This window comes from Mitsuaria sp. RG (assembly GCF_028369275.1).
In the GTDB taxonomy this organism is placed as follows: domain Bacteria; phylum Pseudomonadota; class Gammaproteobacteria; order Pseudomonadales; family Pseudomonadaceae; genus Aquipseudomonas; species Aquipseudomonas peradeniyensis.
In genome coordinates this window covers 1-49,638 of sequence record NZ_JAQMYQ010000045.1, presented here as the reverse complement: position 1 = coordinate 49,638, position 49,638 = coordinate 1, and the positions used below count along the sequence as shown (strand labels likewise).

Here is a 49,638-nt window from a genome sequence, read left to right as displayed (position 1 = left end):
CCCCCGCCAGTCCCCGGATCACTCATTGCTGCTCAAGGAAGGAGCGCATCATGACCACGGAGAATCCCGCCCATCACGCGCTGATCATTGTCGATACTCAGGGGCTGCTCACAGCCGTCGAGCGACTCCCCAGCGATCCAGCTTCTCCCGCCGAACTCGACCCCCGCCATTTCTGCATCCTGCACTCACGCCCGGCAACGGGTGAAACGCTGCTTCTCGACACACCGGAGTTAGTCGTCGCGGCTGGGGACACCCTGCTCCTGCACACGGTCCCGGTGGCGCTGCTCGGCGAGGAGATGCTGTTCAGCCACAGCCCCGTCAGCGAGCCGCTGCTGGACATCGAGTTGGCCGAGCAACGCAACCTGCGCCTGGCCCTTCCCGATGCAGCGGCGCCGCTGCAGCCGACAAGCCGCCAAGTCGACACCTATCACTGGCGTATCCACTGCGACCAGCCGGGTGAATTCAAGTTGGCCTGGCAGGTGATGGTGCTGGCCCAGGGCTGCGAGCCGCTCGCCCACTTCACACTGCGCCTTGCCTTGCGGACCAACGGCCACTCGCAGTGAACCCGTCTTTGGCGTTTAGCCCTTGGGATGCATCGAAAGCCCCGCTATAATCGCCCGGCACTTTCGACGGTGGCTCCAGCGGCCACCGTTCCCGCCACCCATCCGAGGGGCGCTGCAGCAGGCTCGGCCTGTCAGGCTCGGTTGGGGCGTTGTCCGCGCAAGCGGACGCTCAACGCACAACGGCGCCCATTCGCACACTACGAATGGAGGCTCTCAATGAGCGCTGTAAACACGCCTGCTGGTTTTTCCGACTTCAAGGTCGCCGACATCTCCCTGGCCGACTGGGGCCGCAAGGAAGTCATCATCGCCGAATCGGAAATGCCGGCACTGATGGGCCTGCGCCGCAAGTACCAAGCCGAGCAACCGCTCAAGGGCGCGAAGATCATCGGCTGCATCCACATGACCATCCAGACCGCCGTGCTGATCGAGACCCTGGTCGCCCTGGGCGCCGAAGTGCGCTGGTCGTCGTGCAACATCTTCTCCACCCAGGACCAGGCCGCCGCGGCCATCGCCGCCGCCGGCATCCCGGTGTTCGCCTGGAAAGGTGAAACCGAGCAAGAGTACGAGTGGTGCATCGAGCAGACCATCCTGAAAGACGGTCAGCCATGGGACGCCAACATGGTCCTGGACGACGGCGGTGACCTGACCGAAATCCTGCACAAGAAATACCCGGCCATGCTGGACAAGATCCACGGCGTGACCGAAGAGACCACCACCGGCGTGCACCGCCTGCTCGACATGCTGGCCAAGGGCGAGCTGAAAGTCCCGGCGATCAACGTCAACGACTCGGTCACCAAGAGCAAGAACGACAACAAGTACGGCTGCCGTCACAGCCTGAACGACGCCATCAAGCGCGGTACCGACCACCTGCTGTCGGGCAAGCAGGCTTTGGTGATCGGCTACGGCGACGTGGGCAAGGGCTCGGCCCAGTCCCTGCGTCAGGAAGGCATGATCGTCAAGGTCACCGAAGTCGACCCGATCTGCGCCATGCAAGCGTGCATGGACGGCTTCGAAGTGGTCTCGCCGTTCAAGGACGGCATCAACACCGGTACCGAAGCCGGCATCAACAAGGACCTGCTGGGCCGCATCGACCTGATCGTCACCACCACCGGTAACGTCAACGTCTGCGACGCCAACATGCTCAAGGCCCTGAAGAAGCGCGCCGTGGTCTGCAACATCGGCCACTTCGACAACGAGATCGACACCGCCTTCATGCGCAAGAACTGGGCATGGGAAGAGGTCAAGCCGCAGGTGCACAAGATCCACCGCACCGGCGCCGGCGTGTTCGATCCGCAGAACGACGACTACCTGATCCTGCTGGCCGAAGGCCGCCTGGTGAACCTGGGCAACGCCACCGGCCACCCAAGCCGCATCATGGACGGCTCGTTCGCCAACCAGGTCCTGGCGCAGATCTTCCTGTTCGAGCAGAAGTTCGCCGAACTGCCAGCCGCCAAGAAGGCCGAGCGCCTGACCGTTGAAGTGCTGCCGAAGAAGCTGGACGAAGAAGTGGCCCTGGAGATGGTCCGCGGCTTCGGCGGCGTGGTCACCCAGCTGACCCCGCAGCAGGCCGAGTACATCGGTGTGACCGTCGAAGGTCCGTTCAAGCCGGACGCCTACCGCTACTAAGCAGCGGCGCCAGCGCCGGGTAATCGCCCTGGCGCTGGCTGGCAACGCGTCGAACCGATGTCCGAGCCAGGCCGGCCCCAACCGTCCTGGCTTTTATTTGCAGGTAGCCGCCCTGGGCGCGCCGCCGAAGGAACGAGAGATGTCACAAGAACGCCGCTACAGTTTCGAGTTCTTCCCCACCAAGACCGATGCCGGCCACGAGAAGCTGATGGGCGTCGCCCGCCAGCTGGCCAGCTACAACCCGGACTTCTTCTCCTGCACCTACGGTGCCGGGGGCTCGACCCGCGACCGCACGCTGAACACCGTGCTGCAGCTGGAAAGCGAAGTGAAGGTCCCGGCCGCTCCGCACCTGTCCTGCGTGGGTGACAGCAAGGACGACCTGCGCGCCCTGCTCGCCGAGTACCAGGCCGCCGGCATCAAGCGCATCGTCGCCCTGCGTGGCGACCTGCCATCCGGCATGGGTGCGGCCAGCGGCGAGCTGCGCTACGCCAGCGACCTGGTCGAGTTCATCCGCCAGGAAACCGGCAACCACTTCCACCTGGAAGTGGCCGCCTATCCTGAGATGCACCCACAGGCGCGTAACTTCGAGGCGGATCTGGCCAACTTCGTGCACAAGGTCAAGGCCGGTGCCGACAGCGCCATCACCCAGTACTTCTTCAACGCCGACAGCTATTTCTACTTCGTCGAGCGCGCGCAGCAGCTGGGCGTGGACATCCCGGTGGTGCCCGGCATCATGCCGATCACCAACTACAGCAAGCTGGCACGTTTCTCCGATGCCTGCGGCGCCGAGATCCCGCGCTGGATCCGCAAGCAGCTGGAAGCCTATGCCGACGACACCGCCAGCATCCAGGCCTTCGGCGAGGAAGTGATCACCCGCATGTGCGAACAACTGCTGCAAGGCGGCGCACCGGGCCTGCACTTCTACACGCTCAACCAGGCCGAACCGAGCCTGGCGATCTGGAACAACCTGAAGCTGCCACGCTGATGGTCGTGGACAAGGCTTTGGCGCAGGTCAGAGCCTTGTTCATTCGCGCTTGTAGCGCAGGCCCCCGCGACCAGTGCTCACTGGCCTTGCACGGGCTCGCAGCGTACTCTCCCGCCATGCGCACGCTCATTCTCCCTCTCCTGCTGTTGCTGCTCGCCGGCCTGAGCCCGCTGGCCCATGCCGAACGCCTGCGCATCGTCAGCGACGACTGGGCGCCGTACCTCTACCAGGAAAACGGCCAGCCCAAAGGCATCGACTACGAGGTCACCAACGAGGTGTTCAAGCGCCTGGGCATCGAGGTGCAATGGCAGTTCCTGCCCTGGCGGCGCTGCCTGGCCATGGTCGAGCAGGGCCTGGCGGACGCGGTGATGGATATTTTCCGGGTCGACTCGCGCCAGGGTTACCTGGTCTACCCGGACGAGCCCATGTCAGAGGTCGAGTTCGTCCTCTACCAGGCCCGCTCGCGCCCCCATCCGGTCGAGCGCCTCGAAGACCTGGCCGGGCTGACCGTGGGTACCTCGCCAGGCTACGTCTACGACGGCGTTTTCGCCGAATCGCCGCTGTTCCGTCGGGAGCCGGCGCCCAGCCACGAGGCCAACTTCGGCAAGCTGGCGCTCGGGCGCATCGACCTGCTGGTGACCGACCGCCGGGTGGGTGGCTATGTCAGCCGCCAGCTGGGCCTGGAGCAGACCGTCGAGGCGCTGCCCCTGGTGATCAGCCGCCGTCCGCAGTACCTGGGGCTGGCCCGCAAGCCCGGGCGCGAGCAGCTGGCACAGGCGTTCAGTGATGAACTGCGACGCTTCAAGCAGGAGCCGGCCTACGCGGCAATCAACGCCCGCTACCTGGGCAATCGCGATTTTCCTTTCGCCGTTGAGCAGCAGGAACGCAGCACACCCTGATTGCTCTGTTATACTCGGGCCTTCCCGCCAGGCTCACGCCCGGACGCTCGGCCTCGCAACAGGCATCTCGACCCGCAGCAGCGCACCTAGCGCGCCGCCCGCAGGCTCCAGGATGCGCCGTGCACGCCCAGCTGGACCGGACGCGATCGCATCCTTCCGATGCCCGTCGCGCCAGGCAGAACACCCCATCGGGCCCAGCCCCCACGAGAACAGGATTGCCCATGTCCTTTGCTTCCCTCGGTCTCTCCGAGGCTCTTGTCCGCGCTATCGAGGCAGCGGGCTATACCCAGCCCACTCCGGTGCAACAGCGGGCCATTCCCGCCGTGTTGCAAGGTCGCGATCTTATGGTCGCCGCCCAGACAGGTACTGGTAAAACCGGCGGCTTCGCGCTCCCCATCCTCGAGCGCCTGTTCCCGGGTGGCCACCCCGACAAATCGCAACGCCACGGCCCGCGCCAGCCGCGCGTCCTGGTGCTGACCCCGACCCGCGAGCTGGCCGCCCAGGTGCATGACAGCTTCAAGGTCTATGCCCGCGACCTGAACTTCATCAGCGCCTGCATCTTCGGCGGTGTCGGCATGAACCCGCAGGTCCAGGCCATGGCCAAGGGCGTCGACGTCCTGGTCGCCTGCCCAGGTCGTTTGCTCGACCTGGCCGGCCAGGGCAGCGTCGACCTCTCGCGGGTCGAGATCCTGGTGCTGGACGAAGCCGACCGCATGCTCGACATGGGCTTCATCCACGACGTCAAGAAAGTGCTGGCACGCCTGCCGGCCAAGCGCCAGAACCTGCTGTTCTCGGCGACTTTCTCCAAGGACATCACCGACCTCGCCGACAAGCTGCTGCACAACCCCGAGCGTATCGAGGTCACGCCGCCGAACACCACCGTCGAGCGCATCGAGCAGCGCGTCTACCGCCTGCCGGCCAGCCACAAGCGCGCCCTGCTGGCGCACCTGATCACCCTGGGTGCCTGGGAGCAGGTACTGGTGTTCACCCGCACCAAGCACGGCGCCAACCGCCTGGCCGAGTACCTCGAAAAGCACGGCCTGACCGCTGCGGCGATCCACGGCAACAAGAGCCAGAACGCTCGCACCAAGGCCCTGGCCGACTTCAAGGCCAACACCGTGCGCGTGCTGGTCGCCACCGACATCGCCGCCCGCGGCCTGGACATCGACCAGTTGCCCCACGTGGTCAACTTCGAGCTGCCCAACGTCGAGGAAGACTACGTTCACCGCATTGGCCGCACCGGCCGTGCCGGTCGCTCGGGCGAGGCCATCTCGATGGTCGCCCCGGACGAAGAGAAGCTGCTCAAGAGCATCGAGCGCGTCACCAAGCAGAAGATCCCGGATGGCGACCTGATGGGCTTCGACGCCTCCCAGGTCGAGGCCGAGAAGCCGGAAGTCCGCGAGCGCCAGCAGAACACTGGCCACGGTGGCCGCAACCAGCAACCTCGCGGCGAAGGCGGCAAGGAAGGCAGTGGCGGGCGCAAGGACAAGGGCAAGGACAAAGGCCGCAACAAGCCTGCGGGCGAGAAGCAGGCCGACAAGGAAAAAGCCGGCGAGAAACAGCAGCAAGGCCAGCAGCAGCGCAAGCCGCGTGACAAGAAACCACGCCAGCAGCAGGATGCCCAAGGCCAGAACACCGCCCCGTCGAAACCCGCTAATCGTGACCCGGAAGAGTTCCTGGACGACGATGTGGATAACTTCGGCAACCGCGCCGACTACGTCAGCCCTTACCAGAATGCCAAGAACCAGGGCCGCAACCGTCGCCCGGGTGGCAATGCCGGACAAGGTCAAGGGCAAGGCCAACGCAGCGGCGGTGGTCAGGCGCAAGGTCAAGGCCGTGGCAATGGCCAACAGCGCCAAGGCCAGGGCTCGGGTGAAAAACGCCCGCGCAACGGTGGTGGCAGCAATGGCGGCGCTCGTCGTGACAACAACGGTGGCCGTAACCGCCGTGACGAATCGGCTCGCCAGGAACCCGCCGTGCGCAACCCGCGCGAGTCGCAGAGTGCGCCGGTGATCATTCGCAAGGAATCCAAGCTCGACCGTTACCCGACGCCCGAGCAACTGGACGACCTGCCGAGCCGCCCACGCGGTGAGCGTCCGGCGCTGCTGACCCGCAAGGGCTGATTGAAACACCGAGGGGCTGCTATGCAGCCCTTTCGCGGCACAAGGCCGCTCCTACAGGTTCAGTGCAGCCCTTTGGCATAGCGCAGTACCTGTAGGAGCGGCCTTGTGCCGCGAAAGGGCCGCGTAGCGGCCCCTCGGTCATTCAGCTAACGCTAATTACTTCTGCTTCACACCTTCGACACTGATATCCAGATCCAGGGTCTGAGAGGTCGGGCCTGGGCCTTTGATCCCGAAGTCGTTCAGGTTCAGCGTGGTCTTGGCGTTGAAGCCGGCACGCTCGCCACCCCACGGGTCCTTGCCTTCACCGTTGAACACGGCCTTGAAGGTGACCGGCTTGGTCACGCCGTGCAGGGTCAGGTCGCCAGTGACGTCGGCGGTCTTCTCACCGGTCGACTTGACGCTGGTGGAGACGAACTTGGCATCCGGGTACTTCTTCACATCGAGGAAGTCTTTGCTGGCGATGTGCTTGTCACGCTCGGCGTGGTTCGACCACAGGCTGGCGGTCTTCAGGTCGACGCTGATCTTGCTGGCCTCGGGCTTGGCGCTGTCCCAGGTGAAGTTGCCGTCGAAGTCCTTGAAGGTGCCGTGGATGAAGCTGTAGCCCAGGTGGCTGATCTTCCAGTCAACGAACGCGTGCTGGCCTTCCTTGTCGATCTTGTATTCGGCGGCCATGGCCTGGCCGGCGGAGATCAGGGCGGTACCGAGCGCCAGAGCGGCAAAAGTCTTTTTCAACATCCTTACTTCCTTCCTTTGCAATTGAGGTTGAGAGTCAAGCTTTGCGGCCCAGCATGCGGGTCAGGGTCGCGTCACGGTCGATGAAATGGTGCTTGAGTGCCGCCAGGGCATGCAGCACCGCGAAAATCACCAGGCCCCAGGCCAGCCACAGGTGGATCACCCCCGCGGTATCGGCCTGGTCAGGCAGGTCACTGATCAGCGCCGGCACTTCGAACAGGCCGAACACCGGAATGCCGACACCGTCGGCGGTGGAAATCAGGTAGCCGGCGACCATCACCGCGAACAGACCCAGGTACAGCGCCAGGTGGCCCAGCTTGGCGGCCAGGCGGGTGACCTTGCCATGGTTGGCCGGCGCCGGCGGTGGCGGGCTGATGAAACGCCAGAGTACGCGCAGCAGCATGGCGGCCAGCAGCACCAGGCCGATGCTCTTGTGCAGATCGGGCCCGGTCTTGCGCCAAGGGCTGTAGTAGTCGAGACCGACCATCCACAGGCCCAGGCCGAACAGGCCGAAGACCGCCAGCGCCACGCCCCAGTGCAGGACGATGCTGACCAGGCCATAGCGGGAAGATGAGTTGCGCAGTTGCATGTTGGCGTGTTTCCCCGTGAAAGCTGTGCACAAGACTAGCGCGTAACGCATCGAATAAAAGCGTAAAAAATTGCTTCGGATTATCTAAAAACCCGATATTTAGTGTGCAAGCTTCCTATTAAGGAAACATTAACGATAGTCGTTTGGTAGGAGCTTGCCACCGTCGGCAAATTTGTGGGAGCGGGCTTGCTCGCTCCCACAGGAGACAGGGCAATTGCCTGTCGAAAGATCAGCCGGCCTTGGCCTGGCTGTTGACCACTGGCTTCTTGGCCGGTTCCGACTTGGCGGTGGCCTTCTTCACCGGCGCCGGCTTGGCGGCGGGCTTGTGCGCCTGCTTGGCCGCAGGCTTGGCTGGGGCTGGCTTGGTGGCGGCCGGCTTCACCGGTTCCTCCTTGGCCACAGGCGCCGGAGCGACAGGCGCGGGGGCCGCGGCAGGCACCGGCGCAATCTCCTCGGCCTTGGCGATCGGCGCGGCCTTGACCTCTGGCTTGTCAGCACCACCGAACAGACGCGAGAAGAAGCCTGGCTTGTCCTGCCTGGCCTCCTCGACCTTCACAGGCTCCGCCTTGGCCGGGGCCTTGTCGGAGCCACCACCGAACAGGTTGGAGAAGAACCCGCCCTTGTCCTTCGCCACGACCGCGCCCGCAGCGGCTGCGGCGGCAACCGGTGCGGCCTTGGCCGGGTCGAAGGATTTGCCCGCAGCCAGGTCCTGAACCTGGCTCGCGGCGCGCTGGCCGCTGCGCAGGGCGCCTTCGAGGGTACCGGGGTAGAGCGCGTCGGTATGCTCGCCGGCAAAGGCAATGCGCTGAACCGGACGCTCCCACAGGCGCCAGTACTTGCTGATCTGCCCAGGGCCGTAGGCCAGGTAGGCGCCCCCCATACCGGCATCAGTGCTGTAACGGCGCACTTCGTAACCGGTAAAGGCGCCACGGGCCTGCGGGTAGAAGGCGTGCAAGCGGATCAGCACCTGGTCGACCATCTGCTTGTCACCGAAGGCCTGCAACAGGCGAGCATTGTCGCCGGACAGGTTGATCACCACGTTGGCGCCGCCCTTGAGCGCCGGTTCGATCCACAGCATGCCCAGGCCGGTGTTGGAGAAGATCTCGCCGGACATGCGCGCACGGCTTTCCCATACCGGGTTCTTGAACTTGAGCATCAGCTGATCGCGCCAGCCGTAGTTGGTGCCCTTCAAGGCGCCCAGGTGCTGGTTGTCCAGGCCCGGGGTCATCTGGATCTTGGCCAGGGCCCGCAGCGGCACGGCCATGACCAGGTAATCGGCCTTGTAACCCACGGCACCGACCTTGACCGTCACCCCGTCCTTGTCCTGGACGATGGCGGTGACCGGCGAGCTGGTCTTGATGGTCTTGAGCTGCTTGACGAACGCCTGGGCCAGCACCGGGCTGCCGCCCGGCAAGCGCGCGGCGCGCAGGTCGCGGTCGCTGACGTTGCGGTAGACACGGCTCTGTTGGGCGAAATACAACAGCGACAGGCGCGATGGCTCGTCGTAACGGGTGCGGATCTGCTGGTTGACCAGCTGACGGGCGGTCGCCGGCAGTTGCAGCTTGTCCAGCCAGGTGGACACGTTCATCTGGTCAAGGGCGAACAGGGTGCTGTTGGCCGCCGGGTTCAACGGGTCCTCGATGGAGCGGGCCAGGTCGTCGAGGGTCTTCTCATAACGCTTGAGGGCCTCGGCGGTGGCCGGTTGCCTGGTTGCGAGGTCGGCGGCGCTGAAATACTCCCCGTCGATCAGGTAGCCGGGGTTACGCACGAACTCCGGTGCCGGCAAGGTGCCGACCTTGAACTGCTCCAGATACTGGTTGAGCACCGGCTGGGTCTTGCTGTTGCCAATCCACTCGCTGGTGGCCAGCCCCGAACGCCCGCCCATCCCTGACTTGGCCTCGAGCAAGGTGACCTGCCAGCCCTTGCCTTGCAGCTCGTAGGCCGCGGTCAGGCCCGCCAGGCCACCACCGACGACGATCGCCGTCTTGTCCTTGGCCAGCGCGGCACCGCTGGACACCCCGATCAATACCAACGCGCACAGGCGCACCCAAGCAGCAGCCATGATGGCGAACTCCGGTTAGAGAAGCGATAGAAGAGACGGGGAAGAATGCCCCGGGAGAGATGCGTTAAGAATACGTCACCTCTGCCCACCCTGCCACCGCAGTGACATCAAGTGCTTTTGGCAACTGGTAATTTTGTCAGTAGCCGTTTGTCGCAAGGGCAGGCAGGCTTGGCTCGCACTCCAGAATCAGGCCGGAGAAACAGCGGTGATCTACACGGAAGATTTTGCCAGGTGGCAGCCCTTGGCACCGATGCCGGAAATCACCTGGCGCACCCCCACGGGCCTGAGCATCATCTCCAATGGCACCGCCTACAGTTCGCGCTACCAGACCGACGAAGGGCGTAGCGGTACGGAACTGGTCGTCCGAGGCCAGTGCGATATCGAGATCATCTTCGGCCAGACGGTCGATTGCCTGCTGCTCGAAGTGGAGATCAATACGCTAGGCAGCGCCGTTTCGACCGCCTACTGGCTGACCTTGCGCGACCATGACTACACCGAGTTCATGCCCGGTCCCGCCACGCTCGGCTCCTTCTGGCACGACGTGCCCGGCCCCCTGGATCGCCTGGTCCTCTCCACCCTGCCGCTGTGCACCGTGCACATACGCCAGCTGGAATGGCGCCCGGCCTGGCGTCACTGAGCGGTTGTCCTGCCTTCCGGCATTGCTTAGGCTTACGCGGTCAAACCGAGCCGTAACGCCAGGAGAAGTGCCCATGGGCCTCAACGAACAGTGGATGCAACGCGACCTCAAGGTCCTGTGGCACCCCTGCACCCAGATGAAAGACCACGAGCAGCTGCCGCTGATCCCGATCCGCCGCGGCGAGGGCGTGTGGCTCGAGGACTTCGAGGGCAAGCGCTACCTGGACGCGGTCAGCTCCTGGTGGGTCAACGTGTTCGGCCATGCCAACCCGCGCATCAACCAGCGCATCAAGGACCAGGTCGACCAGCTCGAGCACGTGATCCTCGCCGGTTTCAGCCACCAGCCGGCGATCGAGCTGTCCGAACGCCTGGTGGCGATGACACCGGCCGGCCTGGAGCGGGTGTTCTACGCCGACAATGGCTCCTCCTGCATCGAAGTGGCGCTGAAGATGAGCTACCACTACTGGCATAACATCGGCAAACCACAGAAAAAGCGCTTCGTCACCCTGACCAACAGCTACCACGGCGAGACCATCGCGGCGATGTCGGTGGGTGACGTGCCGCTGTTCACCGAGACCTACAAGGCCCTGCTGCTGGACACCATCAAGGTGCCGAGCCCGGACTGCTACCTGCGCCCCGAAGGCATGGGCTGGGAGGCGCATTCGCGAAACATGTTCGCGGCCATGGAACAGACCTTGGCCGAACATCACGCCAGCATCGCCGCGGTCATCGTCGAGCCGCTGATCCAGGGTGCCGGCGGCATGCGCATGTACCACCCGGTGTACCTCAAACTGCTGCGCGAGGCCTGCGACCGCTACGAGGTGCACCTGATCCACGACGAAATCGCCGTGGGCTTCGGCCGCACCGGCACGATGTTCGCCTGCGAACAGGCCGGCATCCGCCCCGACTTCCTGTGCCTGTCCAAGGCCCTGACCGGCGGCTACCTGCCCCTGGCCGCCTGCCTGACCACAGACAAGGTGTACCAGGCCTTCTACGACGACTACTCGACCCTGCGCGCCTTCCTCCACTCGCACAGCTACACGGGCAACCCGCTGGCCTGCGCCGCAGCCCTGGCGACCCTGGACATTTTCGCTCAGGACAACGTCATCGAGGCCAACAAGGCCCTGTCGGCGCGCATGGCCAGCGCCACCGCGCACCTGGCCGATCACGCCCATGTCGCCGAGATCCGCCAGACCGGCATGGCCCTGGCCATCGAGATGGTCCAGGACAAGGCCGGCAAAGTCGCCTACCCCTGGCAGGAGCGCCGTGGCCTGAAGGTCTTCGAGCATGCCCTGAGCCGGGGCGCGCTGCTGCGTCCGCTGGGCAGCGTGGTGTACTTCCTGCCGCCCTACGTGATCACCCCGGAGCAGATCGACTTCCTGGCCGAGGTGGCCAGCGAAGGGATCGACATTGCCACCCGTGATCACGTCAGCGTGGCTGTACCGGCCGATTTCCACCCCGATTTCCGCGATCCGGGCTAGGCCCAATGCCTTCTCACAGCCCCCTGTAGGAGCGGCCTTGTGCCGCGAAAGGGCTGCGGAGCAGCCCCAGGTTTTCAGCTTCGCAGCAGAAATTGCCGGGGCCGCTTTGCGGCCCTATCGCGACACAAGGCCGCTCCTACAGGGACGTTGCCCCCATTCCGATTCCGAGTAGAACCATGAGACTCTCCCGCTTCTTCATCGACGCCCCGCTTGGCCTCGGCGAGCACGAGCTCCCCGAAGCCCAGGCCCACTACATCGGCCGCGTGCTGCGCATGGCCGCCGGCGACGCCGTGCAGCTGTTCGACGGCAGCGGCCAGGAATACCTCGGCCAACTGCTCGAGGTGGGCAAGAAAAGCGTGCGCGTCAGCCTCGACCAGGCCCTACCCGGCCAGGCCGACTCGCCGCTGCACATTCACCTCGGCCAGGGCCTGTCCCGCGGCGAGCGCATGGACTGGGCGATCCAGAAGGCCACCGAACTGGGCGTCAACGAAATCACCCCGATCGTCAGCGAACGCTGCGAAGTACGCCTGAAGGACGAGCGCGCCGACAAGCGCCTGGCCCACTGGCGCCAGGTGGCGATCAGTGCCTGCGAACAGTGCGGCCGCTCGACCCTGCCGGTGATCCACCCGCCGGTCACCCTGGCCGAATGGCTCAAGGGCACCGAGGCCGACCTCAAGCTGGTGCTGCACCCGGTGGCAGAGCCGCTGACCAGCCATGAAAAACCCGCGAAGCTGGCCTTCCTGATCGGCCCGGAGGGGGGCCTGAGCGATGCAGAAGTCGAACAGGCCAAGGCCAGCAACTACCACGCCGCCCGCCTTGGCCCTCGCGTACTGCGCACCGAGACCGCGCCGGTAGTTGCGTTGTCGGTGGCGCAGCAGTTGTGGGGCGATTTCTAGGACACGTAGAAGAACACCGCGACGAAGTGCATCAGGCTGCCGGCGATGACGAACAGGTGCCAGATGCCATGCCAGTGGCGGAACCGGCTGTCGAAGGCAAAGAAAATGATGCCGACGGTGTAGAACACGCCGCCGGCCGCCAGCCAGGCAAAGCCGGCGCCGCCCAGGCTGTGCAGCAGCGGCTTGACCGCCACCAGCACGATCCAGCCCATCAGCGCGTAGATGACGATCGACAGGATCCGCGCCTCCGAGCGCGGCTTGATCTCCTGCAACATGCCGACCAACGCCAGCCCCCAGACCACCCCGAACAGGCTCCAGCCCCAGGGCCCGCGCAGGCTGACCAGGCAGAAGGGCGTGTAGCTGCCGGCGATCAGCAGGTAGATCGACAGGTGGTCGAGCTTGCGCATGATGCGCTTCGCCCGCCCGCGAGTGCTGTGGTAGAGGGTAGAGATGCTGTAGAGCAACAGCAGGGTGAAGCCGTAGATGGAGAAACTGACGATCTTCCAGGGATCACCCTGCAGACCGGCCACGACAATCAGCCAGACCGCGCCAATGCAGGCCAGGACCGCACCGACCAGGTGGGTCCAGGCGTTGAAACGTTCACCATGGTACATGCAAGCAAAGACCTCGCTACGCCCGTCGGGTTCCTGAAAGGCCGTTCCCACACCTTGTCGTGGGAGCGGGCTTGCCCCGCGATAGGGCCCGCCCAGACACCATCCTAGTCGGCTACAGGTTGCAGTTGCGCGTCACGCACCAATCTTTCCAACCCCGCCAGGTCAGGCACCCGCGCCACCTGTTCGCCCACCTGCACCGCCGCAAGCTCCAGCCCTGCCAACGGCACATCGACATAATTCAGCTGGCTGTCGAGCTTGCACGAGCGCGGAATCCCCTGCAGCAGCAGCGCCAGGTAGCGCAGCCCGGTATCCCCCAGGGCGTTGAGCACCACCACCCGCGCCCGCTCCCCGCAGGAAGTCTGCCCGCCACACGCGGCCTCGAAGCCGATCAGTGGCAACCGCTGTTGGCGCCAGTTCACCCAGCCCAGGTGCCAGGCCGGCTCCCCCGGTTCGCAGGCGATGACACGGTGACCGATCAGCTCGGCCACCGCCACGTTGGGCAACACCAGGGTGCGGTCGCCCAGGGGCAGCAGCAACCCGGTCAGGCTGCTGCGCTGGCCGGCAATATGCTCAAGCATGGGGCTTGCTCCAGTGGGCGATGCTCTGCAGCAGCACCGATTCCTGATACGGCTTGCCGAGGTATTCATTGACGCCGATGGCCATGGCCCGGTCGCGGTGCTTCTGGCCGGTACGCGAGGTGATCATGATGATCGGCAGCTGGCTCAGGCGTTCATCGCGGCGGATCCGCGTGGCCACTTCGAAGCCATCCATGCGCGGCATCTCGATATCCAGCAACAGCACATCCGGACGGTGCTCCTCGAGCAGCGCCATGGCATCGACGCCGTCCTTGGCCGTCAGCACGCTCATGCCGTGACGCTCGAGCAGGCGGCTGGTGACCTTGCGCACGGTCACCGAGTCGTCCACCACCATCACCAGCAATGGCCGCCGGGGCACCGGGCCAGTCAGCCCATGCGCCCCCTCGGCCACGCCCGGCAGGCGCGCCAGGCGCCGTTGCTGGCCGCGCAACTGGCCGAGCAGGTCGAGAATCAGCACCACCCGCCCGTCCCCCAGCAGGGTGGCGCCAGACAGCCCCGGCACCGCGGCGAACTGCGGGCCGAGGCTCTTGACCACGATCTCGCGGCTGGGCGACAGGCTGTCCACATGGATGGCGAACGACTGCTCGTGTGAATGGGTGAGCAGCACCGGCAGCGGCACGCTCTGCCCCAGCAGCCCGGGCTGGCCGCCGCCCTGCAACAGGTCGCCGAGGTAGCGCAGCGCGTAATCGTGGCCGGCATAGCTGTAGCGTGGCGGGTCGAGCCGGTAACAGGCCTCCAGCTCCGCCGGCGGCACGCGCACGATGCCCTCGATGGTGTTCAGCGGGATGGCGTACTGCTCGTCCTCCACGTGCACCATCAGCGCCCGGTTCACCGACACGGTGAACGGCAGGCGGATCAGGAAACGCGCGCCCTTGCCGGGGCTGGACTCGATGCTCATCGAGCCGCCCAGTTGCTTGACCTCTTCATGGACCACGTCCATGCCCAGGCCGCGCCCGGAGATCTGGGTGATCTTCTCGGCCGTGGAGAAACCGGGGCGCAGGATGAACTGCAGGATCTCGTGGTCGCTCAGGCGCGCCTGCGGATCGAGCAGACCACGCTTGATCGCCTTGTTGCGCACCGCCTCCAGCGGTACCCCGGCGCCGTCGTCGCTCATCTCGATGACGATGTCGGCACCTTCGTGCAGCAGGTTCAGGTGGATGGTGCCCTGCTCCGGTTTGCCGGCCGCAAGGCGCGCCTCGCGAGCTTCCAGGCCATGGTCGACGGCATTGCGCAGCATGTGCTCCAGGGGCGCAACCATACGTTCGAGCACGCTGCGGTCGAGCTCGCCCTCGGCGTTGCCGACCACCAGTTCGACCTGCTTGCCCAGCTCGCTGGCCACCTGCCGTACCACCCGCTGCAAACGGGGCACCAGACGCTCGAAGGGCACCATCAGGGTGGCGGTCAGGCCCTCCTGCAACTGGCTGTTGACCCGCGCCTGCTGCTGCAGGAGGCTGTAGGCTTCCTGGGCCCTCTGCAGCAGGGTTTCCTTGAGGTCGAGCAAGTCCGAGGTGGACTCGAACAGCGCCCGCGACAATTGCTGCAGCTGGGAATGGCGGTCCATCTCCAGGGGGTCGAAATCGTCATAGGCGTCACCCTCCAACTGGTGACGGCTGGAAATCCGCCCCTGGGTCTCGATGTCCAGGCGCAGCAGCTGATCGCGCATGCGCTCCAGCGTGGTCTCCATCTCGTTGAGGGCGAACTGCGCATCGTTGACCTGCTGCTCGATGCGCCCGCGGATCACCGAATGCTCACCGGCCAGGTTGCCCAGGTCGTCGAGCAGCTCGGCATCAACCTTGACCATGTCGCCCGCCCGCTCGGGAGCGACAGCCGTGGCCTCGGCGGGAGCTGGTTCGGCCTGGGGCTGGCCGGCCACGCTGTCGGTCAGCGCGGCGCTGGAGAAGTTGCGGATGTAGTCGATCAGCGCCGTGGCCGTATGCAGCGGCTCGCCCAGGCGCGCTGCGTCGAGCATGTGCGCCAGGCGGTCATGACAGTTCTGCAGCAGGCTGAACAAGGCCGGCGTCGACGGCAGGCGTCCGGCGGCCAGCAGTTCGTAGAGGAATTCAAGTTCGTGGGCGAGGTCGCCGATGGCGGTGATCTCGACCATGCGCGCGCCGCCCTTGAGCGTGTGCAGGTCGCGCAGCAGGTTCTCCACCTCGACCGTGTTGCGCGGATCGGCCTGCCAGCGCGCCAGGGACTCGGCCGCGCTCTCGAGAATATCGGAGCTCTCTTCGAGGAAGACCTCCAGCAGTTCCTTGTCGCTCTCGGTTTCTTCGTTGTCGTCCTGCGGCTCGGAGGTGACGGGAGGCGGGGCGCTGTGGCGGAACTCACGCAATTCGCCCAGCAACGCCACCGCCGACAGCGGTGCCTGGCCCTCGCGCAGGCTGCGCAGCATTTCGGCCAGGGCGTCATGGCTGCGCCGGAGCAGCTCGAACAGTGCCGGGCTGGCACCCAGCCGGCGGTCCACCAAGCCTTCGTAGAGCAGCGCCAGCTCCTGGGCCAGCACCTCGACGGCGCCGATCGCCGCCATCTGTGCCCCGCCCTTGAGGGTGAGCACATCGTGCTGCAGCGCCGACAGCGGCGACAGGCTGTCCGGATCGGCCTTCCATTGCCGCAAGGCCTGGTCGGCACCGTCAAGGATATCCCCGGCCTCTTCGAGGAACAGCTCGACCAGCGCCGGGTCCGGCAACTCGCCTGGAGCCGTAAGCACCGTGACGCCGTTCGCCCCGACCAAACCCAATGCTGCAGGGTCGAGGGCATCATCGAGCAGGCCATGCAGGGCCGCCAGGCATTCGGGCCGGGGATTCGGGTCCTGGCCGGCGGCTATCTCGTCGAACAGGTCGAGCAGCGCCTCATGGGCTTGCCGGGCAACGGCGAAGAAGCGCGGCGTGACGGCCAGGCTGCCCTCCTCCACCGCACCGTACAGGTCGAGCAGCCCTTCGCAGACCTCATCCACCTGCCACAGCTCGGCCTGGTGCGCGCCGTGACCGAGGGTGGTCATCTCCTCGAGCAGCAGGTGCAACTCATGGTGTTGCGTGGGATCGCCCTGCCAGTTGGCGAGCCGCGCCTCGGCATCGAGCAGGATATCCATGCCCATGGTCAGGAAGGTGGCCGTCAGCTGCGGATCGCGCCGGAGCCGGCGCGGCGGATGCGGCTCGGCCTGGAGTTGGGCCAACCGGGCGTCAACCGTCTGCCCGACCTGTTCGATCAGCCCGGCGGCCCCGGGGATCGGCGCCAGCGGCGTGCTGCCCAGCTGGGCTAGGCCCAGGTGCAACAGCGAGCGAGCCGCCTCCAGCAGTTCGATCTCGGCCACTTGCAGGGGCAACTGGTGCCCCTTGTATTCACGCACCAGGCGGTCGAGGGCGGTGGCCAGCTCCGCCACCGGCATCACGCCGGCCATGGCAGCGCTGCCCTTGAGGGTGTGCAGGGCGCGTTGCAGGCTGTCGTTGACCGCGATGCCCTGGCCGTCGGCCGTCTGCAGGAACCCATCGAGCCCGGCCAAATGGCCCTGGGCCTCGTTGCGGAAGATCTCAAGCAAGTGCGGATCGAGGCCATCGATACTGGCGCTGACCGGCGTGTCGTTGAGCGCCAGCGCATGCAGGTGCCCGGCCAGCTGCTCGATCTCGGCCGTGGGCGGCAACTGGCTGGCGGCGAAATCAGCAAGCAGGTCGGGCAGGCGCACGAACACCTGCTGGAGGGCCACCAGGCCTTCGGCGCTGAGCACGATGCGCCCTTCCAGCACCCGATTGAGCAGGTGCTCGGCGCCCCAGGCCAGCTCGGCCACGGCTTCGGCATGGACCATCCGCCCGCTGCCCTTGAGCGTGTGCAGTGCCCGGCGCACCTCGATCAACGCCTCGCGCAGGCCGTTGTCGGCTCGCCAGCGCAGCCATTGGCGCTCGATTTCCGGGAGCAGCTCGCCAGCCTCTTCGAGGAACACCTCGCGCAACTCATCGTCGATACCATCCAGCGCCTGCTCACCGCCCGCGACTGACGTGTCGCGCACGCACTGCACGCCCAGCGCGGACAAGCTGGCGTGGGCCATGTCGATGAAGCACTGGGCGTCGGCCAGCGGATCGGCCACCCGCCATTGCAGCCAGGCCTCGCCGGCACTCAGGGCATCGGCCAGGTGCGCCAGTTCGTCCGCTTGCGGCTCATCCTCCAGGTGCACCAGCCAGCCTTGCACATAGCCCGCGCAACCGGCGAACACCTCGGCGGCGGCTGGCAGCATCAGCATCGCCAGCGCCCCGCGCACCTGTTGCAGCAACCCGGGCAGGGCTTGCAGACGCTGGCGTGACCAGTCGGACTCCAGGCAATCGCCGATCAGGTCCTTGGACTGTTGCAGCACGTTGAGCGATTCGTTGAGCACCAGCTGGCGGATTTCGGCCAGGTCCGAGCCGGGCAGGCTGCCGGGGCTGATTTCCTCCAGCGGACCAACCATGCCGTTGAGGGTGGCCTCGACATACAGCAGTGCCCCGGCGACATCCATAAGCACAGCCTCGTCCACGCCGCCGTCTTTTTCGACCAGTGCCTGCAACGCCAGCACCTGGTCGATTATCACCCGCCGCGGCTGCTGGAAGCCAAGCACCGCCAGGGTATCGGCCACGTGCCGCAAGGGCGGCAGCAGCGACTCCAGTGACTCGCTGGGCGAACGCTCGCCGCCGACGAAGGGGTCGAGGCGATCCTTGATGCGCATCAGGTCGTCGCACAGGGCCATCACTACCGAGCGCAATGCATCGCGCCCGGCGCCGGCCTGCATGTGCTCACGCCAACTGCCCAGCGACAGGTCGAGGTTGGCCAGGTCCGCCGCGCCGGCCAGCCGCTGCCCCAGGTCACCCAGCAGGCTGCCCTGGGCCAGGGGTTCGGCGCCTCGGCAGACCCGCAGCTGGTTGAGCAGCGGCATCACCACCAACGGCAGGTCGTGGCGCGCGCCGCGCAGGCGGTCCAGGTACGGCGGCAATTGCTCGAGCCCGCGGAACAGCGCGCCCAGGCAATCGCCACGCGGGCTCACCTGGCCGTCGGCCATGGCCCGCCCGAGCAGTTCCAGCTCCTCGGCCAGGCGCATCGCGCCCGGCAGCGCGAGCATATGCAGACAGCCGTGGACCTGGTGCAGGTTGTCGACGAAGAACGCCAGCATCGACAGGTCGCCCGGCTCCGCCGAGAAGCGCTCCAGGGCCTGACGCGCCTGACCCAGGCAATCGAGGATCGGCGCCTTGGTCCAGGCCAGGGCCACCGTGTCGTGACGCTCGCCGGGCGCGTTCAGGTTCGCCTCGTTCACGAGCGCTCCACCGGTTTGGGCAAGGTGAAGCCGGACACCGAGCGGCGCATCTCGCTGGCCATGCGCGCCAAATGGCGGATGCTGTCGGCGGTGGCGCCGGAGCCGGCGGAGGTCTGCGCAGTGATTTGCTGGATCACCGCCATGGTGTGGGAAATTTGCCCCGCCGAGGAGGTCTGTAACTGGGCGGCGTCGGAGATACTGTGGATAAGTTCAGCCATGGTCTGCGAAACGCCCTCGATTTCCGCCAGGGCCACCCCGGCATCCTGCGCCAGGCGCGCGCCACGCACCACTTCGGCGGTGGTCTGTTCCATGGAAATCACCGCCTCGTTGGTGTCGACCTGGATGGTCCGCACCAGCGCCTCGATCTGCCGGGTCGCCGAGGAGGATCGCTCGGCCAGGCGCTGCACCTCGTCGGCGACCACGGCGAAGCCGCGACCGGCCTCGCCGGCCAGCGAAGCCTGGATCGCCGCGTTGAGGGCGAGGATGTTGGTCTGCTCGGCAATGTCGTCGATCAGGCTGACGATGTCGCCGATCTCCTGGGAGGACTCGCCCAGTCGCTTGATCCGCTTGGCGGTGTCCTGGATCTGCTCGCGGATGTTGTCCATGCCGTGGATGGTGTTGTGCACCACCTCGTTGCCCTTGTTGGCGATGGCCACCGAGCGCTCGGCCACCTTGGCTGACTCATAGGCGTGGGCCGAGACCCGGTCGATCGACTCGACCATGTCGCCCACCGCCTCGGAGGCCTCGCTGATCTGCTCGGCCTGGTGCTCGGAGGCCTTGGCCAACTGGCGGGCGGTGTTCTGGGTGTCCTGCACGGCGGCGGCGACCTGCTCGGCGCTGTGGTTGATGGTGGCGACCAGGTCGCGCAGTTGGTCGACCGAGTAGTTGATCGAGTCGGCGATGGCGCCGGTGAAGTCCTCGGTGACCGACACCGTGACGGTCAGGTCGCCGTCGGCCAGCTCCTCGATCTCGTCGAGCAGGCGCATGATCGCCTGCTGGTTGCGTTCGTTCTTCTCGGCGGTCTCGCGCAGCTGGCGGTGAGTGGCGCGCACCATCACCAGGCCGATGAGGATGATCGAGGCCAGCGCCAGCAGGCCGAGCACGTAGCCGCCGACGGTGTCCAGGGTGCGCCCACCGGCCAGGTTCTCGAAGCCGTTGGCCAGGTGCGAGGCCTCGTCGAGCAGGGTCTGCGACAGGCTGAAGATATTGCCGGCGGCCTCGCGCACCCGGAACAGTTCGGGTGAGGTTTCAAGGATCTCGTCCACCGAACCCGAGACAAACTGGAACAATTCGGCAATCTCGGCCAGCCGTGCCCGGGCATCGGCGTCCTCGACCCGGGTGACCTGGATCGCCGGATTGCCGGCGAGCATGCCTTCGAGCACCTGGCCGAAGCGGCTGGCGTCGCGACCGAAGGCGTCGGCGGCCTGCACCGAGGTCTCGTCGCCGGCAAGCACGGTATTGACCGAACCAAGTATGCGTTCGGCCAGCAGCAGCTGACGCTGGGCCACTGCCACCTGATTGGCCGGCGCGCCGCTCTGCAGCAGGATCTCCACCACCTTCTCGTACTCGACCTGCAATTGCGGCACGGTCTCGGCCAGGGTGGCCGCGACCTGGTGCAGCGACAGCACGGTCTGTTCGCTGGCGAGGATGGTGTCGGTGTTCTTGCGCAGGTTCTCCCAGTCCTGGCGCACCGCGTCCATCTCGTCGCGCACCGTCACCGGCGCGGGGGGCAGGCCGGTGGTCTTGTCGCCCTCGCGCAGGTAGCTCCAGCGCCGCTCGAAGTCGTTGCGCGCATCGCTGAGCAGCTTGAACGCCAGTGCCTTGCCCGCCGCCGCCTCGGTGGCGTTCTTGGCAATGCGCTGGGACAGCACGCGCAGCTCGCCGGCATGGCCGATGTACTGTTTGTCGTGGTTGGCCTGGGTGTTGAGGTAGGCGAAGTTGGCGAACAGCAGGACGATCGACAGGATCAGCACCACGAACAGCACGGTGATCTGCGCGGTGCTGCGCGGGCGCTGAGCCACGGCGGCTGGCAAAACGCCGGCGGTGGCAACGGAAGGTCCTGGCTTGTTCACGTCGAAAATCCTCTACAACGCCACATCGAGAAAACCCGGGGCCTGGGCCAGGGCGAACGGGCTGAAGATCGCCCAATTGCGTTCACGGGGGAAATGGCCCTGCACGAAGGGTGCGGCCGCGCGAATCAATGGCTGCGGCGGCGACAGCTCGAGGCTGCTCAGGGCGAAGTGCTGCAGACCCACCACCTCGTCCACCAGCAGTCCGGCGAACAACTCCTCGTGATCGAGCACCAGCACCCGCCGTTGCTTGCCCGCCGCCGCCGGGCCAAGGCCGAAAAACGCGCACAGGTCCATCACCGGCAACAGTCGCCCACGCAGGTTGGCCACCCCGCGGACCCAGGGCTGCACGCCCGGCACCCGGCTGCTGCGGGGCTCGCGCAGCACCTCGGCGACCTCGCCCATGGGCGCGACGAACCATTGCCCAGCGATGCGAAAGCCGATGCCACTCCACTGCTGCAGGCGGATGTCCTGCGGTGGCTGGTCGGCCACCAGCAGACGGCAGCGCCGGTCGATGTCCAGCAACAGCTCGAAGGCGGTCAGCGACGCGCCCTGGGGGCGGGTGGTCAAGCGCCGAGTACTTCTTGCAGCTTGGCGATCAGGGCGTCTTCTTCCACCGGTTTGGTGAGGAAGTCCCGGGCGCCCTGGCGGGTGGCCCAGATACGGTCAGTTTCCTGATCTTTGGTGGTCACCACCACCACGGGGATGGCGCTGGTTTCCGGGTCCTTGCTCAGCTGGCGGGTGGCCTGAAAACCGTTCATGCCAGGCATGACGATATCCATCAGCACTGCGTCGGGCTTCTCCTGGCGAGCCAGGGCCACGCCGTCGGCACCGTTGCTGGCCTTGAGCACCTGGTGGCCGTGTTTTTCGAGCCATTCGGTCAATCGATACATCTCTGTCGGCGAATCATCGACAATCAGAATTCGGGCCATGCTGTTTCCCCATCAGGAAATAGAGACGCCGTCCGGTGAAGGCGGCGTCAGGGTGCGTTTGGGTCCTGCGCGGCGAAACCGGGCACGCTGGCACGGATCGCGTCGAGCAGTTCTTCCTTGCTGAACGGTTTGGTCAGGAACTGGTCGGAGCCGACCACCCGGCCGCGGGCCTTGTCGAACAGGCCATCGCGGGAAGAGAGCAGGATCACCGGGGTGTCCTTGAAGGCGTTGTTGTGCTTGATGATGGCGCAGGTCTGGTAACCGTCCAGGCGCGGCATCAGCACATCGACGAAGATGATCCGGGGCTTGTGGTCGACGATCTTGGCCAGGGCGTCGAAGCCGTCACTGGCGGTGATCACCTCGCAGCCGGCCTCGCCGAGCAACATCTGCGCGGTGCGGCGGATCGTGCGGGAGTCGTCGATCACCATCACCTTCAGGGGTTGTTCCATAGTCGCACTACCATCGCTGCCGGGGCCGAAATCCTGGGGCCGCTTCGCGCCCCATCGCGACACAAGGCCGCTCCCACCTGTCCATGCGTTGCGCTGAGCAGCCATCCGACGCCGAACCCTGTGGGAGCGGCCTTGTGTCGCGATGGGCTGCGCAGCAGCCCCAGCTCTTGGAGGTACGGCCAGGCTGGAGGCCAACACAGACCACTTGTCCGGCCTTTTTAGCACACTCCCGGAGGCCATTCCATCCGCCCGCCCCTTGACCGTGGGCGCGCCCGGCGCCACCCTGAGCCACTTTTCTTTCGTGCCATCGCGGCCACCGGCCGCCAAGAGGAACTACCCCATGAGCGTTCGCCTCGGGATTGTCATGGACCCCATCGCGTCCATCTCCTACAAAAAGGACAGCTCGCTGGCCATGCTGCTGGCTGCCCAGGCCCGCGGCTGGAGCCTGTTCTACATGGAACAGCGCGATCTGTACCAGGCCCAGGGCAAGGCCCGCGCGCGGATGCGTCCGCTCAAGGTGTTCGCCGACCCGGCCCGCTGGTTCGAGCTGGACGAGGAGCAGGACAGCCCCCTGGCCGAGCTGGACGTGATCCTGATGCGCAAGGACCCGCCCTTCGACATGGAGTTCGTCTACAGCACCTACCTGCTGGAACAGGCCGAGGCCGAAGGCGTCCTGGTGGTCAACCGCCCGCAGAGCCTGCGTGACTGCAACGAGAAACTGTTCGCCACGCTGTTCCCGCAGTGCACGCCGCCGACCCTGGTCAGCCGCCGCCCGGACATCATCCGCGCCTTCGCCGCCGAGCATGGCGATGTGATCCTCAAGCCGCTCGACGGCATGGGCGGCACCTCGATCTTCCGCCACCGGGCCGGCGACCCCAACCTGTCGGTGATCCTCGAGACCCTGACCGCGCTCGGCGCCCAGCAGATCATGGCCCAGGCCTACCTGCCGGCGATCAAGGACGGCGACAAGCGCATCCTGATGATCGACGGCGAGCCGGTGGACTACTGCCTGGCGCGCATCCCGGCCAGCGGCGAGACCCGCGGCAACCTGGCCGCCGGCGGACGCGGCGAAGCCCGGCCGTTGAGCGAGCGCGACCGCTGGATCGCCGCCCAGGTCGGCCCGACCCTGCGCGAAAAGGGCCTGCTGTTCGTCGGCCTGGACGTGATCGGCGACTACCTCACCGAAATCAACGTCACCAGCCCGACCTGCATTCGCGAGATCGACGCGGCCTACAACACCGATATCGGCGGCCGCTTGATGGACGCCATTGATCGCCAGTTGCAGGCGCGCTGACCGCCGACACGTGGCAAACCCGCGGAGTGGGGTATGATGCCGGTCCTTTTCGCTGACCTGCGCCCTGTTTCGCGGTTGCTGGATACCTGATGACGCTGCCCGCCGACATCCCCGCCGACCTGCTGCCACCCCGCGTTCGCCCGGTGGACCGGCTCGGCTTCACCCTGTTCCTGGCTGCCCTGGTGCACCTGGCGCTGATCCTGGGCGTGGGTTTCACCGTGGTCAAACCGGCTGATATCCGTCACACCATGGACATCACCCTGGCCACCTTCAAGAGCGAAAAAGCGCCCGAGAAGGCCGACTTCCAGGCCCAGGACAACCAGCAGGGCAGCGGCACCCTGGATAAAAAGGCGGTGCCCAAGACCACCGAGGTCGCGCCGTTCCAGGACAGCAAGATCAACAAGATCACCCCGCCACCGGCCGCGAAACCGGAAACCCCGCCCGCACCGGCGAAGTCCGTGGTCGCCACCCAGGCGCCGAAAACCCAGAAGGTCGAGCCCAAGCCGAAGGAAAGCAAGCCGCAGCCCAAACCCGAAGCCAAGGTGCCGGACTTCGACAGCTCGCAGCTGTCGAGCCAGATCGCCAGCCTCGAGGCCGAGCTGTCCCATGAACAGCAACTGTATGCCAAGCGCCCGCGCATCCATCGCCTGAACGCCGCCTCAACCCTGCGCGACAAGGGCGCCTGGTACAAGGAAGAGTGGCGCAAGAAGGTCGAGCGCATCGGCAACCTCAACTACCCCGAGGAAGCCCGACGCCAGCAGATGTATGGCAGTCTGCGAATGATGGTATCGATCAACCGCGATGGCTCGCTGTACGAAGTGCTGGTGCTGGAGTCCTCGGGCCAGCCGGTGCTGGACCAGGCGGCCCAGCGCATCGTGCGCCTGGCGGCGCCGTTCGCGCCGTTCACCGGCGACCTGGCGGAATTCGACCGCCTGGAGATCATCCGCACCTGGCGCTTTGCCCGCGGGGACAAGCTGTCGAGCAACTAACGGCAAGGCTTGCTTGGCCCCTGTAGGAGCGGCCTTGTACCGCGAAAGGGCTGCACAGCAGCCCCGGCGATTCTGCACGAGGCCAAGATCCTTGGGGCCGCTACGCAGCCCTTTCGCGGCACAAGGCCGCTCCTACAAGGGGCACCGACAGCCACTCGCGCACCTTGCCAGCCCCGCCACCTGGCGCCACACTAGCGGACATGAAGACCCTCGCCCCCAGCTACCTCAAGCACCAGTTCCTGATCGCCATGCCGCACATGGCCGATCCGAACTTTGCCCAGACCCTCACCTACATCGTCGAGCACAATGCCCACGGCGCCATGGGCCTGGTGGTCAACCGCCCGCAGGAGCTGAACCTGGCCGACATCCTCGAGCAGTTGCGCCCGAACGACGAGCCGCCCGCCAGCACCCTGCACATTCCGATCTACCAGGGCGGCCCGGTGCAGACCGACCGCGGTTTCGTGCTGCACAGCAACGACCGCAACTACCAGGCCACGGTCGAGCTGGAGGGTCTGTCGCTGTCCACCTCCCAGGACGTGCTGTTCGCCATCGCCGCCGGCGACGGCCCGCGCAAGAGCCTGATCACCCTGGGCTACGCGGGCTGGGAAGCCGGCCAGCTGGAGGCGGAGCTGGCCGATAACGCCTGGCTCAACTGCCCCTTCGACCCCGAGATCATCTTCGGCCTGGCCAGCGACCAGCGCCTGGGCGCCGCCGCCGCGAGCCTGGGGATCAACCTCAGCTTGCTGACCAGCCAGGCGGGCCACGCCTGATGGCCGAACTGCGTCTGCTGCTGGGCTTCGACTACGGCACCCGGCAGATCGGCGTCGCCGTCGGCCAGGTGATCACCGGCCAGGCCCGCGAACTGTGCACGCTCAAGGCGCAGAACGGCGTGCCGGACTGGAACCAGGTCGAGAAGCTGATCAAGGAATGGAAACCCGACGCCATCGTCGTCGGCCTGCCGCTGAACATGGACGGCACGCCCAGCGAGATGAGCGAGCGCGCCGAGAAGTTTGCCCGGCGCCTGCACGGTCGCTACAACCTGCCGGTGCACACCCACGACGAACGCCTGACCACCTTCGAGGCCAAGGGCGAGCAGATGGCCCGAAGCGGGCGCCATGGCAGCTACCGCGACAACCCGGTCGACGCCATCGCCGCCGCCCTGCTGCTGCAAGGCTGGCTGGAGGCCAACACTTAAATCCGCTTTGCCGCCGGCTGGAGCCGGCGCCCGCCTTCCGAGGAGCACGCAATGAGCCTACCCAATCCCGCCGACCTGATCCGGCAGATGGCCGTCGACCTTCGCGCCCACCTGGCCCGCCGCGGCATCAGCGAGCCGCGCTTCATCGGCATCCGCACCGGCGGCGTGTGGGTGGCCCAGGCCCTGCAGGCCGAGCTGGGCGACCAAGGCCCGCTGGGCACCCTGGATGTGTCCTTCTACCGCGACGACTTTAGCCAAAACGGCCTGCACCCGCAGGTGCGCCCGTCCGAGCTGCCGTTCGAGATCGAAGGCCAGCATCTGGTGCTGGTGGACGACGTGCTGATGAGCGGGCGCACCATTCGCGCCGCCCTTAACGAACTGTTCGACTATGGCCGCCCGGCCAGCGTGACCTTGGCCTGTCTGCTCGACCTGGATGCCGGCGAATTGCCGATCCGCCCGAATGTACTCGGCGCCACCCTGTCCCTGGCGGCCCATGAACGGGTAAAATTGACCGGACCCACGCCGCTCGCCCTCGAGCGCCAGGACCTCGCTCCCGCTTCCGCCCTTTAAGAGTCCCCCGCGATGACGCCATTCGACGCCAAGCGCCCGCTGCAGCTCAATGACCAGGGCCAGCTGCGCCACTTCCTCTCGCTCGACGGTTTGCCCCGCGAACTGCTCACCGAGATCCTCGACACCGCCGACTCCTTCCTCGAAGTCGGCGCCCGGGCCGTGAAGAAAGTCCCGTTGCTGCGCGGCAAGACCGTGTGCAACGTGTTCTTCGAGAACTCCACCCGTACCCGCACCACCTTCGAACTGGCCGCCCAGCGCCTGTCGGCCGACGTGATCAGCCTGAACGTGTCGACCTCCTCGACCAGCAAGGGCGAGACCCTGTTCGACACCCTGCGCAACCTGGAGGCCATGGCCGCCGACATGTTCGTCGTGCGCCACTCCGACTCCGGCGCCGCCCACTTCATCGCCGAGCATGTGTGCCCGGACGTAGCCGTGATCAACGGCGGTGACGGCCGCCACGCCCACCCCACCCAGGGCATGCTCGACATGCTCACCATTCGTCGGCACAAGGGTGGTTTCGAAAACCTCTCCGTGGCCATCGTCGGCGACATCCTGCACTCGCGGGTGGCCCGCTCGGACATGCTCGCGCTCAAGGCACTGGGCTGCCCGGACATCCGCGTGATCGGTCCGAAGACGCTGATCCCGATCGGTATCGAGCAGTACGGGGTGAAGGTCTACACCGACCTCGCCGAAGGCCTCAAGGACGTCGACGTGGTGATCATGCTGCGCCTGCAGCGCGAGCGCATGGCCGGTGGCCTGCTGCCCAGCGAGGGCGAGTTCTACCGCCTGTTCGGCCTGACCACCGCGCGCCTGGCCGGTGCCAAGCCGGATGCCATCGTCATGCACCCGGGCCCGATCAACCGCGGCGTGGAGATCGAATCGGCAGTGGCCGACGGCCAGCACTCGGTGATCCTCAACCAGGTCACCTACGGCATCGCCGTGCGCATGGCCGTGCTGTCCATGGCCATGAGCGGGCAGAACGCGCAACGTCAATTCGACCAGGAGAACGCCCAGTGACCATCAGCATTATCGGCGCCCGGGTCATTGATCCTGCCAGCGGCCTGGACCGCATCACCGACCTGCACCTGGACGGCGGCCGTATTGCCGCCATCGGCGCGGCGCCGGCCGGCTTCAGCGCCAGCCGCACGATCCAGGCCGACGGCCTGGTGGCCGCCCCGGGCCTGGTCGACCTCGGTGTTTCCCTGCGCGAGCCGGGCTACAGCCGCAAGGGCAACATCGCCAGCGAAACCCGTGCCGCCGTGGCCGGCGGTGTCACCAGCCTGTGCTGCCCGCCGCAGACCAAGCCGGTGCTGGACACTTCGGCGGTCGCCGAACTGATCCTCGACCGCGCCCGCGAAGCCGCCAACAGCAAGGTCTACCCGATCGGCGCCCTGACCAAGGGCCTGGAAGGCGAGCAACTGGCCGAACTGGTGGCCCTGCGCGACACCGGTTGCGTGGCCTTCGGCAACGGCCTCAAGGAAATCCCCAACAACCGCACCCTGGCCCGTGCCCTGGAGTACGCGGCGACCTTCGACCTGACCGTGGTGTTCCACTCCCAGGACCGCGACCTGTCGCAAGGCGGCCTGGCCCACGAAGGCCCGATGGCCAGCTTCCTCGGCCTGCCGGGCATCCCGGAAACCGCCGAAACCGTGGCCCTGGCCCGCAACCTGCTGCTGGTCGAGCAGACCGGCGTACGCGCCCACTTCACCCAGATCACCAGCGCCCGCGGCGCCCGGCTGATCGCCCAGGCCCAGGCGCTGGGGCTGCCGGTCACCGCCGACGTGGCGCTGTACCAGCTGATCCTCACCGACGAGGCGCTGCGCGACTTCTCAAGCCTCTACCACGTGCAGCCGCCGCTGCGCACCGCCGCCGACCGCGACGGCCTGCGCGAGGCGGTGAAGTCCGGGGTGATCCAGGCGATCTCCAGCCATCACCAGCCCCACGAGCGCGACGCCAAGCTGGCGCCGTTCGGTGCCACCGAGCCGGGGATCAGCAGCGTCGAGCTGTTGCTGCCGCTGGCCATGACCCTGGTCGAGGACGGCCTGCTCGACCTGCCTACCCTGCTGGCACGCCTGAGCAGCGGCCCGGCGGCGGCCATGCGCCTGCCGGCCGGCGAACTGAGGGTGGGCGGCGCGGCGGACCTGGTGCTGTTCGATCCAAAAGCGTCCACGGTTGCTGGCGAGCAGTGGTTCTCTCGCGGCGCCAACTGCCCGTTCATCGGCCACTGCCTGCCGGGCGCGGTGCGTTATACCTTGGTCGACGGGCACGTCTGCCACGAGGCCTGACCACGGTTTACTCGCCCTCCTGTAGGAGCGGCCTTGTGCCGCGAAAGGGTCGCGCAGCGACCCCGGGATTTCGGGCCACACAGAAATTGCCGGGGCCGCTCTGCGGCCCTTTCGCGGCGCAAGGCCGCTCCTACACCGACCGGGCTCGACCTGAAGCCAGGAGCAACCATTCATCCAATGTGGTTGAAATCCTTCCCCCCTCCCCCCATATGAGTCTGCATCAGGCATTTTCGCCCCGCTGCGTGGAGACTCTCCCTTGACTACCATCGTTTCTGTCCGCCGTAACGGCAAAGTCGTCATGGGCGGCGACGGCCAGGTTTCCCTCGGCAACACCGTGATGAAAGGCAACGCCAAGAAGGTCCGTCGCCTGTACAACGGCCAGGTCATCGCCGGCTTCGCCGGTGCCACCGCCGATGCCTTCACCCTGTTCGAGCGCTTCGAAGCCCAGCTGCAGAAACACTCCGGCCACCTGGTGCGTGCCGCCGTCGAGCTGGCCAAGGAATGGCGCACCGACCGCTCGCTCAGCCGTCTGGAAGCCATGCTGGCCGTGGCCAACAAGGACGCCTCCCTGATCATCACCGGCAACGGTGACGTGGTCGAGCCCGAGGACGGCCTGATCGCCATGGGCTCCGGTGGCGGCTACGCCCAGGCCGCGGCCCGCGCGCTGCTGAACAAGACCGACCTGTCGGCCCGTGAAATCACCGAGGCCGCCCTGAACATCGCCGGCGACATCTGCGTGTTCACCAACCACAACCTGACCATCGAGGAGCAGGACCTGGCCGAGTGAATCAGTTGTTTTGGCGTCCCGCTCGCAGCGGGACTTTTCCACACTGATCACTCTGCTCGAGGACCACATTCATCATGTCCATGACCCCCCGCGAAATCGTTCACGAACTCAACCGCCACATCATCGGCCAGGACGACGCCAAGCGCGCCGTCGCCATTGCCCTGCGCAACCGCTGGCGGCGCATGCAGCTCCCCGCCGAGCTGCGTGCCGAAGTGACCCCCAAGAACATCCTGATGATCGGCCCCACCGGCGTCGGCAAGACCGAGATCGCCCGCCGCCTGGCCAAGCTGGCCAACGCGCCGTTCATCAAGGTCGAAGCGACCAAGTTCACCGAAGTGGGCTACGTTGGCCGTGATGTCGAGTCGATCATCCGCGATCTGGCCGACGCCGCCCTGAAGATGCTCCGCGAGCAGGAAATCGTCCGCGTGCGCCACCGCGCCGAGGACGCCGCCGAAGATCGCATTCTCGACGCCCTGTTGCCGCAGGCGCGGGTCAGCAGCTTCAGCGAGGAAGCCCAGCAGTCCAGCAGCGACTCCAACACTCGCCAGCTGTTCCGCAAGCGTCTGCGCGAAGGCCAGCTGGACGACAAGGAAATCGAGATCGAAGTCGCCGAGAACATGGGCGTCGAGATCGCCGCGCCGCCCGGCATGGAAGAGATGACCAACCAGCTGCAGAGCCTGTTCGCCAACATGGGCAAGGGCAAGCGCAAGAGCCGCAAGTTGAAGGTCAAGGATGCCCTGAAGATGGTCCGCGACGAGGAAGCCGGCCGCCTGGTCAACGAGGAAGAGCTCAAGGCCAAGGCCCTGGAAGCGGTCGAACAGCACGGCATCGTGTTCATCGACGAGATCGACAAGGTGGCCAAGCGTGGCAACGTCGGCGGCGCCGATGTCTCCCGTGAAGGCGTGCAGCGCGACCTGCTGCCGCTGATCGAGGGCTGCACCGTCAACACCAAGCTGGGCATGGTCAAGACCGACCACATCCTGTTCATCGCCTCCGGCGCCTTCCACCTGAGCAAGCCGAGCGACCTGGTGCCCGAACTGCAGGGCCGCCTGCCGATCCGTGTCGAGCTCAAGGCGCTGACCCCGGAAGACTTCGAGCGCATCCTCAAGGAGCCGCACGCCTCGCTGACCGAACAGTACAGCGCCCTGCTCAAGACCGAGGGCCTGAACATCGAGTTCGCCGCCGACGGCATCAAGCGCCTGGCCGAGATCGCCTACCAGGTCAACGAAAAGACCGAGAACATCGGTGCCCGCCGCCTGCACACCCTGCTCGAGCGCCTGCTTGAAGAGGTGTCGTTCAGCGCCGGCGACCTGGCCAGCACGCATGACGAGACGCCGATCCACATCGACGCCGCCTACGTGAACAGCCACCTGGGCGAGCTGGCGCAGAACGAAGACCTGTCGCGTTACATCCTGTAAGACCGCATGGGGCCGCTGCGCGGCCCATTCGCGGCACGAGGCCGCTCCTACAGGGGGGGACTGCATTCTCCTTGTAGGAGCGGCCTTGTGCCGCGAAAGGGCTGCAAAGCAGCCCCCTTGCACAATCTCCTGAATCTCCCGAAGCTTGCACCATCAGCTCACCAGAGATTCCACCCATGGCCCGCCTCCCCACCGCCATCAACCTGCACAAAGCCTCCAAGACCCTCACCCTCACCTACGCCCCCGGCGAGGTCTACCAGCTGCCCGCCGAATTCCTGCGCGTGCACTCCCCCTCCGCCGAGGTCCAGGGTCACGGCAATCCCATCCTGCAGTTCGGCAAGATCAACGTCGGCCTCAGCGGCCTGGAACCGGCCGGTCAATATGCACTGAAACTGAGCTTCGACGACGGCCATGACTCCGGATTGTTCACCTGGGAGTACCTCGAGCAGCTGTGCCTGCGCCAGGAGCAGCTGTGGAGCGAATACCTCGACGAATTGCACAAGGCCGGCAAATCCCGCGACCCGTCCGAATCGGTAGTGAAATTGATGCTCTAGCTCAAGGCTCGCAAGCTTTAGAGCGCATTTTCTAATCTCATCTGCTTGAATGCCTTGATGACTGCCAAAGATTGGCTGTCTTGCGCATTACACGAAAGTCGGGTAACCAATGGAGCTGGCAAGTTCCCTGCATTGCCTTGATGGCAGGCAGGGCCAGGCCGGTATGTAGAGGTCGCGAGCGAAAGCAGGTTGTCTTCACACGCAGAAACCCACGCAGCTCATCATCGGCACGCATCCGGTCGCAGCACCGCTGTTCCTTATCACTGGTCACCCGAGTAGCAGTACCGGGCTGTCACAGCACGCCGGTACTCGTCTCAGGACAACGGAGCGTCGTAGATGAGTAACAAGAACAACGATGAGTTGCAGCGGCAGGCCTCGGAAAACACCCTGGGGCTGAACCCGGTCATCGGCATTCGCCGCAAGGATCTGCTGACATCGGCGCGCACAGTGTTGCGCCAGGCGGTACGCCAGCCCCTGCACAGCGCCAAGCACGTGGCGCATTTCGGCCTGGAGCTGAAGAACGTGCTGCTGGGCAAGTCGGCCCTGCAGCCCGAAGGCGACGACCGTCGCTTCGCCGACCCGGCATGGAGCAAGAACCCCCTGTACCGCCGCTACCTGCAGACCTACCTGGCCTGGCGCAAGGAGCTCAACGACTGGATCGGCGAAAGCGACCTGTCGCCCCAGGACATCAGCCGCGGGCAGTTCGTCATCAACCTGGTGACCGAGGCCATGGCCCCCACCAACACCCTCTCCAATCCCGCCGCGGTCAAGCGCTTCTTCGAGACCGGCGGCAAGAGCCTGCTCGACGGGTTGTCCAACCTGGCCAAGGACATCGTCAACAACGGCGGCATGCCCAGCCAGGTGAACATGGAGGCCTTCGAGGTCGGCAAGAACCTCGGCACCAGCGAAGGCTCGGTGGTGTACCGCAACGATGTGCTGGAGCTGATCCAGTACAGCCCCATCACCGAACAGGTGCACAGCCGTCCGCTGCTGGTGGTGCCGCCACAGATCAACAAGTTCTATGTGTTCGACCTGAGCCCGGAAAAGAGCCTGGCGCGCTTCTGCCTGCGCTCCCAGCAGCAGACCTTCATCGTCAGCTGGCGCAATCCGACCAAGGCCCAGCGCGAGTGGGGCCTGTCGACCTACATCGACGCGCTCAAGGAGGCGGTCGACGCGGTGCTGTCGATCACCGGCAGCAAGGACCTGAACATGCTCGGCGCCTGCTCCGGCGGCATCACCTGCACCGCGCTGGTGGGCCACTACGCCGCCCTCGGCGAGAAGAAGGTCAACGCCCTCACCCTGCTGGTGAGCGTGCTCGACACCACCGTCGACACCCAGGTCGCGCTTTTCGTCGACGAGCAGACCCTGGAAGCAGCCAAGCGCCACTCCTACCAGGCCGGGGTGCTCGAAGGCAGCGACATGGCCAAGGTGTTCGCCTGGATGCGCCCCAACGACCTGATCTGGAACTACTGGGTCAACAACTACCTGCTCGGCAACGAGCCGCCGGTGTTCGACATCCTGTTCTGGAACAACGACACCACCCGCCTACCGGCCGCCTTCCACGGCGACCTGATCGAAATGTTCAAGAACAACCCGCTGACCCGCTCCGACGCCCTCGAGGTATGCGGCACCGCCATCGACCTGAAGAAGGTCGACTGCGACATCTACAGCGTCGCCGGCACCGCCGACCACATCACCCCATGGCAGTCGTGCTACCGCTCGGCGCACCTGTTCGGCGGCAAGATCGAGTTCGTGTTGTCCAACAGCGGCCATATCCAGAGCATCCTCAACCCGCCCGGCAACCCCAAGGCGCGCTTCATGACCGGCGAGGACCGCCCGGACGACCCGGTGGCCTGGCAGGACAACGCCATCAAGCATGCCGACTCCTGGTGGCTGCACTGGCAGGCCTGGCTGGGCGAGCGCGCCGGCGAACTCAAGAAGGCGCCTACAAAGCTGGGTAACCGCACCTATACCGCAGGCGAGGCCGCACCGGGAACATACGTGCACGAGCGTTGAACCGAACCGCCGCGATGGGCTTGTCGGCGCATCGCGGCGCTACCTTCACCACAGAGTCACGCGCATGCCGCAACCGTACATTTTCAGGACCGTCGAACTGGACGATCAGTCCATCCGCACCGCGGTCCGGCCGGGCAAGCCACACCTGACACCGTTGTTGATCTTCAATGGCATCGGCGCCAACCTCGAGCTGGTGTTCCCGTTCATCGAGGCGCTGGACCCGGACCTGGAGGTCATCGCCTTCGACGTGCCCGGGGTCGGCGGCTCGTCGACGCCCCGCCACCCCTACCGCTTTCCCGGTCTGGCCAAGCTGACCGCGCGCATGCTCGACTACCTGGACTACGGCCAGGTCAATGTCATCGGCGTGTCCTGGGGCGGCGCCCTGGCCCAGCAGTTCGCCCACGACTACCCCGAGCGCTGCAAGAAGCTGGTGCTGGCCGCCACCGCCGCCGGCGCGGTGATGGTGCCGGGCAAGCCCAAGGTGCTGTGGATGATGGCCAGCCCACGGCGCTACGTGCAGCCCTCCCATGTGATCCGCATCGCCCCGCTGATCTATGGCGGCGGCTTCCGGCGCGACCCGGACCTGGCCATGCAGCATGCCTCGAAGGTCCGCTCGGGCGGCAAGCTGGGCTACTACTGGCAGCTGTTCGCCGGGCTCGGCTGGACCAGCATCCACTGGCTGCACAAGATCCACCAGCCCACCCTGGTGCTGGCCGGCGACGACGATCCGTTGATCCCCCTGATCAACATGCGCCTGCTGGCCTGGCGAATTCCCAATGCCCAGCTACACATAATCGACGACGGCCACCTGTTCCTGATTACCCGGGCCGAGGCCGTCGCGCCGATCATCATGAAATTCCTCGAGCAGGAACGCCAACGCGCGGTCATGCACCCCCGGCCCGCTGCGCGCACCTGATCCCGCTCCCATGGCCCCAGGAAAGCTGTCGTGGGAGCGGGCTTGCCCCGCGATCGGCCCGATTGCTAAACGATGGAGTGTTGGCATGAAAGACAAACCGGTGCCCGTCACCAGCATGAACGTGCAGAACGCCATCACCGGCCTGCGCGGTCGCGACCTGATCTCGACACTGCGCCAGGTCGGCAGGATCAGCCTGCGCAACCCGCTGCACACCGCCCATCACCTGCTGAGCCTCGGCGGCCAGCTGGGCCGCGTGCTGATCGGCGACAGTGCCTATCAGCCCCACCCCCGCGACACGCGCTTCAGCGACCCGACCTGGAGCCAGAACCCGTTGTACCGCCGCGGCCTGCAGGCCTACCTGGCCTGGCAGAAGCAGACCCGCCTGTGGATCGAGGAAAGCAGCCTGGCCGACGATGATCGCGCCCGGGCGCAATTCCTGTTCAACCTGGTCAGCGACGCCTTCGCCCCGAGCAACTCGCTGCTCAACCCGCTGGCGGTCAAGGAGCTGTTCAACACCGGCGGCCTGAGCCTGCTGCGCGGGGCCAGCCACCTGCTCGACGACCTGCGCCACAACGACGGCCTGCCGCGCCAGGTGGACGAACGCGCCTTCGAAGTCGGCGGCAACCTCGCCGCCAGCCCTGGTGCTGTGGTGTTTCGCAACGAGCTGCTGGAGCTGATCCAGTACAAGCCCATGAGCGAGAAACAGTACGCCCGGCCGCTGCTGGTCATACCGCCGCAGATCAACAAGTTCTACATCTTCGACCTGAGCCCGACCAACAGCTTCGTCCAGTACATGCTCAAGCAGGGCCTGCAGGTGTTCATGGTCAGCTGGCGCAACCCCGATCCGCGTCACCGCGAGTGGGGCCTGTCCAGTTACGTACAGGCCGTGGAGGAAGCGCTCAACGCCTGTCGCAGCATCAGCGGCAACCGCGATCCCAACCTGATGGGTGCCTGTGCCGGCGGCCTGACCATGGCCGCGTTGCAGGGCCACCTGCAGGCCAAGAAGCAGCTGCGCAAGGTGCGTAGCGCCACCTACCTGGTGAGCCTGCTCGACAGCCAGTTCGACAGCCCCGCCAGCCTGTTCGCCGACGAGCAGACCATCGAGGCGGCCAAGCGCCGCTCGTACCAGCGCGGCGTGCTAGATGGCGGCGAAGTGGCGCGCATCTTCGCCTGGATGCGCCCCAACGACCTGATCTGGAACTACTGGGTCAACAACTACCTGATGGGCAAGACCCCGCCGGCGTTCGACATCCTCTACTGGAACGCCGACAACACCCGCCTGCCCGCCGCCCTGCACGGCGACCTGCTGGACTTCTTCAAGCTCAACCCGCTGACCTTCCCCGAAGGGCTGGAGGTGTGCGGCACGCCGATCGACCTCAAGCAGGTCGGGCTGGACAGCTTCACCGTGGCCGGCAGCAACGACCACATCACCCCGTGGGACGCGGTCTACCGCTCGGCCCTGCTGCTCGGCGGCGATCGGCGTTTCATCCTGGCCAACAGCGGCCATATCCAGAGCATCATCAACCCGCCCGGCAACCCCAAGGCCTACTACCTGGAAAACCCCAAGCTCTCCAGCGACCCGCGGGCCTGGTTCCACGATGCCCAACGCCGCGACGGCAGCTGGTGGCCGCTGTGGCTGGAATGGATCAGCGAGCGCTCCGGCACGCTGAAGGCGCCCCGCGAGGAACTGGGCAACGCCACCTACCCAGCGCTGGGCCCCGCGCCGGGCAGCTACGTATTGGCGCGCTGACCGGATGAAGACCCGCGACCGTATCCTCGAATGTGCCTTGCAGCTGTTCAACCGCCAGGGCGAGCCGAACGTCTCGACCCTGGAGATCGCCAACGAACTGGGGATCAGCCCCGGCAACCTGTACTACCACTTCCACGGCAAGGAGCCGCTGGTGATCGGCCTGTTCGAACGCTTCGAAGAGGCGTTGATGCCACTGCTCGATCCGCCCCTGGACGTGCGCCTGGACGCCGAGGACTACTGGCTGTTCCTGCACCTGATCGTCGAGCGCATGGCCCAGTACCGCTTCCTGTTCCAGGACCTGTCCAACCTCACCGGGCGCCTGCCCAAACTGGCGCGGGGCATGCGCAGCCTGATCAACGCCCTGAAGCGCACACTGGCCGCATTGCTGGCCAGCCTGAAGGGGCAGGGCCAGGTGACCAGTGAAACCCAGGCGCTGGGGCAACTGGTCGAGCAGATCACCCTGACCCTGATGTGCTCGCTGGACTACCAGCGGGTCCTGGGGCGCGAGGGCGACGTGGGGGTGGTGGTGTACCAGGTGATGATGCTGGTGGCGCCGCATCTGCAGGCACCGGCACGCAGGGCGGCGGAGCAGTTGGCGATGCGGTATCTGGAGGGGTAGCCGCGTCAGATCAGCGTTGAAGCTTTCGCGGGTGAACCCGCTCCCACAGGATTGTGAAAAACCTGTGGGAGCGGGTTCACCCGCGAAATGGGCGACGCGGTGTCAGGCCTGGGTGGCCGCGTTCACCGGTGCCGACGGCGTGCTGCTGGCCGGGGCCGCGCTCGGGGCCGGAGCCGCGGTGGCGGCAGGTGCCGGAGCAGCCGGCTTGGCTGCCGCCGGCTTGGCCGGGGCGGCTTTTTTCACAGCCGGTTTCTTGGCCGCAGCGGGTTTGGCCGCTGGCTTGGCTGCCGCTGGCTTGGCTGCCGGTTTGGCCGCCGCGGTTTTCGCCGCAGGCTTGGCCGCCGGTTTTGCCGCAGCGGTCTTGGCCGCAGGCTTGGCTGCCGCCTTGGCCAGGGGCTTGGCCGCGGTCTTGCCGGCATTGGCCTTGGAGATCGGGGTCACCGACGCGCCGGTCAGCTTCTCGATCTGCTTGGTCAGCGAGTCGACCTGCTGGTGCAGGGCCTTGATCTCATTGCGGCTGGGCACGCCCAGGCGCGAGATGGCGCTGTTCAGGCGCTTGTCGAAGGCCTCTTCCAGCTCGCTCCACTTGCCCAGCGCACGGTCCTTCACGCCCGACACCCGCGAGTTGGTCGACGACTTGGCGCTTTCGGCCACGTCTTCTGCGGTTTTCTTCGCCTGTTTCTCGGCCTTTTCGCCATCCTTCACCAGCGAATCGAACAGCTTCGGACCATCCTGGTCGACCTTGGAGTAGATACCCAGGCCAGCCAACCAGATCTTGCGGGAGTACTTCTCGATTCCGCCGATCCAGGAGCTGCCTTCTTTCTCGGTGTTCTTCTTGCCAGCCATCCTGCTCTCCTTATGGTTTGTGCGCGACGCGCTCGAGCAGCTCGTGCAGCTGTTCAAGCTTGATGGACAACGCCTCAACGTCATGTTTAGACGGAATGCCGAGGCGATTCAAGGCGCGACCGACACGGGCGTCGAAGGCTTTCTCGATTTTGTCCAGTTGGACCTCGACCTTGCCGCGTACCCGGCTGACTTCCTGGGTGGCTTCGTCAAGATGGCCGTTGGCCGCCTCGAGCTCCTTGCCCAGGCGCTTCTTGCCGCGTTTCTCGACGCCTTCGCCGGCCTTCACCAGCTCCTTGAAGTAGTCGGAACCTTCCTGGCCGACGCGGGCGTAGGCACCGATGCCCGCCAGCCAGATCTTGCGGGCGTAGCCGCGCACCTCGCCCAGGGTACTGCCTTGGGCGTCGTCTTTCTGCTTGAGATTCACTTTGGCCATGCTCTGCACCTCATGCTCGTTCAAGGGAGGGAGGAACTGCCCTGGGAGGCAGGGCTTGAGCGTGAAGGTAGGCGGAAAAATTAGAATCCTCACCCTAAGGTGAGGTCATGCAGCGTTTAGTTTGCGTGGGAGCGGGCTTGCCCCGCGATAGCGATTGCCCGGGCTGGCGCCATCGCGGGGCAAGCCCGCTCCCACAATAACTGCTCCCACAAGGTCCGCTCCCGCAAACAGCAAGGAGCGCGCAGTGTCAGGCCAGCGCCTTGTCCAGCGCCCGCTCGATCTCGCCCTTGATGCTGCCACTCATCATCGACAGCATCATGCCCAACTTCAGCTCGACGCGGATGGTGTCCTCGCCAATGTGCACGCTGCCGTTGGCGCCGCTGCGCGTCACATCGACGCGGTCGCCGTTCCAGGTGGCCTTGAGGTCGTATTCGCGGGTCAGCTTGTCGACCAGCGCCTCGGCCTTGGCACGGGCGGCATCACGGCCGAGGGAGTGTTTGCGTTCGACGCTGATCTGGGTCATGCGGGTGTTCCTGGATATGAAGACATAATCACCATTATGCCCGCCCCCTCTGCATGACACACCCCGCCAAGACAAATCCGCCCGCAGCCCCTAGAATGGCCGTAATTTTTTTCTGGTGAAGCGATATGACCGACCAGCGCAAAGGCGACCACGCCGAACCCACTACTCACTTCGGCTACCAGGACGTGCCCGAGAGCCAGAAGGCGAAGAAAGTCGCCGAGGTGTTCCATTCGGTGGCCGCCAAGTACGACCTGATGAACGACGTGCTGTCCGGCGGCATGCACCGCCTGTGGAAGCGCTTCACCATCGAGCTGTCCGGCGTGCGCAGCGGCAATCGGGTGCTGGACATCGCCGGTGGCACCGGCGACCTGGCCGCCAAGTTCTCGCGCCTGGTCGGCCCGACCGGCCAGGTGGTGCTTGCCGACATCAACGACTCGATGCTCAAGGTCGGCCGTGACCGCCTGCTTGATCGCGGCGTGGCCGGCAACATCGAGTTCGTCCAGGCCGACGCCGAGAAGCTGCCGTTCCCGGACAACCACTTCGACTGCGTGACCATCGCCTTCGGCCTGCGCAACGTGACCCACAAGGACCAAGCCATCCGCTCCATGCTGCGGGTGCTCAAGCCCGGTGGCCGCCTGTTGATCCTGGAGTTCTCCAAGCCGACCAACAAGCTGATGTCCAAGGCCTACGACGCCTACTCGTTCGCCTTCATGCCGCTGGCCGGCAAGCTGATCACCAACGACTCGGAAAGCTACCGCTACCTGGCCGAATCGATCCGCATGCACCCCGACCAGGAAACCCTCAAGAGCATGATGGTCGAGGCCGGCTTCGACCGCGTCACCTACCACAACATGACCAGCGGCATCGTCGCCGTGCACCGGGGGATCAAGCCCTGATGCTCCTGGCCGGCCTGCTCGCCAGCGCCGAGCACGGGCTCAACCGTGTCCTGCGCCTGGACAGCACCGCCCTCCCGCGCCTGGCGGCGTTGGAAGGGCGGGTGATCGAGATCGACTGCGTGCAGCCGGCCCTGAAGCTGTTCGTGCTGCCCGACGAGGAAGGCCTGATGCTCGCCGCCCACTGGGAGAGCGAGGTCGACTGCACGCTGCGCGCCCCCGCCGGGCGCCTGGCGCAGCTGGCCCTGGCCAAGGACAAGACCGCCGTGTTGCACAGCCCCCAGGTCGAACTGCATGGCGACAGCGCCGTGCTGCTCGACCTGTTCGGCATCCTGCAGGACCTGCAACTGGACTGGGAATACGAGCTGCAGCGCTGGCTGGGCCCGGTGCCCACCGCGCTGATCGCCGGCCACCTGCGCCTGCGCGCGCGCTGGACCCGCCAGGGCCTGGCGCGCTTCGGCGAGAACCTCTCCGAGTACCTGGCCGAGGAATCCCGTACCCTGGTCGGCAAACGCGAAGCCGAAGCGGCGTTCAGCGAACTCGATGCGCTGAAGGTCGACATCGAACGTCTCGAGGCGCGCCTGCGTCGCCTCGCCCACACTCTTGATACCAGCGATAACGCATGAAGCTGCTCGCCGTCCGCCGTCTGTTGCGCATCCAGCGCGTCGTGATCCGCTACCGCCTCGATGACCTGCTGTTCGAACAGCCCCTGCTGCCCTGGTGGCTGGCCAGCCTGCGCCTGCTGATGCCCTGGCGCTGGCTGCCGCGCAAGCCCCTGGAGCTGAGCCGCGGCGCGCGCCTGCGCCTGGCGCTGCAGGACCTGGGACCGATCTTCATCAAGTTCGGCCAGTTGCTCTCCACCCGCCGCGACCTGCTGCCCACCGACATCGCCGACGAGCTGATGCTGCTGCAGGACCGGGTGCCGCCGTTCGACCCGCAGCACGCCGTGGCGCTGATCGAGGAACAGCTCGGAGCGAAGGTGGGTGAGGTGTTCAGCCGCTTCGACGTCGAGCCGCTGGCCTCGGCCTCGGTGGCCCAGGTTCACGCCGCGCGCCTGAAGAGCGGCGAGGAAGTGGTGGTCAAGGTGGTGCGCCCGGGCCTCAAGCCGATCATCGCCCAGGACCTGGCCTGGCTGTTCCTGATCGCCAAGGCCGCCGAACGCGCCTCGGCCGACGCCCGCCGCCTGCATCCGGTGGAGATCGTCGGTGACTACGAAAAGACCATCTACGACGAGCTCGACCTGCTGCGCGAGGCGGCCAACGCCAGCCAGCTGCGGCGCAACTTCGAAGGCTCCGAGCTGATGTACGTGCCGCAAGTGTACTGGGACTTCTGCCGGCCCAAGGTGCTGGTGATGGAGCGCATCTATGGCGTGCCGGTCACCGACATGGCCACCCTGGCCGACCAGCGCACCGACATGAAGATGCTCGCCGAGCGCGGCGTCGAGGTGTTCTTCACCCAGGTGTTCCGCGACAGCTTCTTCCATGCCGACATGCACCCGGGCAACATCTTCGTCAGCACAGTCAAGCCGTGGAGCCCGCAGTACATTGCCATCGACTGCGGCATCGTCGGCAGCCTCACCTCCGAGGACCAGGACTACCTCGCCCGCAACCTGATCGCCTTCTTCAAGCGCGACTACCGCCGCGTGGCCCAGCTACACATCGATTCGGGCTGGGTGCCGGCGCAGACCAAGGTCAACGAGTTCGAGGCGGCGATCCGCACCGTGTGCGAGCCGATCTTCGAAAAACCCTTGAAGGACATCTCCTTCGGCCAGGTGCTGATGCGCCTGTTCCAGACCGCCCGGCGCTTCAACATGGAAGTCCAGCCGCAGCTGGTGCTGCTGCAGAAGACCCTGCTCAACATCGAAGGCCTGGGCCGCCAGCTGTACCCCGACCTCGACCTGTGGAGCACCGCCAAGCCGTTCCTCGAGCGCTGGATGCGCGAGCGCATGAGCCCGAAGGCGGTGATCGGCAACCTGTACAGCCAGGCAGAGCAGTTGCCGCACCTGGCCGACATGACCCGCGACCTGCTCGAGCGCCTGTCGCAACCGCACCTGCACGACGCGCAATTGCCCGAGCGGCGCCGCGCCGGCGACAACTGGGCGCTGCGCCTGCTCGGCGCCGGCCTGCTCGGTGGCGGCGCCACCCTGGCGGCCGGTGCCGTCAGCCTCAGCGCCCCGGCCGCCTGGCCGGCGTGGCTGATGCTGGCCGCCGGCCTGTACCTGATCGTGCGCCGATAGCCAGCCGCGCCGCCGGCTGGCACACTAGCGCAAAGGGGCCCGGTACGGGAGCGGGCCCGGTTTGGAGTCGACGATGAAAGACTGGCTGGACGAGATCAAGTGGAACAGCGATGGCCTGGTGCCGGCGATCGCCCAGGACCACAAGACCGGGCGCGTGCTGATGATGGCCTGGATGAACCGTGAATCCCTCGCCCTGACCGCCGCCGAGCATCGCGCCATCTACTGGTCGCGCTCACGGGGCAAGCTGTGGCGCAAGGGTGAAGAGTCGGGCCATGTGCAGAAGCTTCACGAAATGCGCCTGGACTGCGACGCCGACGTGATCATCCTGATGGTCGAGCAACTGGGCCATATCGCCTGCCATACCGGCCGCGAAAGCTGCTTCTACCGCGTCTTCGAGGACGGCCAGTGGAAAACCGTCGACCCGGTCCTGAAGGATCCGGACGCCATCTACAGCGCAGGACACTGACATGAGCGACACCCTGAACCGCCTCGCCGAGGTGCTGGAGGAACGCAAGCACGCGGCGCCGGACAGCAGCTACGTGGCCAGCCTGCATCACAAGGGCCTGAACAAGATCCTCGAGAAGCTCGGCGAAGAGTCCATCGAGACCATCATCGCCGCCAAGGATGCCGCCGCCAGCAAGGATTACAGCGATGTCATCTATGAAACCGCAGACCTGTGGTTTCATAGCCTGGTCATGCTCAGCGCGCTGGGCCAGCATCCGCAGGCGGTGCTTGATGAGCTGGAGCGTCGGTTCGGGTTGTCCGGGCATGACGAGAAGGCTGCGCGTCAGCCTTCTGCCTGAATAATTGCGGGGGCGCGTTGCGCCCCTTTCGCGGCGCAAGGCCGCTCCTACAGGGGCCCGCGTCGCCTGACAGATTCGCAATACCCTGTGTAGGAGCGGCCTTGTGCCGCGAAAGGGCTGCAACGCAGCCCCAGGGTCCGAAAGACAGACACACATTTTCAGGAGCTTGAAATGGGCATTTTTGACTGGAAACACTGGATCGTCCTGCTGGTCGTCGTGGTGCTGGTGTTCGGCACCAAGAAACTGAAGAACTTCGGCAGCGACCTGGGCGAATCGATCAAGGGCTTCCGCAAGGCCATGAACGAAGAAGAAACCAAACCCGCCGAGCAGACCCCGCCGCCGGCGCAACCGGTTCCGCCGGTACAGAACACCGCGCAGCAGGCCCAGGGCCACACCATCGAGGGCCAGGCCCAGCCGGTCCAAGAGCCACAGCGGAAAGACTGACCCATGTTCGGCATCAGTTTCAGCGAGCTGCTGCTCGTCGGCCTGGTCGCCCTGCTGGTGCTCGGCCCCGAGCGCCTGCCGGGGGCCGCGCGCACCGCGGGCCTGTGGATCGGCCGCCTCAAGCGCAGCTTCAACGCGATCAAGATGGAGGTCGAGCGCGAGATCGGCGCCGACGACATCCGCCGCCAGTTGCACAACGAGCATATCCTGCAGATGGAGCAGGAGGCCAAACGCATCCTCAATCCGCTGACACCACCGGCGCAGCCGCCGGCCAGCGCTGAAACGCCCGCCACACCCGCCGTCGAAGCCGCCCCCGCGCAGCCGACCGCGACGCCACCCTCCGAGCCGCCCCAACCGCCACGAGCCCCATGAGCGAGAATCCGGAACATGACCAGCCGATGCCGCTGGTTTCGCACCTGACCGAACTGCGCACCCGCCTGCTGCGCTGCGTCGCCGCCATCTTCCTGATCTTCGCCGGGCTGTTCTCCTTCGCCCAGCAGATCTACACCCTGGTCTCGGCGCCGCTGCGCGCGCACCTGCCGGCCAACGCGACGATGATCGCCACCGACGTGGCCTCGCCGTTCCTCACGCCGTTCAAGCTGACCATGATCGTCTCGCTGTTCCTGGCGATCCCGTTCATCCTGCAGCAGATCTGGGGGTTCATCGCCCCGGGCCTGTACCGCCATGAAAAGCGCATCGCCATCCCGCTACTGGTATCGAGCATCTTCCTGTTCTATGCCGGCATGGCCTTCGCCTACTTCCTGGTGTTCCCGCTGATCTTCGGCTTCTTCGCCAGCGCCACCCCCGAGGGCGTGTCGATGATGACCGACATTTCCAGCTACCTCGACTTCGTCATGACCCTGTTCTTCGCCTTCGGCGTCGCCTTCGAGATCCCGGTGGCGGTGGTGCTGCTGGTGTGGATCGGCGTGGTCGACGTGCAGTACCTGAAGAAAATCCGCCCATACGTGATCATCGGCTGCTTCGTGGTCGGCATGATCCTCACCCCGCCGGATATCTTCTCCCAGACCCTGCTGGCCGTGCCCATGTGGCTGCTGTTCGAGGTCGGTGTGCTGTGCGGCAGCCTGATCCGCAAGCGCAGCCACGAGCCGGACGCAGCGAACAACGACCACAACGACCAGCCGCCTGCGACCCAACCGTGAACCTGTTGCTTCTTGAAGAGGCCGACTTCGTGTCGGCCGACCGTGTCGTCCTGGCTGATCGCCGCTTCACCCACATGCAGGAGATCCACCGCGTGGCGGTGGGCGACAGCCTGCGCGTCGGGCGCATCGGCGACCTGATGGGCAAGGCCGAGGTCATCCGCCTCGAAGGCCATGAAGCCGAACTGCGGGTGGCCTTCGACCAGCCACCGCCGGCCAAGCTGCCACTGACCCTGGTGCTGGCCGTGCCGCGGCCGAAGATGCTGCGCCGGCTGTTCCAGACGGTCGCCACCCTGGGCGTGCCGCGGCTGATCCTGGTCAACAGCTACAAGGTTGAAAAGAGTTTCTGGCAGACCCCATTCCTCCAGCCTGAAACCATCCGCGAAAACCTCATTCTCGGCCTGGAGCAGGCCCGCGACACGGTGCTGCCGGAAGTGATCATCGAGAAGCGCTTCAAGCCCTTCGTCGAAGACCGCCTGCCCGCCATCGCCGAAGGCTCCCTGGGCCTGGTCGGCCACCCCGGCCCCTACCCTGCCTGCCCACGCGCCGTGGAAGGCCCGGTAACCCTGGCGATCGGCCCCGAAGGCGGCTGGATTCCCTACGAGATCGAGTTGCTCGGCAAGGCCGGACTGGCCCCGGTGCAACTGGGCGACCGCATCCTGCGGGTGGAAACGGCGGTCACTGCCCTGCTTTCGCGAATTTTCTGACAGCAGGGTCAGGTTTTCACCATCAAGTTTCCCCGCCCCCCGCCGATGGCCTGTGCAACAGAACAATAATCCGCACTGCCACGCGCCGGGGAGTCGTCTATGTACCGTTGGTTTGCCCAGTCACTGGGAAATGTAAGCGTCAATCGCAAGTTGGGGATCGGCTTCGGCCTGGTGCTGCTGCTCACCCTCGGCATCACCTTCACCGGCTGGCTGGGCATCGACAGCGTCACCAGCCGGGGCGACAAGCTCGGCAACATCTCGGTCATCCACCAGTACACCCAGGACCTGCGCCTGGCCCGCCTGGGCTATGAGCGTAACCGTGACGACGCCGCCGTGGCGGAACTGGAAAAGGCCCTGGCCAATCTCGAGCGCCAGGTACAGTTCATGCTCGGTCAGATCGAGCTCCCCGCCGACCGCCAGCGCCTGGACAAGCAGCAGGACGCCGTGCGCCAGTACCAGCAGGCCTTTGCCGAACTCAAGCAGGCCGGCCAGCGCCGCGAGGCCAGCCGCGCCACCCTGGGCGACAGCGCCGACAAGGCCGCCGAGCTGATCGGCAAGGTCCAGCAGCGCCTGCTGCAGGGCGGTGATATCCAGCAGTACCAGGAAGTGGTGCAGGTCGCCGCCCTGTTGCAGCAGGCACGCTTCCAGGTGCGCGGCTACACCTACAGCGGCAAGGCCGAGTTCCAGCAGACCGCCCTCGGCGCCATCGACCAGGCCATGACCGTGCTCAAGGCGCTGCCGGGCAAGCTTGCGGCCGAGTTCGCCGCCAGCCTCGACGACGCCGCCAGCGCACTGGCCGCGTACCGCGACGCGGTAAACCAGTTCGGCAACGCCCAGGCCGCCAGCGAGCAGGCGTTGACGCGCATGTCGGCGCAAGGCCAGCTGCTGCTGGTCACCAGCCAGGAAATGAGCGTTTCACAAACCACCGTGCGCGACCAGGGCACCCAGCAGGCCAAGACCCTGCTGGCCGGCGCCACCGCCCTGGCCCTGCTGCTGGGGGTGCTGGCCGCCTTCGCCATCACCCGGCAGATCATCGTGCCACTGCGCCAGACCCTCGCCGCCGCCGAACGCGTAGCCGGCGGCGACCTGCGCCAGGACCTCAAGGCCGATCGACGCGACGAACTGGGGCAATTGCAGGCCAGCATGCAACGCATGACCCAGGCCCTGCGCGAGCTGATCGGCGGCATCGGCGACGGCGTGACGCAGATCGCCAGCGCCGCCGAGGAACTGTCGGCGGTCACCGAGCAGACCAGCGCCGGGGTCAACAACCAGAAGGTCGAGACCGACCAGGTCGCCACCGCCATGAACGAGATGGCCGCCACCGTGCAGGAAGTGGCACGCAACGCCGAGCAGGCCTCGGAGGCGGCGCTGATGGCCGACCAGCAGGCCCGTGAGGGCGACAAGGTGGTGGGCGAGGCGATCAGCCAGATCGAGCGCCTGGCCGGCGAGGTGGTCAACTCCAGCGAGGCGATGAGCCAGCTCAAGGCCGAGAGTGACAAGATCGGCAGCGTGCTCGATGTGATCAAGTCGGTGGCCCAGCAGACCAACCTGCTGGCGCTCAACGCCGCCATCGAGGCCGCCCGCGCCGGCGAGGCAGGCCGTGGTTTCGCCGTGGTCGCCGACGAGGTTCGCAGCCTGGCCCAGCGCACCCAGCAGTCCACCGAGGAAATCGAGGAACTGATCGCCAGCCTGCAGACCGGCACCGAGCGCGTGGCCAGCGTCATGGACAGCAGCCGCGCCCTGACCGACAGCAGCGTCGAGCTGACCCGTCGCGCCGGCGACTCGCTGGGCACCATCACCCGCACCGTGTCGTCGATCCAGTCGATGAACCAGCAGATCGCCACCGCCGCCGAGCAGCAGAGCGCTGTGGCCGAAGAGATCAACCGCAGCGTGATGAACGTGCGCGACATCTCCGACCAGACCTCGGCGGCGAGCGAGGAGACCGCCAGCTCCAGCGTCGAGCTGGCCCGTCTGGGGACGCATCTGCAAGCTCTGGTCGGACGTTTCAGGCTCTAATTCGCGGCTTGCGGGCTGTAGGCCTTGCCCTTCAGCCTGTAGCGAATTTTCCTACTCGATTTGCAGGTCCAGTCCGACGGACTCCCGGCCGATGAGCAAGGGCCATGGCGGCATTCTGCCGCCATGGCCTTCTCTCAATTGGACGGAGACCTGCCATGTTCGGATACCTTGACCGCCACCTCGGCAACCTCGGCGTCGGGCTCAAGCTCGCCCTGGGTTTCGCCGTGGTGCTGATGCTCACCCTGGCCACCACCCTCAGCGGCTGGAGCGCCCTGGACGGCGCCATCGAGCGCTCGGAGCAGCTTGGCGACATCGGCCAACTCAACGACCTGACCCGCGACCTTCGCGCCGAGCGCATCACCTACCGGGTGCTCGCCGACGACGTCAGCAGGACCCGCATCGCGACCATCCTGGAACAGTTGCACGACCGCCTGACCCTGCTGCAGCAACGCAGCGGCGTCGATTCGTCGCGACAGATGCTGAACCAGAAACTGCAGTTGCTGCAGCGCCTGAAGGCCGACTTCGCCACCCTGCAAGGCACCGTGGACAGCCGCGAAGGCTTGCGTGTGGCGATGCAGGCGCAAGCAGGCGTGCTCGAAGCCGTGATCGACGAGCTGCAGACCCAGGCCTTGCTGAAGCTGCCGGGCGACGGCCGGCAGGGTAGCGTGGTCGGCCTCATGGATACCCTGGGCCGCCATATCGAGTCCGCCAGCCAGCAAAGCCTGGTACCGGCCTATGCCTTCTCGCCCCGGGACAACTTCGCCAGCATGGGCGATACCGCGCTGCAGGCAGCGAACAGCAGCCTCGGCCAATTGCTGCGGGCCATCGCCCCACTGGAACTGCCCGGCACATTGACCCAACGCCCGCAGGTCGAGCTGGACCGCTACCGCGACGTCTTGCGCCAATACCGCGAGGCCGCGCTCAAGGTCGAGCAGTTGCAGGACGGCATGGAGAAGATGGGCGACGAGCTGCAAACCGTGAGCCGCGAACTGAGCGAACGCAAGGTCGAGCAGCGCGACAACGAGGCCCTGGCCGACCGCTCGCTGCTGACCAGCGTGGCCGTGCTGGCGCTGGTGTTCGGCGTCCTCGCCGCCTGGCTGATCACCCGACAGGTTACCCAACCCCTGCGCCAGGTGCTGGCCCAGGCGGAGCGCATTGCCCGTGGCGACCTCAGCCAAGTACAGACGGTGCAGCGCCGCGACGAGATGGGCCAGTTGCAGACGAGCATGCGCGAGATGACCTTGAGCCTGCGCGAGCTGCTCGGCGGCATCGACCAGGGCGTCGGTCACCTGTCCCGGGCCGCGACGGTGCTGGCCGGCGCCAGCGTGGACACCCGCGAGCGCATTGGCCAGCAACAAGAGGAGACCGACCAGGTGGCCACCGCCATGAACCAGATGAGCGCCACGGTGCAGGAGGTCGCGCAGAACGCCGAGCAGGCCTCGCAGGCGGCCACCGCCGCCGACCGTCAGGCACAGCTGGGTGACGAGGTGGTGGCCGAGGCGATTGCCCGCATCGAGCAGTTGGCCGGGCAGATGGACCACTGCCTGACGGCCATGGGTCACCTGGCCGGTGAAAGCCAGCGCATCGGTTCGATTCTCGATGTGATCAAGTCGGTATCCGAGCAGACCAACCTGCTGGCGCTTAACGCCGCCATCGAGGCCGCCCGGGCCGGCGAGGCCGGGCGCGGTTTCGCCGTGGTGGCCGACGAGGTGCGCGGCCTGGCCCAGCGCACGCAGCAGTCGACCGAGGAAATCGAACTGCTGATCGACAACCTGCACCGTGGCACCGACGAGGTGACCGGCCTGTTGGACGACAGCAAGCGCCTGACCGGGCAAAGCGTCGAACTCAGCCGCAAGGCCGGCGCCGCGTTGGGGCAGATTACCGAGACGGTGTCGACGATCCAGGGCATGAACCAGCAGATTGCCACGGCCAGCGAGCAGCAAAGCGTGGTGGCCGAGCAGATCAACCGTAGCGTGATCAATGTGCGGGATGTTTCGGAGCAGACGCGGGCGGCCAGTGAACAGACGGCGGTTTCGAGTGGGGAGTTGGAGCAGTTGGGGCAGCAGTTACGGGGCATGGTGGGACGGTTCAATCTCTAAGCCTTGCAGGCGTGCCCAGATCGCCAGGACCTGAAACCAGACCGACGGCTTTGGCTTTGGCTTTGGCTTTGGCGATCAGAAGATTAACACCGCAGCTCACTAGCGACAGCTGCGCCATCCCAGGCGCCGCCCGTAACTTCGCGACTTCAGGAGGCCGAACGCAGGTCTTGCGGAGGGAGGTGACGGGCATGGATGCCCGTCAAGCGCTGCGCCCCAGGATGGGGCGTTCAGCGCGGTCCTCCCGGGAGCAAGGCCGGAGTGAGGGAACCCGGAGCGAAGCGGAGGGCCGGATGAATGGAGCGAGGATTTTTTGGTTCCTTTTTGATCCTTCAAAAAGGAACTCGCCGTAAGGGCGAAAAGGTGACTATGCGTCGACATCGAAAATGAATGCACTTACAACCATTAAAACCAGCGCCGACCGACTTTGACTTTGACTTTGACTTTGACTTTGACTTTGACTTTGACTTTTAAAGCATGTGTTTTGAAAGCTATATGCGCATTCATTCGCGATGGTGACGCGAAGTCACCTTTCCGCCCTTACGGCGGGTAACTTTTTGAAGGATC

General features: G+C 66.0%; 46 protein-coding genes and 1 riboswitch. Of the genes, 33 read left to right on the top strand and 13 right to left on the bottom strand.

Translation table 11 applies throughout. The features are described 5' to 3' along the window. The first annotated feature begins 50 nt into the window (after positions 1 to 50). The 5 genes from POF53_RS21115 to rhlE2 all read left to right on the top strand — a co-directional run bounded on the left by POF53_RS21115 (position 51) and on the right by rhlE2 (position 6,196). Positions 51 to 563 carry a hypothetical protein gene (locus POF53_RS21115; RefSeq protein ID WP_254464076.1) on the top strand — a complete coding sequence of 171 codons (513 nt, stop codon included), beginning with the start codon at positions 51 to 53 and terminating at the stop codon, positions 561 to 563. Positions 564 to 661: 98 nt separating this feature from the next. After that, positions 662 to 758, top strand: a riboswitch (S-adenosyl-L-homocysteine riboswitch). A gap of 21 nt (positions 759 to 779) precedes the next feature. Continuing rightward, complete coding sequence (gene ahcY / locus POF53_RS21110; RefSeq protein WP_028688336.1) at positions 780 to 2,189, top strand: adenosylhomocysteinase; 1,410 nt, start codon at positions 780 to 782, stop codon at positions 2,187 to 2,189. 139 nt (positions 2,190 to 2,328) lie between these two features. Continuing rightward, on the top strand, positions 2,329 to 3,174 hold the full coding sequence (gene metF / locus POF53_RS21105) for a methylenetetrahydrofolate reductase [NAD(P)H] (RefSeq protein WP_203648281.1): 846 nt from the start codon (positions 2,329 to 2,331) through the stop codon (positions 3,172 to 3,174). A gap of 116 nt (positions 3,175 to 3,290) precedes the next feature. Then, complete coding sequence (locus tag POF53_RS21100; RefSeq protein ID WP_232856279.1) at positions 3,291 to 4,073, top strand: substrate-binding periplasmic protein; 783 nt, start codon at positions 3,291 to 3,293, stop codon at positions 4,071 to 4,073. Positions 4,074 to 4,294: 221 nt separating this feature from the next. Then, positions 4,295 to 6,196 (top strand): RNA helicase RhlE2, encoded by a 1,902-nt coding sequence (gene rhlE2 / locus POF53_RS21095; RefSeq protein WP_498969267.1) that lies wholly within the window; start codon positions 4,295 to 4,297, stop codon positions 6,194 to 6,196. A gap of 156 nt (positions 6,197 to 6,352) precedes the next feature. Here rhlE2 and POF53_RS21090 read toward each other — a convergent pair whose 3' ends face one another. The 3 genes from POF53_RS21090 to POF53_RS21080 all read right to left on the bottom strand — a co-directional run bounded on the left by POF53_RS21090 (position 6,353) and on the right by POF53_RS21080 (position 9,579). Next, complete coding sequence (locus tag POF53_RS21090) at positions 6,353 to 6,931, bottom strand: YceI family protein (protein ID WP_203648287.1); 579 nt, start codon at positions 6,929 to 6,931, stop codon at positions 6,353 to 6,355. A gap of 34 nt (positions 6,932 to 6,965) precedes the next feature. After that, positions 6,966 to 7,517: a cytochrome b gene (locus POF53_RS21085; RefSeq protein ID WP_069016035.1), complete on the bottom strand. Its 552-nt coding sequence runs from the start codon at positions 7,515 to 7,517 to the stop codon at positions 6,966 to 6,968. Positions 7,518 to 7,746: 229 nt separating this feature from the next. After that, on the bottom strand, positions 7,747 to 9,579 hold the full coding sequence (locus POF53_RS21080) for a flavin monoamine oxidase family protein (RefSeq protein WP_232856278.1): 1,833 nt from the start codon (positions 9,577 to 9,579) through the stop codon (positions 7,747 to 7,749). Positions 9,580 to 9,820: 241 nt separating this feature from the next. Between POF53_RS21080 and POF53_RS21075 the strand changes: the two genes are divergently transcribed. The 3 genes from POF53_RS21075 (at position 9,821) to POF53_RS21065 (ending at position 12,592) form a co-directional block, all read left to right on the top strand. Continuing rightward, positions 9,821 to 10,216, top strand: a complete 396-nt coding sequence (locus tag POF53_RS21075; RefSeq protein WP_203648292.1) for a hypothetical protein — start codon at positions 9,821 to 9,823, stop codon at positions 10,214 to 10,216. Between the two features lie 73 nt (positions 10,217 to 10,289). Continuing rightward, positions 10,290 to 11,696 (top strand): adenosylmethionine--8-amino-7-oxononanoate transaminase, encoded by a 1,407-nt coding sequence (locus POF53_RS21070; RefSeq protein ID WP_254464073.1) that lies wholly within the window; start codon positions 10,290 to 10,292, stop codon positions 11,694 to 11,696. A gap of 176 nt (positions 11,697 to 11,872) precedes the next feature. Continuing rightward, on the top strand, positions 11,873 to 12,592 hold the full coding sequence (locus tag POF53_RS21065; protein WP_203648296.1) for a 16S rRNA (uracil(1498)-N(3))-methyltransferase: 720 nt from the start codon (positions 11,873 to 11,875) through the stop codon (positions 12,590 to 12,592). On the opposite strand, the gene trhA is transcribed toward POF53_RS21065, so the two are convergent. From trhA to pilG, 7 genes are all read right to left on the bottom strand, one after another. Further along, positions 12,589 to 13,206 carry a PAQR family membrane homeostasis protein TrhA gene (gene trhA / locus POF53_RS21060; RefSeq protein ID WP_203648298.1) on the bottom strand — a complete coding sequence of 206 codons (618 nt, stop codon included), beginning with the start codon at positions 13,204 to 13,206 and terminating at the stop codon, positions 12,589 to 12,591. The genes POF53_RS21065 and trhA overlap by 4 nt on opposite strands. 104 nt (positions 13,207 to 13,310) lie before the next feature. Further along, on the bottom strand, positions 13,311 to 13,784 hold the full coding sequence (locus tag POF53_RS21055) for a chemotaxis protein CheW (protein WP_234561929.1): 474 nt from the start codon (positions 13,782 to 13,784) through the stop codon (positions 13,311 to 13,313). Next, on the bottom strand, positions 13,777 to 19,074 hold the full coding sequence (locus tag POF53_RS21050) for an Hpt domain-containing protein (RefSeq protein WP_254464072.1): 5,298 nt from the start codon (positions 19,072 to 19,074) through the stop codon (positions 13,777 to 13,779). Before POF53_RS21050 ends, POF53_RS21055 begins: the two co-directional genes overlap by 8 nt. Then, positions 19,071 to 21,146 (bottom strand): methyl-accepting chemotaxis protein, encoded by a 2,076-nt coding sequence (locus POF53_RS21045; protein ID WP_498969262.1) that lies wholly within the window; start codon positions 21,144 to 21,146, stop codon positions 19,071 to 19,073. Before POF53_RS21045 ends, POF53_RS21050 begins: the two co-directional genes overlap by 4 nt. A gap of 12 nt (positions 21,147 to 21,158) precedes the next feature. Continuing rightward, a complete protein-coding gene (locus tag POF53_RS21040; protein ID WP_232856275.1) occupies positions 21,159 to 21,713 on the bottom strand; it encodes a chemotaxis protein CheW in 555 nt (184 codons plus the stop codon). Beyond that, positions 21,710 to 22,075, bottom strand: coding sequence for a response regulator (gene pilH / locus POF53_RS21035; protein ID WP_203648308.1), 366 nt, complete (start codon positions 22,073 to 22,075; stop codon positions 21,710 to 21,712). The genes POF53_RS21040 and pilH overlap by 4 nt, the downstream gene beginning before the upstream one ends. A 47-nt stretch (positions 22,076 to 22,122) precedes the next feature. Then, positions 22,123 to 22,524, bottom strand: a complete 402-nt coding sequence (gene pilG, locus POF53_RS21030; RefSeq protein WP_110734729.1) for a twitching motility response regulator PilG — start codon at positions 22,522 to 22,524, stop codon at positions 22,123 to 22,125. A 340-nt stretch (positions 22,525 to 22,864) separates the two neighbouring features. On the opposite strand from pilG, the gene gshB reads away from it, so the two are divergent. From gshB to POF53_RS20960, 14 genes are all read left to right on the top strand, one after another. After that, positions 22,865 to 23,818 carry a glutathione synthase gene (gene gshB / locus POF53_RS21025; RefSeq protein ID WP_050707244.1) on the top strand — a complete coding sequence of 318 codons (954 nt, stop codon included), beginning with the start codon at positions 22,865 to 22,867 and terminating at the stop codon, positions 23,816 to 23,818. Between the two features lie 89 nt (positions 23,819 to 23,907). Beyond that, positions 23,908 to 24,807 carry an energy transducer TonB gene (locus POF53_RS21020; RefSeq protein ID WP_203648312.1) on the top strand — a complete coding sequence of 300 codons (900 nt, stop codon included), beginning with the start codon at positions 23,908 to 23,910 and terminating at the stop codon, positions 24,805 to 24,807. 200 nt (positions 24,808 to 25,007) lie between these two features. Continuing rightward, positions 25,008 to 25,577, top strand: a complete 570-nt coding sequence (locus POF53_RS21015) for a YqgE/AlgH family protein (RefSeq protein WP_203648314.1) — start codon at positions 25,008 to 25,010, stop codon at positions 25,575 to 25,577. Then, the gene (ruvX, locus tag POF53_RS21010) at positions 25,577 to 26,002 is read left to right on the top strand and encodes a Holliday junction resolvase RuvX (protein WP_110734721.1); all 426 of its coding nucleotides are present in this window, start codon (positions 25,577 to 25,579) and stop codon (positions 26,000 to 26,002) included. Before POF53_RS21015 ends, ruvX begins: the two co-directional genes overlap by 1 nt. 51 nt (positions 26,003 to 26,053) lie before the next feature. After that, entirely contained in the window at positions 26,054 to 26,572 is a 519-nt protein-coding gene (gene pyrR, locus POF53_RS21005) for a bifunctional pyr operon transcriptional regulator/uracil phosphoribosyltransferase PyrR (protein WP_050707247.1), read from the top strand. A 12-nt stretch (positions 26,573 to 26,584) separates the two neighbouring features. Continuing rightward, a complete protein-coding gene (locus POF53_RS21000; protein WP_050707248.1) occupies positions 26,585 to 27,589 on the top strand; it encodes an aspartate carbamoyltransferase catalytic subunit in 1,005 nt (334 codons plus the stop codon). Further along, positions 27,586 to 28,857 carry a dihydroorotase gene (locus POF53_RS20995; protein ID WP_232856273.1) on the top strand — a complete coding sequence of 424 codons (1,272 nt, stop codon included), beginning with the start codon at positions 27,586 to 27,588 and terminating at the stop codon, positions 28,855 to 28,857. Before POF53_RS21000 ends, POF53_RS20995 begins: the two co-directional genes overlap by 4 nt. Before the next feature lie 256 nt (positions 28,858 to 29,113). Further along, the gene (gene hslV, locus POF53_RS20990; protein WP_011536056.1) at positions 29,114 to 29,644 is read left to right on the top strand and encodes an ATP-dependent protease subunit HslV; all 531 of its coding nucleotides are present in this window, start codon (positions 29,114 to 29,116) and stop codon (positions 29,642 to 29,644) included. A gap of 71 nt (positions 29,645 to 29,715) precedes the next feature. Continuing rightward, entirely contained in the window at positions 29,716 to 31,062 is a 1,347-nt protein-coding gene (hslU, locus tag POF53_RS20985; RefSeq protein ID WP_498969270.1) for an ATP-dependent protease ATPase subunit HslU, read from the top strand. A 176-nt stretch (positions 31,063 to 31,238) separates the two neighbouring features. Beyond that, positions 31,239 to 31,616: a gamma-butyrobetaine hydroxylase family protein gene (locus POF53_RS20980; RefSeq protein WP_254464070.1), complete on the top strand. Its 378-nt coding sequence runs from the start codon at positions 31,239 to 31,241 to the stop codon at positions 31,614 to 31,616. Between the two features lie 336 nt (positions 31,617 to 31,952). Beyond that, entirely contained in the window at positions 31,953 to 33,632 is a 1,680-nt protein-coding gene (phaC, locus tag POF53_RS20975; RefSeq protein WP_234561939.1) for a class II poly(R)-hydroxyalkanoic acid synthase, read from the top strand. 64 nt (positions 33,633 to 33,696) lie between these two features. Continuing rightward, the gene (phaZ, locus tag POF53_RS20970) at positions 33,697 to 34,548 is read left to right on the top strand and encodes a poly(3-hydroxyalkanoate) depolymerase (RefSeq protein WP_203648324.1); all 852 of its coding nucleotides are present in this window, start codon (positions 33,697 to 33,699) and stop codon (positions 34,546 to 34,548) included. Between the two features lie 85 nt (positions 34,549 to 34,633). Next, positions 34,634 to 36,298, top strand: coding sequence for a class II poly(R)-hydroxyalkanoic acid synthase (gene phaC / locus POF53_RS20965; RefSeq protein WP_498969254.1), 1,665 nt, complete (start codon positions 34,634 to 34,636; stop codon positions 36,296 to 36,298). Between the two features lie 4 nt (positions 36,299 to 36,302). Further along, the gene (locus POF53_RS20960; RefSeq protein ID WP_203648328.1) at positions 36,303 to 36,917 is read left to right on the top strand and encodes a TetR/AcrR family transcriptional regulator; all 615 of its coding nucleotides are present in this window, start codon (positions 36,303 to 36,305) and stop codon (positions 36,915 to 36,917) included. Between the two features lie 102 nt (positions 36,918 to 37,019). Here the strand turns inward: POF53_RS20960 and POF53_RS20955 are convergent, their stop codons facing one another. The 3 genes from POF53_RS20955 to POF53_RS20945 all read right to left on the bottom strand — a co-directional run bounded on the left by POF53_RS20955 (position 37,020) and on the right by POF53_RS20945 (position 38,719). Then, the gene (locus POF53_RS20955; protein ID WP_498969252.1) at positions 37,020 to 37,763 is read right to left on the bottom strand and encodes a phasin family protein; all 744 of its coding nucleotides are present in this window, start codon (positions 37,761 to 37,763) and stop codon (positions 37,020 to 37,022) included. Positions 37,764 to 37,773: 10 nt separating this feature from the next. Further along, positions 37,774 to 38,196: a phasin family protein gene (locus POF53_RS20950; protein WP_110734707.1), complete on the bottom strand. Its 423-nt coding sequence runs from the start codon at positions 38,194 to 38,196 to the stop codon at positions 37,774 to 37,776. 247 nt (positions 38,197 to 38,443) lie between these two features. Continuing rightward, entirely contained in the window at positions 38,444 to 38,719 is a 276-nt protein-coding gene (locus POF53_RS20945; protein ID WP_110734705.1) for a polyhydroxyalkanoic acid system family protein, read from the bottom strand. Positions 38,720 to 38,844: 125 nt separating this feature from the next. Here POF53_RS20945 and ubiE point away from each other — a divergent pair, with 125 nt between their 5' ends. The 11 genes from ubiE (at position 38,845) to POF53_RS20890 (ending at position 49,074) form a co-directional block, all read left to right on the top strand. Continuing rightward, a complete protein-coding gene (ubiE, locus tag POF53_RS20940; RefSeq protein WP_203648331.1) occupies positions 38,845 to 39,615 on the top strand; it encodes a bifunctional demethylmenaquinone methyltransferase/2-methoxy-6-polyprenyl-1,4-benzoquinol methylase UbiE in 771 nt (256 codons plus the stop codon). Then, positions 39,615 to 40,238, top strand: coding sequence for a ubiquinone biosynthesis accessory factor UbiJ (locus tag POF53_RS20935; RefSeq protein ID WP_203648333.1), 624 nt, complete (start codon positions 39,615 to 39,617; stop codon positions 40,236 to 40,238). The genes ubiE and POF53_RS20935 overlap by 1 nt, the downstream gene beginning before the upstream one ends. Beyond that, entirely contained in the window at positions 40,235 to 41,848 is a 1,614-nt protein-coding gene (ubiB, locus tag POF53_RS20930) for a ubiquinone biosynthesis regulatory protein kinase UbiB (protein WP_232856266.1), read from the top strand. The genes POF53_RS20935 and ubiB overlap by 4 nt, the downstream gene beginning before the upstream one ends. A gap of 73 nt (positions 41,849 to 41,921) precedes the next feature. Next, the gene (hisI, locus tag POF53_RS20925; protein WP_050707261.1) at positions 41,922 to 42,314 is read left to right on the top strand and encodes a phosphoribosyl-AMP cyclohydrolase; all 393 of its coding nucleotides are present in this window, start codon (positions 41,922 to 41,924) and stop codon (positions 42,312 to 42,314) included. Between the two features lies 1 nt (position 42,315). Beyond that, a complete protein-coding gene (locus tag POF53_RS20920; protein WP_203648337.1) occupies positions 42,316 to 42,651 on the top strand; it encodes a phosphoribosyl-ATP diphosphatase in 336 nt (111 codons plus the stop codon). A 171-nt stretch (positions 42,652 to 42,822) separates the two neighbouring features. Then, on the top strand, positions 42,823 to 43,095 hold the full coding sequence (locus POF53_RS20915) for a twin-arginine translocase TatA/TatE family subunit (RefSeq protein ID WP_028688374.1): 273 nt from the start codon (positions 42,823 to 42,825) through the stop codon (positions 43,093 to 43,095). 3 nt (positions 43,096 to 43,098) lie between these two features. Beyond that, positions 43,099 to 43,467, top strand: a complete 369-nt coding sequence (tatB, locus tag POF53_RS20910) for a Sec-independent protein translocase protein TatB (RefSeq protein ID WP_203648339.1) — start codon at positions 43,099 to 43,101, stop codon at positions 43,465 to 43,467. Beyond that, the gene (gene tatC / locus POF53_RS20905) at positions 43,464 to 44,255 is read left to right on the top strand and encodes a twin-arginine translocase subunit TatC (RefSeq protein ID WP_203648341.1); all 792 of its coding nucleotides are present in this window, start codon (positions 43,464 to 43,466) and stop codon (positions 44,253 to 44,255) included. Before tatB ends, tatC begins: the two co-directional genes overlap by 4 nt. Further along, positions 44,252 to 44,959: a 16S rRNA (uracil(1498)-N(3))-methyltransferase gene (locus POF53_RS20900; protein WP_254464066.1), complete on the top strand. Its 708-nt coding sequence runs from the start codon at positions 44,252 to 44,254 to the stop codon at positions 44,957 to 44,959. Before tatC ends, POF53_RS20900 begins: the two co-directional genes overlap by 4 nt. 99 nt (positions 44,960 to 45,058) lie before the next feature. Continuing rightward, a complete protein-coding gene (locus POF53_RS20895) occupies positions 45,059 to 46,975 on the top strand; it encodes a HAMP domain-containing methyl-accepting chemotaxis protein (protein WP_498969247.1) in 1,917 nt (638 codons plus the stop codon). A 155-nt stretch (positions 46,976 to 47,130) separates the two neighbouring features. Beyond that, positions 47,131 to 49,074, top strand: coding sequence for a methyl-accepting chemotaxis protein (locus tag POF53_RS20890; protein WP_498969245.1), 1,944 nt, complete (start codon positions 47,131 to 47,133; stop codon positions 49,072 to 49,074). Positions 49,075 to 49,638 lie beyond the last annotated feature (564 nt).

Coding starts and splice junctions, on each gene's coding strand:
- ubiB (WP_232856266.1), top strand. CDS start 40,235: ATGAAGCTGCTCGCCGTCCGCCGTCTGTTGCGCATCCAGCGCGTCGTG.
- tatB (WP_203648339.1), top strand. CDS start 43,099: ATGTTCGGCATCAGTTTCAGCGAGCTGCTGCTCGTCGGCCTGGTCGCC.
- POF53_RS20950 (WP_110734707.1), bottom strand. CDS start 38,196: ATGGCCAAAGTGAATCTCAAGCAGAAAGACGACGCCCAAGGCAGTACC.
- metF (WP_203648281.1), top strand. CDS start 2,329: ATGTCACAAGAACGCCGCTACAGTTTCGAGTTCTTCCCCACCAAGACC.
- POF53_RS21115 (WP_254464076.1), top strand. CDS start 51: ATGACCACGGAGAATCCCGCCCATCACGCGCTGATCATTGTCGATACT.
- POF53_RS20960 (WP_203648328.1), top strand. CDS start 36,303: ATGAAGACCCGCGACCGTATCCTCGAATGTGCCTTGCAGCTGTTCAAC.
- POF53_RS20935 (WP_203648333.1), top strand. CDS start 39,615: ATGCTCCTGGCCGGCCTGCTCGCCAGCGCCGAGCACGGGCTCAACCGT.
- phaC (WP_498969254.1), top strand. CDS start 34,634: ATGAAAGACAAACCGGTGCCCGTCACCAGCATGAACGTGCAGAACGCC.
- hisI (WP_050707261.1), top strand. CDS start 41,922: ATGAAAGACTGGCTGGACGAGATCAAGTGGAACAGCGATGGCCTGGTG.
- POF53_RS21090 (WP_203648287.1), bottom strand. CDS start 6,931: ATGTTGAAAAAGACTTTTGCCGCTCTGGCGCTCGGTACCGCCCTGATC.
- phaC (WP_234561939.1), top strand. CDS start 31,953: ATGAGTAACAAGAACAACGATGAGTTGCAGCGGCAGGCCTCGGAAAAC.
- POF53_RS20915 (WP_028688374.1), top strand. CDS start 42,823: ATGGGCATTTTTGACTGGAAACACTGGATCGTCCTGCTGGTCGTCGTG.
- pyrR (WP_050707247.1), top strand. CDS start 26,054: ATGAGCCTACCCAATCCCGCCGACCTGATCCGGCAGATGGCCGTCGAC.
- POF53_RS21000 (WP_050707248.1), top strand. CDS start 26,585: ATGACGCCATTCGACGCCAAGCGCCCGCTGCAGCTCAATGACCAGGGC.
- POF53_RS21070 (WP_254464073.1), top strand. CDS start 10,290: ATGGGCCTCAACGAACAGTGGATGCAACGCGACCTCAAGGTCCTGTGG.
- trhA (WP_203648298.1), bottom strand. CDS start 13,206: ATGTACCATGGTGAACGTTTCAACGCCTGGACCCACCTGGTCGGTGCG.
- POF53_RS21055 (WP_234561929.1), bottom strand. CDS start 13,784: ATGCTTGAGCATATTGCCGGCCAGCGCAGCAGCCTGACCGGGTTGCTG.
- POF53_RS20980 (WP_254464070.1), top strand. CDS start 31,239: ATGGCCCGCCTCCCCACCGCCATCAACCTGCACAAAGCCTCCAAGACC.
- POF53_RS21020 (WP_203648312.1), top strand. CDS start 23,908: ATGACGCTGCCCGCCGACATCCCCGCCGACCTGCTGCCACCCCGCGTT.
- POF53_RS21015 (WP_203648314.1), top strand. CDS start 25,008: ATGAAGACCCTCGCCCCCAGCTACCTCAAGCACCAGTTCCTGATCGCC.
- POF53_RS21100 (WP_232856279.1), top strand. CDS start 3,291: ATGCGCACGCTCATTCTCCCTCTCCTGCTGTTGCTGCTCGCCGGCCTG.
- POF53_RS21085 (WP_069016035.1), bottom strand. CDS start 7,517: ATGCAACTGCGCAACTCATCTTCCCGCTATGGCCTGGTCAGCATCGTC.
- ruvX (WP_110734721.1), top strand. CDS start 25,577: ATGGCCGAACTGCGTCTGCTGCTGGGCTTCGACTACGGCACCCGGCAG.
- pilG (WP_110734729.1), bottom strand. CDS start 22,524: ATGGAACAACCCCTGAAGGTGATGGTGATCGACGACTCCCGCACGATC.
- tatC (WP_203648341.1), top strand. CDS start 43,464: ATGAGCGAGAATCCGGAACATGACCAGCCGATGCCGCTGGTTTCGCAC.
- POF53_RS20945 (WP_110734705.1), bottom strand. CDS start 38,719: ATGACCCAGATCAGCGTCGAACGCAAACACTCCCTCGGCCGTGATGCC.
- POF53_RS20895 (WP_498969247.1), top strand. CDS start 45,059: ATGTACCGTTGGTTTGCCCAGTCACTGGGAAATGTAAGCGTCAATCGC.
- rhlE2 (WP_498969267.1), top strand. CDS start 4,295: ATGTCCTTTGCTTCCCTCGGTCTCTCCGAGGCTCTTGTCCGCGCTATC.
- POF53_RS20890 (WP_498969245.1), top strand. CDS start 47,131: ATGTTCGGATACCTTGACCGCCACCTCGGCAACCTCGGCGTCGGGCTC.
- pilH (WP_203648308.1), bottom strand. CDS start 22,075: ATGGCCCGAATTCTGATTGTCGATGATTCGCCGACAGAGATGTATCGA.
- ahcY (WP_028688336.1), top strand. CDS start 780: ATGAGCGCTGTAAACACGCCTGCTGGTTTTTCCGACTTCAAGGTCGCC.
- phaZ (WP_203648324.1), top strand. CDS start 33,697: ATGCCGCAACCGTACATTTTCAGGACCGTCGAACTGGACGATCAGTCC.
- POF53_RS21080 (WP_232856278.1), bottom strand. CDS start 9,579: ATGGCTGCTGCTTGGGTGCGCCTGTGCGCGTTGGTATTGATCGGGGTG.
- POF53_RS21065 (WP_203648296.1), top strand. CDS start 11,873: ATGAGACTCTCCCGCTTCTTCATCGACGCCCCGCTTGGCCTCGGCGAG.
- ubiE (WP_203648331.1), top strand. CDS start 38,845: ATGACCGACCAGCGCAAAGGCGACCACGCCGAACCCACTACTCACTTC.
- gshB (WP_050707244.1), top strand. CDS start 22,865: ATGAGCGTTCGCCTCGGGATTGTCATGGACCCCATCGCGTCCATCTCC.
- POF53_RS20920 (WP_203648337.1), top strand. CDS start 42,316: ATGAGCGACACCCTGAACCGCCTCGCCGAGGTGCTGGAGGAACGCAAG.
- POF53_RS20955 (WP_498969252.1), bottom strand. CDS start 37,763: ATGGCTGGCAAGAAGAACACCGAGAAAGAAGGCAGCTCCTGGATCGGC.